At 45.7% G+C, this 54570-nt stretch carries 55 protein-coding genes, 1 pseudogene and 2 riboswitches (1 of these 58 cut by a window edge); of the genes and pseudogenes, 22 read left to right on the plus strand and 34 right to left on the minus strand.

From position 1 onward, the window contains the following. The 7 genes from QMA09_RS07335 to QMA09_RS07365 form a co-directional block, all read left to right on the plus strand. Positions 1-591 carry the 3' portion of a hypothetical protein gene (locus QMA09_RS07335; protein ID WP_290212600.1) on the plus strand. Its footprint begins 66 nt before the window's first position, so the window shows 591 of its 657 coding nt (coding positions 67-657); its start codon lies off the left edge, out of view; its stop codon occupies positions 589-591. Then, on the plus strand, positions 578-1336 hold the full coding sequence (locus tag QMA09_RS07340) for a cytochrome c biogenesis CcdA family protein (RefSeq protein WP_290212601.1): 759 nt from the start codon (positions 578-580) through the stop codon (positions 1334-1336). Before QMA09_RS07335 ends, QMA09_RS07340 begins: the two co-directional genes overlap by 14 nt. Before the next feature lie 18 nt (positions 1337-1354). After that, a complete protein-coding gene (locus QMA09_RS07345) occupies positions 1355-1915 on the plus strand; it encodes a peroxiredoxin family protein (protein WP_290212602.1) in 561 nt (186 codons plus the stop codon). Between the two features lie 31 nt (positions 1916-1946). Then, on the plus strand, positions 1947-2630 hold the full coding sequence (locus QMA09_RS07350) for a response regulator transcription factor (RefSeq protein WP_290212603.1): 684 nt from the start codon (positions 1947-1949) through the stop codon (positions 2628-2630). Then, the gene (locus QMA09_RS07355) at positions 2623-3705 is read left to right on the plus strand and encodes a sensor histidine kinase (protein WP_290212604.1); all 1083 of its coding nucleotides are present in this window, start codon (positions 2623-2625) and stop codon (positions 3703-3705) included. The genes QMA09_RS07350 and QMA09_RS07355 overlap by 8 nt, the downstream gene beginning before the upstream one ends. Positions 3706-3909: 204 nt before the next feature. Beyond that, positions 3910-5682: a SulP family inorganic anion transporter gene (locus tag QMA09_RS07360; RefSeq protein WP_290212605.1), complete on the plus strand. Its 1773-nt coding sequence runs from the start codon at positions 3910-3912 to the stop codon at positions 5680-5682. A 23-nt stretch (positions 5683-5705) separates the two neighbouring features. Beyond that, complete coding sequence (locus QMA09_RS07365; RefSeq protein ID WP_483313547.1) at positions 5706-6038, plus strand: ArsR/SmtB family transcription factor; 333 nt, start codon at positions 5706-5708, stop codon at positions 6036-6038. Between the two features lie 59 nt (positions 6039-6097). Here the strand turns inward: QMA09_RS07365 and QMA09_RS07370 are convergent, their stop codons facing one another. Further along, positions 6098-6391, minus strand: coding sequence for a hypothetical protein (locus tag QMA09_RS07370; protein WP_290212608.1), 294 nt, complete (start codon positions 6389-6391; stop codon positions 6098-6100). Between the two features lie 57 nt (positions 6392-6448). Between QMA09_RS07370 and QMA09_RS07375 the strand changes: the two genes are divergently transcribed. Then, on the plus strand, positions 6449-6727 hold the full coding sequence (locus tag QMA09_RS07375) for a DUF805 domain-containing protein (protein WP_290212609.1): 279 nt from the start codon (positions 6449-6451) through the stop codon (positions 6725-6727). 358 nt (positions 6728-7085) lie between these two features. On the opposite strand, the gene ytvA is transcribed toward QMA09_RS07375, so the two are convergent. Together ytvA and QMA09_RS07385 are read right to left on the minus strand one after the other, a co-directional pair. Beyond that, a complete protein-coding gene (gene ytvA, locus QMA09_RS07380) occupies positions 7086-7901 on the minus strand; it encodes a YtvA family blue-light photoreceptor (RefSeq protein ID WP_290212610.1) in 816 nt (271 codons plus the stop codon). Positions 7902-8054: 153 nt separating this feature from the next. Continuing rightward, a complete protein-coding gene (locus QMA09_RS07385) occupies positions 8055-9422 on the minus strand; it encodes a copper amine oxidase (RefSeq protein ID WP_290212611.1) in 1368 nt (455 codons plus the stop codon). 283 nt (positions 9423-9705) lie between these two features. Beyond that, positions 9706-9813: riboswitch (SAM riboswitch) on the plus strand. 80 nt (positions 9814-9893) lie between these two features. Here QMA09_RS07385 and QMA09_RS07390 point away from each other — a divergent pair. Next, positions 9894-10556 (plus strand): sulfite oxidase-like oxidoreductase, encoded by a 663-nt coding sequence (locus tag QMA09_RS07390; RefSeq protein ID WP_290212644.1) that lies wholly within the window; start codon positions 9894-9896, stop codon positions 10554-10556. Positions 10557-10599: 43 nt separating this feature from the next. On the opposite strand, the gene QMA09_RS07395 is transcribed toward QMA09_RS07390, so the two are convergent. The 3 genes from QMA09_RS07395 to QMA09_RS07405 form a co-directional block, all read right to left on the minus strand. Next, positions 10600-11658, minus strand: a complete 1059-nt coding sequence (locus QMA09_RS07395; RefSeq protein ID WP_290212612.1) for an LLM class flavin-dependent oxidoreductase — start codon at positions 11656-11658, stop codon at positions 10600-10602. 140 nt (positions 11659-11798) lie between these two features. After that, complete coding sequence (locus QMA09_RS07400; RefSeq protein WP_135501935.1) at positions 11799-12521, minus strand: class I SAM-dependent methyltransferase; 723 nt, start codon at positions 12519-12521, stop codon at positions 11799-11801. Positions 12522-12538: 17 nt separating this feature from the next. After that, positions 12539-12928, minus strand: a complete 390-nt coding sequence (locus QMA09_RS07405; protein WP_135501933.1) for an RDD family protein — start codon at positions 12926-12928, stop codon at positions 12539-12541. A 149-nt stretch (positions 12929-13077) separates the two neighbouring features. On the opposite strand from QMA09_RS07405, the gene QMA09_RS07410 reads away from it, so the two are divergent. Further along, complete coding sequence (locus QMA09_RS07410; protein WP_135501931.1) at positions 13078-13704, plus strand: hypothetical protein; 627 nt, start codon at positions 13078-13080, stop codon at positions 13702-13704. Positions 13705-13775: 71 nt separating this feature from the next. Here QMA09_RS07410 and QMA09_RS07415 read toward each other — a convergent pair whose 3' ends face one another. The 5 genes from QMA09_RS07415 to QMA09_RS07435 all read right to left on the minus strand — a co-directional run bounded on the left by QMA09_RS07415 (position 13776) and on the right by QMA09_RS07435 (position 16318). Next, positions 13776-14195 (minus strand): YybH family protein, encoded by a 420-nt coding sequence (locus QMA09_RS07415; RefSeq protein WP_290212613.1) that lies wholly within the window; start codon positions 14193-14195, stop codon positions 13776-13778. Positions 14196-14328: 133 nt separating this feature from the next. Further along, positions 14329-15006, minus strand: a complete 678-nt coding sequence (locus QMA09_RS07420) for a protein kinase family protein (RefSeq protein WP_290212614.1) — start codon at positions 15004-15006, stop codon at positions 14329-14331. Positions 15007-15083: 77 nt separating this feature from the next. Next, positions 15084-15461: a DUF4181 domain-containing protein gene (locus QMA09_RS07425; RefSeq protein WP_135501925.1), complete on the minus strand. Its 378-nt coding sequence runs from the start codon at positions 15459-15461 to the stop codon at positions 15084-15086. Between the two features lie 36 nt (positions 15462-15497). After that, positions 15498-15860 (minus strand): hypothetical protein, encoded by a 363-nt coding sequence (locus tag QMA09_RS07430; protein ID WP_135501924.1) that lies wholly within the window; start codon positions 15858-15860, stop codon positions 15498-15500. A 98-nt stretch (positions 15861-15958) separates the two neighbouring features. Beyond that, positions 15959-16318 carry a DUF4181 domain-containing protein gene (locus tag QMA09_RS07435; protein WP_290212615.1) on the minus strand — a complete coding sequence of 120 codons (360 nt, stop codon included), beginning with the start codon at positions 16316-16318 and terminating at the stop codon, positions 15959-15961. A gap of 206 nt (positions 16319-16524) precedes the next feature. Between QMA09_RS07435 and QMA09_RS07440 the strand changes: the two genes are divergently transcribed. The 3 genes from QMA09_RS07440 (at position 16525) to QMA09_RS07450 (ending at position 18359) form a co-directional block, all read left to right on the plus strand. Next, positions 16525-17391 (plus strand): metallophosphoesterase family protein, encoded by an 867-nt coding sequence (locus QMA09_RS07440; protein WP_290212616.1) that lies wholly within the window; start codon positions 16525-16527, stop codon positions 17389-17391. A 204-nt stretch (positions 17392-17595) separates the two neighbouring features. Further along, a complete protein-coding gene (locus QMA09_RS07445) occupies positions 17596-17958 on the plus strand; it encodes a hypothetical protein (RefSeq protein WP_290212617.1) in 363 nt (120 codons plus the stop codon). Next, positions 17955-18359, plus strand: a complete 405-nt coding sequence (locus QMA09_RS07450; RefSeq protein ID WP_290212618.1) for a hypothetical protein — start codon at positions 17955-17957, stop codon at positions 18357-18359. Before QMA09_RS07445 ends, QMA09_RS07450 begins: the two co-directional genes overlap by 4 nt. Before the next feature lie 216 nt (positions 18360-18575). Here the strand turns inward: QMA09_RS07450 and QMA09_RS07455 are convergent, their stop codons facing one another. From QMA09_RS07455 to QMA09_RS07485, 7 genes are all read right to left on the minus strand, one after another. Then, positions 18576-19025 carry a methionine sulfoxide reductase gene (locus QMA09_RS07455; protein ID WP_290212619.1) on the minus strand — a complete coding sequence of 150 codons (450 nt, stop codon included), beginning with the start codon at positions 19023-19025 and terminating at the stop codon, positions 18576-18578. Between the two features lie 165 nt (positions 19026-19190). Then, complete coding sequence (locus QMA09_RS07460; RefSeq protein ID WP_290212620.1) at positions 19191-19580, minus strand: rhodanese-like domain-containing protein; 390 nt, start codon at positions 19578-19580, stop codon at positions 19191-19193. Then, positions 19559-19855, minus strand: a complete 297-nt coding sequence (locus QMA09_RS07465) for a rhodanese-like domain-containing protein (protein ID WP_135501906.1) — start codon at positions 19853-19855, stop codon at positions 19559-19561. Before QMA09_RS07465 ends, QMA09_RS07460 begins: the two co-directional genes overlap by 22 nt. A gap of 25 nt (positions 19856-19880) precedes the next feature. Then, positions 19881-20141 carry a metal-sensing transcriptional repressor gene (locus tag QMA09_RS07470; protein WP_290212621.1) on the minus strand — a complete coding sequence of 87 codons (261 nt, stop codon included), beginning with the start codon at positions 20139-20141 and terminating at the stop codon, positions 19881-19883. A 12-nt stretch (positions 20142-20153) separates the two neighbouring features. Continuing rightward, positions 20154-20390: a glutaredoxin family protein gene (locus QMA09_RS07475; RefSeq protein WP_290212622.1), complete on the minus strand. Its 237-nt coding sequence runs from the start codon at positions 20388-20390 to the stop codon at positions 20154-20156. 153 nt (positions 20391-20543) lie between these two features. After that, positions 20544-21494 (minus strand): ribose-phosphate diphosphokinase, encoded by a 951-nt coding sequence (locus QMA09_RS07480; RefSeq protein WP_241666127.1) that lies wholly within the window; start codon positions 21492-21494, stop codon positions 20544-20546. A 151-nt stretch (positions 21495-21645) separates the two neighbouring features. After that, entirely contained in the window at positions 21646-21828 is a 183-nt protein-coding gene (locus tag QMA09_RS07485; RefSeq protein WP_290212623.1) for a hypothetical protein, read from the minus strand. A gap of 40 nt (positions 21829-21868) precedes the next feature. Next, positions 21869-21960, plus strand: a riboswitch (cyclic di-GMP riboswitch). 45 nt (positions 21961-22005) lie between these two features. Here QMA09_RS07485 and QMA09_RS07490 point away from each other — a divergent pair. The 5 genes from QMA09_RS07490 to QMA09_RS07510 all read left to right on the plus strand — a co-directional run bounded on the left by QMA09_RS07490 (position 22006) and on the right by QMA09_RS07510 (position 27563). Continuing rightward, on the plus strand, positions 22006-22887 hold the full coding sequence (locus QMA09_RS07490) for an amidase (RefSeq protein ID WP_290212624.1): 882 nt from the start codon (positions 22006-22008) through the stop codon (positions 22885-22887). Between the two features lie 251 nt (positions 22888-23138). Further along, a complete protein-coding gene (locus QMA09_RS07495; RefSeq protein ID WP_290212625.1) occupies positions 23139-24743 on the plus strand; it encodes a diguanylate cyclase in 1605 nt (534 codons plus the stop codon). Beyond that, on the plus strand, positions 24740-25792 hold the full coding sequence (locus QMA09_RS07500; RefSeq protein WP_290212626.1) for a HEAT repeat domain-containing protein: 1053 nt from the start codon (positions 24740-24742) through the stop codon (positions 25790-25792). Before QMA09_RS07495 ends, QMA09_RS07500 begins: the two co-directional genes overlap by 4 nt. Further along, the gene (locus tag QMA09_RS07505; RefSeq protein WP_135501896.1) at positions 25792-27189 is read left to right on the plus strand and encodes a glycosyltransferase family 2 protein; all 1398 of its coding nucleotides are present in this window, start codon (positions 25792-25794) and stop codon (positions 27187-27189) included. The genes QMA09_RS07500 and QMA09_RS07505 overlap by 1 nt, the downstream gene beginning before the upstream one ends. Before the next feature lie 17 nt (positions 27190-27206). Beyond that, on the plus strand, positions 27207-27563 hold the full coding sequence (locus QMA09_RS07510; RefSeq protein ID WP_135501894.1) for a response regulator transcription factor: 357 nt from the start codon (positions 27207-27209) through the stop codon (positions 27561-27563). 69 nt (positions 27564-27632) lie between these two features. Here the strand turns inward: QMA09_RS07510 and QMA09_RS07515 are convergent, their stop codons facing one another. From QMA09_RS07515 to QMA09_RS07530, 4 genes are all read right to left on the minus strand, one after another. Continuing rightward, on the minus strand, positions 27633-30497 hold the full coding sequence (locus QMA09_RS07515) for an ATP-binding protein (protein ID WP_290212627.1): 2865 nt from the start codon (positions 30495-30497) through the stop codon (positions 27633-27635). Positions 30498-30678: 181 nt separating this feature from the next. After that, on the minus strand, positions 30679-31200 hold the full coding sequence (locus QMA09_RS07520; protein ID WP_135501890.1) for a GNAT family N-acetyltransferase: 522 nt from the start codon (positions 31198-31200) through the stop codon (positions 30679-30681). Between the two features lie 43 nt (positions 31201-31243). Next, positions 31244-32419: a cytochrome P450 family protein gene (locus tag QMA09_RS07525; protein WP_290212628.1), complete on the minus strand. Its 1176-nt coding sequence runs from the start codon at positions 32417-32419 to the stop codon at positions 31244-31246. A 331-nt stretch (positions 32420-32750) separates the two neighbouring features. Next, entirely contained in the window at positions 32751-33368 is a 618-nt protein-coding gene (locus QMA09_RS07530) for a cyclase family protein (RefSeq protein ID WP_290212629.1), read from the minus strand. Positions 33369-33666: 298 nt separating this feature from the next. Between QMA09_RS07530 and zwf the strand changes: the two genes are divergently transcribed. From zwf to QMA09_RS07545, 3 genes and pseudogenes are all read left to right on the plus strand, one after another. Next, positions 33667-35112, plus strand: coding sequence for a glucose-6-phosphate dehydrogenase (zwf, locus tag QMA09_RS07535; RefSeq protein ID WP_290212645.1), 1446 nt, complete (start codon positions 33667-33669; stop codon positions 35110-35112). A 107-nt stretch (positions 35113-35219) separates the two neighbouring features. After that, positions 35220-36635, plus strand: a complete 1416-nt coding sequence (gndA, locus tag QMA09_RS07540) for an NADP-dependent phosphogluconate dehydrogenase (protein WP_290212630.1) — start codon at positions 35220-35222, stop codon at positions 36633-36635. A 167-nt stretch (positions 36636-36802) separates the two neighbouring features. After that, positions 36803-37387 (plus strand): annotated as a pseudogene (locus QMA09_RS07545) (cyanophycinase). A 226-nt stretch (positions 37388-37613) separates the two neighbouring features. On the opposite strand, the gene QMA09_RS07550 reads toward QMA09_RS07545, so the two are convergent. The 6 genes from QMA09_RS07550 to QMA09_RS07575 are packed head-to-tail and all read right to left on the minus strand — an operon-like array spanning position 37614 to position 46898. Further along, a complete protein-coding gene (locus QMA09_RS07550; RefSeq protein ID WP_290212631.1) occupies positions 37614-38660 on the minus strand; it encodes a 5-methylcytosine restriction system specificity protein McrC in 1047 nt (348 codons plus the stop codon). Further along, the gene (locus QMA09_RS07555; protein WP_290212632.1) at positions 38647-40752 is read right to left on the minus strand and encodes an AAA family ATPase; all 2106 of its coding nucleotides are present in this window, start codon (positions 40750-40752) and stop codon (positions 38647-38649) included. Before QMA09_RS07555 ends, QMA09_RS07550 begins: the two co-directional genes overlap by 14 nt. Positions 40753-40799: 47 nt before the next feature. Further along, positions 40800-43223: a DEAD/DEAH box helicase family protein gene (locus QMA09_RS07560; RefSeq protein ID WP_290212633.1), complete on the minus strand. Its 2424-nt coding sequence runs from the start codon at positions 43221-43223 to the stop codon at positions 40800-40802. Next, on the minus strand, positions 43216-43542 hold the full coding sequence (locus tag QMA09_RS07565) for a nucleoside triphosphate pyrophosphohydrolase (protein WP_290212634.1): 327 nt from the start codon (positions 43540-43542) through the stop codon (positions 43216-43218). Before QMA09_RS07565 ends, QMA09_RS07560 begins: the two co-directional genes overlap by 8 nt. A 40-nt stretch (positions 43543-43582) precedes the next feature. After that, positions 43583-46474, minus strand: a complete 2892-nt coding sequence (locus tag QMA09_RS07570; RefSeq protein WP_290212635.1) for a DEAD/DEAH box helicase — start codon at positions 46472-46474, stop codon at positions 43583-43585. 7 nt (positions 46475-46481) lie between these two features. Next, positions 46482-46898 carry a (deoxy)nucleoside triphosphate pyrophosphohydrolase gene (locus tag QMA09_RS07575; protein WP_290212636.1) on the minus strand — a complete coding sequence of 139 codons (417 nt, stop codon included), beginning with the start codon at positions 46896-46898 and terminating at the stop codon, positions 46482-46484. A gap of 250 nt (positions 46899-47148) precedes the next feature. On the opposite strand from QMA09_RS07575, the gene QMA09_RS07580 reads away from it, so the two are divergent. After that, positions 47149-47598 carry a hypothetical protein gene (locus tag QMA09_RS07580; RefSeq protein ID WP_290212637.1) on the plus strand — a complete coding sequence of 150 codons (450 nt, stop codon included), beginning with the start codon at positions 47149-47151 and terminating at the stop codon, positions 47596-47598. A gap of 128 nt (positions 47599-47726) precedes the next feature. On the opposite strand, the gene QMA09_RS07585 is transcribed toward QMA09_RS07580, so the two are convergent. The 6 genes from QMA09_RS07585 to QMA09_RS07610 form a co-directional block, all read right to left on the minus strand. Continuing rightward, positions 47727-48332, minus strand: a complete 606-nt coding sequence (locus QMA09_RS07585; protein ID WP_290212638.1) for a YesL family protein — start codon at positions 48330-48332, stop codon at positions 47727-47729. A gap of 73 nt (positions 48333-48405) precedes the next feature. Then, complete coding sequence (locus QMA09_RS07590) at positions 48406-49362, minus strand: carbohydrate kinase family protein (RefSeq protein WP_290212639.1); 957 nt, start codon at positions 49360-49362, stop codon at positions 48406-48408. A 114-nt stretch (positions 49363-49476) separates the two neighbouring features. Next, positions 49477-50940: a glycoside hydrolase family 32 protein gene (locus QMA09_RS07595; RefSeq protein WP_290212640.1), complete on the minus strand. Its 1464-nt coding sequence runs from the start codon at positions 50938-50940 to the stop codon at positions 49477-49479. Between the two features lie 14 nt (positions 50941-50954). Then, positions 50955-52556 carry a type 2 periplasmic-binding domain-containing protein gene (locus QMA09_RS07600; protein ID WP_290212646.1) on the minus strand — a complete coding sequence of 534 codons (1602 nt, stop codon included), beginning with the start codon at positions 52554-52556 and terminating at the stop codon, positions 50955-50957. Between the two features lie 18 nt (positions 52557-52574). Continuing rightward, positions 52575-53471 carry a carbohydrate ABC transporter permease gene (locus QMA09_RS07605; RefSeq protein ID WP_290212641.1) on the minus strand — a complete coding sequence of 299 codons (897 nt, stop codon included), beginning with the start codon at positions 53469-53471 and terminating at the stop codon, positions 52575-52577. Between the two features lie 16 nt (positions 53472-53487). After that, entirely contained in the window at positions 53488-54426 is a 939-nt protein-coding gene (locus QMA09_RS07610) for an ABC transporter permease (protein ID WP_290212647.1), read from the minus strand. Positions 54427-54570: the final 144 nt, after the last annotated feature.

The raw sequence follows: 54570 nt of genomic DNA on the forward strand, positions 1-54570 counted from the left end.
TTTTACATAATAAGCGACTTGGCGAAAAAACAGAAAAACGAGCGGGCTGAAAAAGCATTTTCCCAGATCATCAATTTTGTCCTGTTCATCTGGCTGTCGAAAATTCTTTTGAACGTGCCTTTGCTTTTAAGCGATCCGCTGGCAGTGCTGGCCTACCCAAGTGATTCCCGGGCTTTCTACCTGGCCATTCTCTTCAGTGCAGCTCTGCTGTTTTACGGCATAAGAAACGGCCGGATCAAGGGTTGGCAGCTTTTCCAAACCTTTTTGTATATCTTATTGCCCGCGGCATTTTTCCACGAATTCGCCCAATTAACTTGGTTTAATGATGGCTACGCTTTTGGGGATATGATCTTGTATGCAGTCCTGCTGGCTTTGTTCCTGGGACTCAATGACAGAATCTCTCCCATTGCTGCCGGCCGTGTTCTTTTGAGTGTCTGGGCCGCTGGGATGTTCCTGATTTCAGCCATCCAGTCCTATTCTTCCGCATTCGGTTATCGGATGGAACCGTGGTTTATCATCATTGTTTTTACAGCAGGACATTTATTAATTTTACTTAACAGCAGAAGGAGGGCCATAAATGAGCTCTATTGATACCGATACAATGCTGATCTTAGGGATGTTCCTGGCGTTCGGCGCCGGAGCCATCTCCTTTTTATCCCCTTGTGTTTTGCCGATATTCCCAGCCTACCTATCCTATATCACAGGCATCAGTGTGAAAGAGCTGCAGGGAGACCGGAACATGAAAATTCAAAAAAGGCTGCTCAGCCATTCGCTGGTTTTTCTGGCAGGTGTGTCGCTGGTATTTATCAGTCTGGGCGCCGGCGCATCTTTTTTTGGCCAATGGATCCAAAATCTGCTGATCGGCGATTCCGGTTTATTCATCCAGCGCATTGCCGGCGTCTTCATCTTGATCATGGGCCTTTTTATCGGCGGCTGGATCAACATCAACCTTTTGATGAGAGAGCAGCGATTCCAGTTCACTAAACGGCCATCGGGCTTTATCGGCACCTTTTTTATCGGACTCGGGTTTGCAGCCGGATGGACGCCATGCATCGGACCGGTTTTTGGCTCGATCCTTATCCTGTCCGCCAGCAACCCTGGACAAGGAATGTTCTATACATTGATGTATGTGCTCGGTTTTGCATTGCCGTTCGTGCTGCTGACGTTCTTTTTAGGCTCGACCAAATGGATTGTCCGCAAAAGCCAGCTCATCATGAAAATAGGCGGTGCCACTATGATCATCATGGGCCTTGTACTGTTCTTCGGGCAAATGCCCGTCATCACCGCAACACTATTGGATTTAATCAAAGATACATGGCTGGCGAAATTAGGATAAATTTGGAGGTTTAATAAAATGAAAAAAATGATTCTAGGTGTTATCATAACGGCAATGGTCGGATGGACGATTTATGATTTGCTGCTCCCTGGCAAGGAAGCGGCTGAAGAAACAGAAATTGCCAAATCGGAGACCGCTCAATCCGAAACGACGGGCCTTGCAGTAGGTGATCTTGCGCCTGATTTCGAATTGATGACGATGGACGGACAAACGGTTCGCCTATCCGATTACAGAGGCCAGCGGGTGTTCATTAATTTTTGGGCGACTTGGTGCCCGCCGTGCAGAGCGGAAATGCCGGATATGCAACAGCTTTACGAGGAACAGGATGTACCCGTAGAGATTTTGGCTGTCAATTTAACCGCGTCCGAACAAAGTCAAGAAAACATTGCCACTTTTGTAGAAGATTTCGGGCTAAGTTTCCCCATCTTATTGGATACGAATTCAGAAACTGCCAATAAATATAAAGTGAAAGCCGTCCCCGCTTCTTATATGATCGATACAACGGGACGCATCGCATTTGTGGCTCCAGGTGCTATGAACAAAGAATTCATGGCGCAGGAAGTGGAAAAGATGAACTAGTTTTTAATCTATCAGGCAAGAGGTGTAAAAGTTGAAGCCTACTATATTGGTCGTCGAAGATGATCAGATGATCCGCGAACTTGTTTCCATTTATTTAGAAAAAGCCGGCTACGAAGTGATCGCAGCAGCAAATGGCGAAGACGCGAAAGAATCTTTTCGGACATTTCAGCCGTGTTTAGTCATTCTCGACCGCATGCTGCCGAAAATCAGCGGTGAAGAATTATGCAGCTGGTTCAGAAGCCAGAAGCGCAACGAAGTATCCATCATCATGCTGTCAGCGAAAGCGAAGACACAGGATAAGATCGATGGATTGAAAATGGGTGCCGATGATTATATGACGAAACCTTTTGAACCGGAGGAACTGGTCGCCCACGTTGAGGCAGTGTTGCGAAGAACGGGGCAATTCTGCCAAAAAATCACCCATAATGGCCTTTCCATTCAGCCAAGAAAAGGCGAAGTCCAATTGTTCGGCAAAAAATTATCGCTGACGAAAAACGAGTTCAATCTATTGTTCCACTTTATGGACAATCCGAATATCGTGCTGAGCCGGGAAGATTTGATTTATCAATTGTATCCGTATAACGACAAGATGGTCATGGACCGCACCATAGACGCCCATATCAAAAATCTGAGGGAAAAAATCGAGGATGAAGCGGCTTCTCCCAAACGTATTTTGACCGTCAGGGGAATGGGGTATAAATTCGTCCATGATTAATTTCCTTAAGTCATTGTGGCCAAAACAGATTCTTTGGCGATTGACCTTTTTAAACACGATTGCTTTTACAGCGGTGATTATCCTGAGCAGTTTTATCATTTATAACGCTGCGTGTTCATTGGTCAGCGGAATCGAATCGGATGTTCAGCGCCAAAACCAGTTTAATGCTGCCCTTTTGCAATTTATATGGATGTTCAGTGCCGTAACCATTGTTATCGGCAGCTTGATTCATTTTTATTTAACAAAAAAATTGATGGGGCCTTTAAAAGAGCTCATCGAATCCACGAAAGTCATGAAAGACGGCCGATACCCCAAAACCATCGAGACCCGGTCCGAGGGCGAAATTGGTGAATTGATCGGCCATTTCAATGAACTCGTACAACAATTGAAACTCAAGGAACAATCCAGGCAGAAGATCGTTTCGGATTTGTCCCATGAATTCCGGACGCCCCTATCGAATTTAAACGGCTATATGAAAGCCCTCAGCAATGGCGTCATTAAAGGCGATACGGCTTTATTCCAATCGCTCCACGGGGAAGCGCAACGGCTGACAACGATGGTGGAACAGCTGGAACAATTAAAAGAATGGGATATTGCCGCCGCGGAATCATTGGCAGAAACAAAGCAGGAAGAAATGAGCCAATTGATTCGGCAAACGGTTGAAATGTTCCATTGGCGGCTTCAGGAAAAGAACATCCACGTCCAAATCGATGCTGTGCCTGGAATTGTCGGCGTCTTTAATGGCGGAATCCAACAGGTTTTGGGCAATATAATCGATAATGCCATCCGTTATTACGAAGGCGCTGCCCCCATACAGATAGAAGGAAAAATTTCCGGAACCGATTATCGTGTGTCTATCATCAGCAAAGGCCAGGAAATTCCTGAAGCCGATGCAGAAAAAATATTTGAACGCTTTTACCGCACCGACCCTTCGCGAAATCGGGACACTGGCGGAAGCGGACTGGGACTTGCCATTTCGAAGGAAATTGTCGAACTCCATAAAGGCACAATCGGCTTAAATTTTAAAAATGGGTTTTACGTATTTTGGTTTAAAATCCCCCTTGAATATGAATGAATCCGAAAAGCCGAAGCACAAGCTCAATAGAAAAACTGCAGGATTCCGGGAAACCGGCAATCCTGCAGTTTTTTATTTAAAATCCTTTCGTTCCCCCTCTTCCCTAGCCTGCAACTTTGACATTTGTTTTCAGAAGGTATATATTCGTATTACACAGTATTCAAATAATCAGATATACTATAAAACAAAAGAGAAGGTCTTTGTATGGAGAAGAAGTCGTTTTTCACTGGAAGATACGCAGACTATTCATTTCAAAGTTTTAAAAAGGACCTTTTATCCGGATTAGTGGTAGGAGTCATCGCGATTCCGTTAGGGATGGCTTTTGCCATTGCTTCGGGGGTCAATCCGGAATACGGCATCTACACCACACTCATTGCCGGTATTCTCATTTCGATATTCGGCGGATCCAAATTTCAAATTGGCGGCCCGACCGGAGCATTTATCCCCATCTTATTTTCCATTGTCCTCACATACGGCTATGAAAGTTTATTGCTTGCTGGATTTTTAGCCGGCATTCTTTTGTTTCTTATGGGTGTTTTCAAACTGGGTTCATTGATAAAATATATACCACGCCCCGTCACAATCGGCTTCACCTCTGGGATCGCAGTGATTATTTTTGTCGGGCAAATTGCAAACTTCCTGGGATTGAGCGGCATAGAAAAGCATGAATCTTTTCTATTGAATGTAAAAGAAATCGCGCTTCACATAGAAACCGTCAATTTTTACAGCGTGTTAACCGCTGTCATTTGTCTGATTGCGATTTTACTGACACCAAAGCTTGTTCCGAAAGTTCCTGGCCCTTTAATCGGCTTATTGGTTTCAACCATCGCAGCAACTGTTTTCTTCCCGGCTGAAGTCGCGACAATCGGTTCGGCCTTTGGGGAAATTCCAAACACCCTTCCGGAATTCCGCTTTCCCGAAATCACTTTAGAACGCATAGGGCTTCTGATTGGGCCCGCTTTTGTCATTGCCATGCTCGGCGGAATTGAATCTCTCTTATCTGCGGTTGTCGCTGACGGCATGACCAACAGCAAGCATAACAGCAATAGAGAGCTGATCGGCCAAGGCATTGCCAACATGGTTACGCCGTTATTCGGCGGGATCCCGGCTACCGGCGCAATTGCCCGGACTGCCACGAATATCAAAAACGGAGCAGTTACCCCTTTTTCCGGCATGATCCATGGGGTTGTCGTTTTCTTGGTGCTGCTCCTTTTTGCGCCTTACGCTTCGACGATCCCCTTGGCCAGCATGGCACCGGTATTGATGGTCGTCGCCTGGAATATGAGCGAAAGGCATGTATTCATCAATCTCTTAAAAACGAAAACAGCAGATTCCCTGGTTCTCGTTGCAACGTTTTTATTGACCGTCTTTGTGAGCCTGACGGTTGCGGTAGAAGTCGGATTATTGTTCGCGGTCATTTTGTTCACCAAACAAATGAGCGAGCTGCTCGTCACAGCGAAAGCCTTGCCGGATCCAAACCATAAAGACGAAAAAGTAGGAACCCATATGGTTACCGACATCCACGACTGCCCGCAAATAAGCATCTATAATGTCGAAGGGCCGTTATTCTTTGGTTCTGCCCAAGCCTTTGAGCAAACCATCATGAAGACAATCCATTACAAACCGAAAGTGCTTTTATTGAGAATGGGGAAAGTCCCTTTTATGGATACAACGGGTGAAGCGTATTTGTCCAGCATCATCAAAGATTTTTCAAAACACGGGATGGTCTTAATTTCCGGCATGAAACCGCATCCGATAAATGTTATGAAAAAAACAGGGCTGTATGACTATACTGGAGAAGACCATTTCTTTGAGCATACGGGAGAAGCGATCAACTTCGCTTTAGAACAGCTCGATAAAAATAAATGCCTGGAGTGCCAGCATTTTGCCTTCAAGGAATGTACGGCTCTTTCGGCTGGAATCGAAATCGATACAGCGAAATCAGATGAAAACGAAAAAATCCTGGAGCAGTTTTAGAAAGGAAGAAAACTATTTTGGATATGGAAATGCAGCGTTTCAAAGCAGAATTTTTCAAGGCTCTTGCCCATCCGCTTCGGATTCGAATTCTGGAGATTTTGGCTGAGGGGGATAAAAGTGTAAATGAAATTCAGCAATTGGTTGAAACAGAAGGTTCTACAGTATCTCAGCAACTGGCCGTTTTAAGGGCGAAAAACATCGTCACCGGCATCAAAGAAGGAAACCGTGTGATTTACTCTTTGCGGGACCCACTGATCATTGAATTATTGGATGTGGCCAAGAAAATTTTCAATAACCATTTAGCCGAAACGATCACGATGCTAGACCGGCTCAAGGATGCGGATAGAGCAGAATAGACGTGAAGACATTAAAAACTGCAGGATCACGGGAAACCGGCGGTCCTGCAGTTTTTCGTTTATATTGCCTTGATGACTTTCTTCTCCAGCCTGCACCGCTCGCACCTGTAAATATACAATGGCATATCTCCGCTGTCCTGCCCCACTTCTATGAAGTTATGGAAACCGATGCGGCAGAATGGACTTTGCTGCTTGTTGCCGGAAAGCGCCAGTATCATCAGCACGCAGATGCCGCCAACGATCAGCGCATAAGGTATGCTCCCCAAATCGTAGGTTTTATCTACATTTGCGATAAGCAGAATGACCCCGAGCAAGACGGCAGAAGGCGCAGCCACTTTTGCGATGTTAAACAAAAAATCCCTCCTTATACCTTCTATTCATCCTGTTCCCTTAGCAGTCGGTGCTGACACTTGATATGGGAAATCGCATTGACAGTAATTGGTGCCGTGGCCGGACTTGAACTTGCAGAAGGCGTGGGAATTCTTAGCACTCTCTTCTCTCTTTTAATTATCATCCCAGGTCTATCCTTAACTGTCCGCCGCCTTCATGACATCGGCAAAAGCGGCTGGTGGGTTCTCATTACTTTGATTCCGCTTGTTGGAGCAATTATCTTATTGGTTTTCACTGTCAAAGACAGCGAACCGTCTTCGAACGAATACGGAATGAATCCGAAAACAGCGGTATCATAATATTTGATGAAGGCATGTGCCTGTTTGCAAACGGGTGCCTACCTTTTGCTTTGGAATAAGAGCCAAACCTTTCCATAAAATGAGAAAACCCCTTCAGAAATTTTCTTTCTGCAGGGGTTCATTTGTTTCACTGGATTATTTAATTATTTATTGGCAATCTCTTCTTTGTTCACGAATGCTGAACCCCGAATAGATTCACGCAATTGCAGAGCTCATGAAATGATGCTTCCATTTCCATCGGCTTCTGGGGCAAAATATGATTTGAAATTGTTTCCGGCAATTTTCTTTTCATCTACAAGTCACACATTAATTGCTATATCTTCCCCCTGCACATTCTCACTTGCGGGTTTATCCCTAATTATCGGAATGGCATCAGACGGGTTTGCAGCGGTATGCCCACGCTGTCATTCAATTGTCTTATCACTTGCTGGATTGTCGAAAAAGTGAGCAGGGTTTGATCCGCGCTTCTTTCGCTTGCGATTTGGACAGCCGTTTTCGAATTGATGCCGGTAATGTAAAGCTTGCTGCCCATGAGGCGCAATACATCTTGGATGACGACTAATTTTTCATACAGAAAATTAACTTCCCAAATGATGCCTGTTGTATCGATGATGACGTGATGCGTCCCCGTCTCTTGCACAAATTCGCTCAACTTGGATGTCAGGATATTGAAGCGCTTCTCATCCATTTTGCCGACCAATGCTACTGCTCCCAAATCGGGATGGATTGGAATAATCGGAAGAAGCAATTGGTTGATTTCTTCTTCTTTTTCATCCAGTAAAAGGCGCTGATCCACTTCCTTTGTGATATCGGTCTGAGTGCCGATAAAATACAATTTCCCTTCCACAACGACTGGTTCAATATTCAAGCGATTCCAAAATGCTGTTCCATCTTTGTGGTAGTTTTTCAGCGTTACAGTCGTCTGTACTTTATTGGCAATACTGTCCCTAATTTGTTGGATCGCTTCGGGGCTCGTTCCTGGCCCTTGCAGAAAACGGCAGTTGTGCCCAATAATGTCTTCCTCCGCATATCCGGTCAAACTTTCAAATGTTTGATTCATGTAGATAATCGGATTGTCAGCTTGTTGGGGATCGGTAACGACCGTGGCCACCCTGCTGCCGTTCAACATTGCTTCCAATATAGCGTTTTGGGTGTCTTTGCTTAAATCTTTCATAAAACATGGCTCCAGTCTCTAATAGGATGGAATGAATTGAATACCAAATATAAGAAGCTAAAAGTTGCGTCATAAACTAAAACATGAGAAACGTATAATAAAGCTAGCCAATTAAGGCTAGCTTTATTAATACAATTCTATTGATTGTTATTCTTATTGTTGGTTGCGTGTGCGCAATGCGATTGTAGTTGTCAATCCAGCAAGCATTAATCCTGCAAGGATCCACATGAATGGCAATGTTGATGACTCAGTGCCGCCCATTCCTGTTTTAGGCATTTCAGATGGCATTGCTGCTTCACCGAATTGCTCTGGGAATTGGTCAACGATTGCTGCTGATAGGCCAGCTGCAGGCATTGTCATGTGTGCGTAAGCTTCACGCATTGAGCTGTATGCTGCGTCATAGTCGCCAGCTACATAAGAATCGAATGATGCAAGCAATTGTCCAACGTGTGCAGTCAAACCTTCTTCAAGTGCATCAGCCGGTACGCGGCCTTCAGTTGCCCCATCAAGAAGTGCTGCTTGTTCAACGATGTACTCGTCAAGTTCAGCTTTTGCTTTTTCTTGTCCTTCAGCGTTGCCTTCACCTGTTGCTACTACGTAATCCACGAAGTAACCGATGTGTGATTTCCACGTTTCATCGAATGCTGCCCCAGCTTCTTCACCGTAAACGGATGTTACTGCAGCAGTCAAGTCGTCAGCATTTGCCAAAAGTGCAGCTGATGCCTGGTCGAAGCTTTCAGCGCCGTCAGCACCGTCTTGCATAGCCATTACTGCTAATCCAGCATGCTCAGTGAACGTTGTGTTCAATGAAGCGCGTAGATCGATTGCCGGTGTGTCCGGGTTTGTGTTTTCGAATTTGTCAGCAAATTGGTCAGTGATCGCGATTGACAATGTTTCAGCGAACATGCTCATGTGTTGGATCGACTCGCGCTCAAGAGCGTATGAAGTTTCAAAGTCTCCTGCAACGTAAGCGTCAAACGATTTGATCAATTGGTCAATGTGCATATCCAAGCCTTCGCTCACAGCTGCTGCTGGCAAACGGCCTTCAGTTGCTGTATCAAAGAATTCAGATTGTGTTGTTTTGTATTCTTCAAGTTCAGCCAAAGCCTGGTCTTTTCCAGCTTGGTCGTCATTTGCTGTTGCTGTTACGTAATCCACGAAATAGCCGATATGTGATTTCCAGATCTCGTCGAATTGAGCTGCGCCTTCTTCACCGTATACAGAAGCGACTGCCGCTTTCAAATCGTCAGCGTTTGCCAACAATGCTCCAGATGCCTGGTCGAAGTCTTCTGCTCCGTCAACGCCTTTTCTCATAGCTTCTACTGCTAAGAATGCGTGCTCTGTCAAAACAGTATCAAGTGCAATGCGAAGTTCGCCTGCTGGTGTTGCTGTTCCTGCACTCATTTCGCCTGAAGCTGGAGTTGTTGAATGTGATGATCCGTGGCTGTCAGCCAATGCCGCTGTCGGCACCAATAGTGATAATGTAAGTGGAAGAGCTACTAATAATTTGTTGATTTTCATAAATGAACATCTCCTTTTTCTGTGTGTTTTATTTGATTCTGACTACAAAACGCACGTGGTTCATTTTTAGATCACTCTTTTTTTAAAAAACTTAAAATTCTTTTTTTCTTTCCTGTGATCTTTCCACCTGACCAATTTACCTTATATAGAAGAAAGCCGATTTTTTTCAATCTGAACGGCGGTCCAAAAAGATTTTATTCAAATAAATTCTCCAACATCATTGTCATCCCTCATCAAATTGGATAGAATAAGTCTTATCAAAAAAAATACATAAAATTACGAAACCTTATCAAGAGAGGCAGAGGGACTGGCCCGATGACGCCCGGCAACCGCTAGTTTGACTAGTATGGTGCCAAATCCAACAAAGCAGCGATGCTTTGAGAGATGAGGGAGAGTCTGTTCTTGCTAAGGCGCTTAACTCTTCCTCTCGCGAGGGGGAGTTTTTTTGTGTCGAGGAGTGATTGGATGAAGTTGAACAAAGCAGACCGCATCAAACGGACCCGCGTGCCGGTGGCCGATCCCGCACTCGCTGACCGCTTGCCGCCCGGCCAAGTGCTGACCGAGCGCTTCCCTGTTTTGCATGAAGGCGAAGTGCCAGAATACAATATGGACGAGTGGACGCTGAAAATTTATGGCCGCGTCGAGCAGGCAGTGACGCTGTCGTATCAGGACATTATGGAATTGCCGCAGACGACCGTGCAGCGCGATATCCATTGCGTGACGCGCTGGTCGCGCTTTGATAATTCGTTTACCGGCGTGAAATTCCAGGACTTGATGAAAGCGCTCGGCGTCACGCCGAAGAGCCAATACGTCATGCTCCACGGCGATTACGATTACACGACGAATGTCGCGCTCAGCGACCTGGACCGTGAAGATGTGCTGCTCGCCCATTCGCTGGACGGCGAACCTTTGACGGCGAAGCATGGCTACCCGCTGCGCTTTGTTGTGCCGCACCTGTATTTCTGGAAAAGCGTCAAATGGGTGCGCGGCATCGAATTTGTCGACGAGAACCATCCCGGCTTCTGGGAACAGAACGGCTTCCATTTGAACGGCGATCCATTCAAAGAAGAACGTTTTTCAGGCGAAGACCTGGAGATTCCGGATGATGAATGGGAAAAGAAAGAATTCGATTGAACGCAAAAAAGCTCATCCGCAATGGATGAGCTTTTTTCATGTTTTATTTTACCGCGGTGTATTTTTTGACAGCCGGCAGGATTTCGGTCGCAATCAGCTCGATGTTGCGCTCGATCCGGCCGAATGGCACGCCGCCGAAATCCATTTGGGCGATATAGCGCTGGTGGCCGAACACTTCGTGCTGGTAGAGGATTTTTTCGATAATCTGCTGCGGGCTGCCAATATTCATCACATGATGGGGATGCGCGCCTTGCATGAAGTGGGGCTGCGGAAAACCGCGGCCGTTTGTGCGCATCATGCCTTTATCCACATGTGGGTAACTTTCTTCGAATGCCTGCTGCGTTGTTTCCGCGGCGTTGAAGAAGCCGGCCGTCGCGACCGGGAACTCGGCAGGGTCATAGCCGTTTTCGGCCAGAGCTTCGCGGTAGACGTCAATCGAATGCCCGAAGCTTTCAGCCGGCCCGCCCAAAGTCGCGAGCATCATCGGCACACCCGCCTGCCCTGCCTTGATGGCACTCGACGGATGGCCGCCGACTGCGCGCCAGATCGGCAAAGAGCCGTCATGCGGACGCGGAATCACTTCAGCGTCGCGCAGCGATGCGCGGAATTTGCCGCTCCAATTGAGTTTTTCCTGGCGGTTGATTTCGAGCAGGAGCTTGAATTTTTCTTCATATAATTCCTCGTAATCCTGGACGTTATAGCCGAGCAGTTCAAAAAGCCCGATGCGCGAAGCGCGCCCCGCAATGATTTCCGCCCGTCCTTCCGAGATCAAATCGATTGTTGAAAAATCCTCATAGACCCGCACCGGATCGGACGTACTGATAATTGTCGATGAACTGCCTATCTTGATGTTCTTCGTTGCTTGCGCTATCGCGCTCAACACAACGGTATGCGCCTGCGTCGCGAAAAATTCCTGATGGCTTTCGCCGACGCTGAAGAAATCCAAGCCGGCCTGGTCCGCGAGCTTCGCCATTTCGATGATTTCCTTGATTCGTTCCCCCGCAGTGATGCGGTTTCCTGTATGCGGATCCGGCAAATGATCGCCCAGCGTATAAATGCCGAACTCCATGCCTTTGCTTTGGTCAATGCGGTATTTCTCCATATTCAACAGCCCCTCAATTATGTAGATTGAATCGTTCTCCTGATATCAGTATATCTGCCACACAAGGAGGCTGTTACTATTTCGCTCATAAGCGTGCCAAGTTCAGGCTTTGGTCTGAGGAACAGGAAGCCACCCACTGTTTACTCCGCCTGCTTCGCCACAATCGCAAAATAAGTCCCCGGTTCGGACGAATACGCGACGCGTTCGAATTCCGCCTGAAAACCTGCCTGCTTAAGCAGCGTTCGCCATTCAGGCATGGAAAACAAGCCCGAGCGCGTACTGTCATGTTCCCGCGTAATGCCTCCGCTGTCTTTCAGGATGTACAGGTATTCCGTTTCGGTCGCATGGTCATGCGGATTGCTGTCGAATGTCCATTCCAAATAGCGCATGCCGCGGTCCCCGCTGTCCGTGCCGCCGTGGTTCGTCGTGGGCTGGAAAGTTTCCGTGAACTGGTCGGCCATGATGAACAGTATGCCATCCTCATGGAGATGCTTTTTCGCATTTTCCATCACCGCAAGCAAATCGGCAGTTTCCGTGAAATACATGATGGCGTCGTGTATGAATACCAAATCGAAACCGGTGCCCGCATCAATGGTGCGCATATCGCCCTGCAGATGCGGCAGCTCCGGATTCAGCTTGCGGCTCACTGCGAGCATATCTTCGGACAAATCGCTCAGCGTCATGGCGAAATGCTGCTTCAGGTAAAAAGCATTGCTGCCGCCCCCGGATCCGAATTCCACCGCTTTTTTCACTTCCGGATGATGGCGCCGAATAATGTCCAGATACAGCGACGCCTCTTCCTCATACTCCGTATGCGGTGACATGAGCGGCCACCAATCCGCCAATTCCTTGTACAGTTTCAAGGCGCGTCCCCCCTTGCCTAGAGTTTTTTGACGAGCGTTCCTGCGTAGCGGTCATGCGGGAACACCGCTCCGCCATTCCCTTCAAAGCTTTTGCGGTCCTTCAAATAACTCATGCTGCTGAGGGAATCCCGGTGCATCGCGCGTTTCAGCAGCTGAGCTGTTGTCGGTTTTCCGCCGTCTGCTGTGACAATCTTGATGCCCATCGCCTTCTGGCCGAGCGTCTGCCCGGCAAGCCCGATTTCAGCCGCTTCCAAGCCCCATAACACAACTGACGGCATGATGACGTTCGGGACAAAGCCGGTCTTCACTTTCTTTTTCACCAGCGGCTCCAATGCAGCCGACACCGCAGATGATACGGCCATGTCAATCAGCATCGCTTTCAGCCTTTTCTTCGTTAACTCGTTCATTTTTCTTCCTCCTCTATTTTTCACCTTCCATCTATTTCGACAGCGCCCACTCGAATTCCTAGCGATTTCCCAGATTTCCATTTCCCCCTTCCCTGCGTAGCGGCTTAAGCCCTGGTCCTGTATGATAAATAATAAAAGAGGTGATGACCGTGATTTTCTTTGCAATTTGGCTCGCGTTGATCGGCTATGCCGTATTTCTTGCTCCCGGCGGCGACAGCGACCCCATCCTTACGCAAATCTTCAGCGGGCAATTGGGAGGCATCGATCCGCTCGTCCTGGCTGTTTTCAACTCGCTTGGCTTGTTTCCAGCCGTTTTTTTGACGCTGCTCCTGCTCAATGACCGCCAGCGCTGGCCCGCATGGCCCGCAGCGATCGCCTCGTTCGTCATCGGTGCTTTCGCGTTGCTGCCGTATTTTGCATTCGGCGCAAAGCCGCCGCAAAAAAAGCTGCGGACGCCTAAATGGCTCGTACGTTTTCTGTCTTCGCGCATCTGGCTCGGTGCATTGATCGTGCTTTGGGCCAGCAATCTCTTGACGCTGCTCCAGGGATTTTCACTGGCAGCTTACCGCGAAGCCTTTTTCGCCTCCAGCCTGGTATCGGTCATGAGCGTGGACTGGTTTGTACTGTGGGGCTTGTCCGTCTATACCGTCTACCGTTTTTATCCGGATGCACATAATAAAGCATTAGCCTGGATTCCAATCCTTGGTCCGGTATTGGTGCTGTTTGGCAATCGGCAGTTGCTTCAACCGGATGAAAACCGGGAGAACGCTCAATGAAAAAAACGCCTTGGCCCGAATTCCGACGGGTCAAAGGCGTTTTCTATTGTTTGTGCAATCCAGAACTGCGTTCATCCAAAAATCGCTTTACTGTCTTCTGTGCTGATCGGCAGCGAGGAATGTTCGTGTGTAATCTGCCAAGACCCATCCACTTTTTCCAGCAGGAACGTAAAGCGGTTGACCATCTTCCGCAGTTCCTTGCCTTCCCCGTCGACTGCCGCAAAACTCATATTGCCCTGTACATGCGCAAGGTCTGTGTTTTCCTTGCTGGATTCACCAGACAATTCCGTCCGCAGCCACATGCCTTCTTCCAGGCCGCTGAACCATTCCGTTACGGCAGCCTTCCATTCTTCAATGCCATTATACTCCCAGCTGTTCCAGCAATCGTAGAGCTGGACATCCGGCGCATAGGGGGCGAGGAACTTCTCGACGTCTTTTTCATATACCGCATCCTTGTAATTTTTGAACACATCGCTGACTTCTGCAAACATGAAATGCCTCCTTTTTTATACTTCTTTGGATTATTGTTCGCCACAAGACGCATAACTTCCTGCATGCCGCCTTTTCTCAACAACGCAAAAAACGGACCTGCCGCCTTCGCAGGATCCGTTTTTATTGGCGTTTTTATTTGCGGTAATTGACCTGCTTGGAGACGATGCGCATAAACTCGTCGAACGACGGCGCGATTTTGGTCCAATGATGGTACCATTTGCGGATCGTATCGAGCAGCCAGAACGGCATCGGTTTGCCATCGATGAGCGGGTAGTATTCGCGGTACGCTTTGTAAAGATGCTCCCAGCGGAAATCGTTGCCGGGCTTGATGTATTCCGATACATCGAGCAGTTTGGCGCGGCCATCCTGCAAAAGAATGTTCTTCAAGTGGATATCCCGCGGATTCAGCCCTTTTTCCCGCACATACGCCCTGGCGTTTTCAACATCCTTGATTACTTGTTCCGGTACGCGGACGCCCTGCAGCAGGCAATCGAACAGCGTCAGCCCTTCCTCAAACTTCAGAACCAATAGGCGATCCGTCGCGCCATAGCATTCCGAGAAATAAGGCGACGAGCCGAGCCTGCTGTAAACTTCCGCCTCCGCTTCGAGCTTGTCTTTCTTGCCTTCTGCGTAGATTTTGAATGCATAGCCGGGAGCAGACAGCGATTGGAACACCGCGGCATCCGTGCCGACGCCGATGCAGCGGAATCCATCCACCGCCCCTTCGATTGTGACCGGCTCGTTATCGGGGTTTTCCGTTACCGTGATGAGTTCCAGCGCTTTAGCCGTGTTTTGCCATTGTTGTTCCATGCCGATTCCCCCTTTTCGCTATTATAAAGGAACAATTGAGAAGACTGACAGCGTGATGTACTTGGCAGTTTCTGGCATCAGCCTGGCGAGTTTTCACTCCAAAACGTGATTAGCAATAAAAATATAATGAAGAAAGGCAAAAAGACCAATGTCAGGATGTATTCCCTTGATTCTTTGGCGTATTTCCATTGTAAAAATGCTTGAAAAAAACTGAAGACGACCCAATAAACAATCCAAAACCACAGCATGCGCCAAGGGCTTCCACTTAATGCAAATGGCAGAAAACATAAGCCGACTACCAAGATAAGGCCTCTTCCCCAGCGTTCAATCTTTTTCCCCTCTGTTTCAGACAACTTCACTTTTTCGACCTTCAGCCATTTTCTCAAAACAAATTCAAGCCCAAGAAAAACGGCTGCACCCCCAACTAAAAAGAGTAAAAATGCGCCAAGTCCCATCCCAATCCCCCTCCTCTTTCCTATATCTTCACTTCACTAATTAAAACCCATTACGCCAAAGAGAAAGAGCATGGCCAACCCATACGTTACGAGAGTCATTTGATATTTTTTCGATCCTTTCAACAATTTCCATTCAAAATATACTTTCACACCAGCAACAGCTGTAAATATCCCCATCAATCCAATAAAAAAAGCGCCTGCGCCTTGCAGAAGCATAACAGGGAAAAGCATTAGCAAGCCGACAGACATTGCCCATTTGCTGCCGCGCGCGATTTTTTCTGCAGGTACACTTTGCAGCACCCCTTCATCAATCGCAAACCATTTGCGATTCAAGCCTTCTAAAATAAACAACAAAAGCATAGCTGCGTTGAACCATAAAAAATAACTTAAAAATCCCATTCCGCCCCTCTTTCCTTAACGATAGTTTCACTTTACTCACATGTCGTCCTTCTTATTGAACAGCAGATTCGAAAAAATCCGATTCTTCGAATGACTTTTCATCGGAAACTCAACATAGTAATGATCAGCAGCATGCCAAAAACATAGGAAACGAGCGTCATTTGGTATTTTCTCGACCCTTTTAACAGCTTCCATTCAAAAAACGCTTCGACTGCTGTAATTGTCGTAAGAAGCATAAGCAGCCAAAAAATATAAGCATCGAAGTCTTGAGCCACAAGCGGAAAAAGACAGAGCAAAGCGATCACCGTTGTCCACCTTGTCCAACTTTCTATTTTCTTTGCAGACGCACTTTCGAGTACTTCTTCATCAATCGCAAACCATTTTTTGATCAACCGGTCAAACACAAAAGATATTCCAATGATTCCTGCAAGGAACAAGATGAGCCAAAGAAACTCCATCCCCTCCACCTCTTTCCTGAAGTAAAAAATAATGGGCTGGCTTCAGTTCTGCCCTATCTATCTCTTCTTTATTATACGGACAACTTGGAGAATAGTTCCATTAATTCCGGAATATTCTGACACGTAAACTTTACAAACATTTACGCTCCCTTTACAGCCCCTCAGCAATCACCTGCCATACTGGACATAGAAACCAGTGAGAGGGGATGGAGACGAATATGAGGATTGCCGTCATGGGAGATTTGCATTATCCAGCGCTTGAAGAGGGCTCTGCCCATATCGCAGAAGACCGCGATGTGTTTTACGCGCGTTTCCTGGAACAATTCTTTTCGGTACCGGCTGATCTGTACGTATCCATTGGCGACTTGACGAATTTCGGCTGGCGCAATGAGTTCGAGGAAGTCTACGCCATCATCAATGGCCACCAAAAACCGTTCATCCAGGTCCTTGGCAACCACGACGCCTATGCTATGCCGCGCCGCGAAGTGTTGGCAGCGACCGGACAGCCGCGTTTTCAGCTCATTGAAGCAGACACTGCTGCATTGGCATTCCTCGACACGGCAAGAGAACAGGATTTCACCGACTGGGGCGGCACTCTCGATGCCGAGCAGCTCGAATGGCTCGAAACCACGGTTGCCAATTCCAGCGACAAGCCGCTCATCGTCTTTGGCCACCATCCCGTCCACGGCACAACGGCAAATTCCACGCGCGACAAGCGCAGCATCCCGCCGAATATCCCCGTCTGGGACATCCTGAGCAAAAAAGCCGGCAGCGGCCTCTACGTCAATGGCCATAACCACGTCAACTCCACCGCCGCACGCGAGCAATGGCATTTCCTGCAGATCGCCGCTATACTCGATGAACAGGCCATGCGCCTCATCGAAATCTCGGAGGACTCGATCACCATCGACTTTATCGATCTGCACGATTTCGAGCTCAATAAACGCGCCGTAACGATCGGCAACGCCATCAGCCATTTCGAGCTGAAGCGCGAATCGGCCGTCGAAGCGGCAGGCACGAATCATGTGATCCCGATTTTGAAGCAAGTATCGGCAAGCGCCAAACAGTTATAGAAATAAAACAAAGATCCGCCCTTCGATTTTTCGAAGAGCGGATCTTTTATGTATATGAGCAGCACTGAAATCTTTCTCTTAAAATAAAGTTCAATCACCCCAAAATATATAACCGCCATTTGGATATTTATGTTAAATTTTAATAGAGCTTATTTAACTAACCCTCAATCATTAAAAATCCTATTCTAATCCACGGAGGTTTGCATGAAAATATTATGGCTGATTTTGTCCTTGCTGCCTGCAGCATTCTTCTTTCATCTTTATGAATTTGGCCAACACGTGAAAGGCGAAGATGCACCCTTCTTATTGGTAGGTACTGTGCTGTTTATTGTCGCAACAGGGATTTTATCCAGTTACATTAAAATCTCTTATATATTCTTGGTTAACATTATTGCAGGCTCCTTTTCATTCATTCTGGCTATGTATTTTATTTCGGATGACGGTTGGTTTAAGCCGGTAGGCAGAGATGGTGCCGTCCTATTTTTAGCAGTCGTTTTCTTTTTGGGACAATTGCTGGTAAGAAGCTTTTCAAAGCCAATTTTGATGGAAAAGGAGATGCGTCCATGAAGAAATGGCTGTTAGCACTGATTGGCATAGCGGTGGTGGTGCTTAGCGGGTATGCCTTTTTATCGAATGGGTTTTCCAATATCGAAAGCATCAAAGTACAAACTTACGACAGCAGCACCGATGAATACGGCGAAGCAAAAATCATCACTGACGAAACCACGCTCAAGAAAGTGACGAAGTTTCTCAATCGGGCGAATCGTGAAACGAATGTCGAGTACGAAATGAGCCGGCGTGAGGATTACAAGATCACGGTTTATTACGAGAATGGCATGTCTGATAATTTTTATGCCTGGAATCATCCAGGACTGAACGTTTTTTTGATATGGCCGACCGAAAGTGGCGTATTGCGAGTTGAAAATAAGAGCCACCGGACCGAGCTTCTTGAAATTCTGAACGACTAAAACACCTCTTCCAAGCATTGGCTCCATAGAAAAGACCGCATCTCCTTTGCCGTCAGCACTGGCAATGGAGATGCGGCCTTCTTGCATATGTGGATAGATCCAGTCAAAACCGGGGATAACTTTCCCGTTACGGGATACTTTACTGCCTTATCCACAGGTGGATAACTCTATTTTGAATTCTTTTAGTATTTTCCACAACGAAAGACCGATCCCCCTCTATTTTTTCCCGAGCTTTTTCCAGGCATGCGCGCCTCTTACCCAGCCGCCGATTGCCGCTCCCATCGCCGACATCGGGCTGTCGAATTCGATGTCTTCCATTACCAGCAGCTTGCCATGCAGCGGAATGATCAATTTGCTGAGCAGCAGCTCTTCCCGCAGGCGCACGTATTTCTTCGGGCATTTCGGCGAAGTCGATGGCGCGAATTTAGACCCCAGCTTGACGACAAAACGCTCGCCTTTGTAATAACCTTCCGCTTCCGCTCCGCGTTTTGACGTGATGTACAGCAGTTCGGGCGCTGGTTCCAACTGCGCCGGCCGCTGCAGCAAACCCGATTCATACGGGTCCACCGCCTCCTGCGTGCCGGCCTCCACATCGACTGCCAAAAACTGATACACTTCCCCGTAAATGTCATGCGCCACTTTCCGGATGACAAATTCCTGTGCCATTGCGCGTCCCCCCTCTATATTCTTGTACCGCCTGCCCGCATACACGCAGCCACTTTCTATATAGAGGAAATCAGCGGGAACAGCTACTTTTCACGCAAATAAAAATGCCTTTTCCGCATAAAGCGGAAAAGGCATCTCTTTCATTTCATCATTCAAGCTATTCTTTTATTCTACTGCGCCTTCCCATGAAGACATGCCCTGCGCCACGTTGACGAAGTCATAGCCTTCTTCAAGCAGCAAGTCGCTGGCTTGTTTCGAACGGTTGCCCGACTGGCAGATCACAACATATTTCGCATCTTCTTGCAAGCCTTCAAAATCGCCGCTTTGCAGCAAGCTGAGCGGTTTGTTCTCCGCTCCTGGAATGTGTGCTTGTTCATATTCATACGCTTCGCGAACATCCAAGACGGTGTATCCCGCCTCCTGCTTCGCCGCCACTTCGTCGATTTGAATTGTTTCGTAGCCCGCGCCTTGGCCGCACGCCGACAGCAGCAATACGCCCAAAACTGCCAGCAGCAGCATCAATCGCTTGTTCATTACTCGATTTCGCCGTCCCATGCCATCATGCCGCCTTCAACGTTTGTCACCTTATAGCCCTGGTTGTCCAGGAACTGGCAAGCGGAGCTGCTGCGCCCGCCGGATAGGCAGTTCACGTAGTATTCTTTCGATTTGTCCAATTCGTTCATCTTGAATTCCAATAAGCCCAAAGGCATGTTCACAGCACCTGGGATTTTCCCGCCAGCCACTTCCGACGCTTCGCGCACGTCGATGATGTTCACTTGTTTGCCTTCTGCCATTAATGCTTTCAATTCTTCAGTCGTAATCGATTTCATGTAATATTCCTCCTAATGGTTTGTGTTAGTTTGTTTTCATCAATAACTCAATCATTTTCTTCACTTTCAACTCCATGTCGTCTTCCGGCGCGCCGCTTTCTTCCAGGCAGCGCTCCAGATTCTCACTGACGATGACGCCAAGTGTGCGGTCAAGCGCATGGGTGACAGCGCTGAGCTGTGCAACAACGTCCGCACAGCCGCGCTGTTCTTCGAGCATGCGGACAACACCGGCCAGCTGGCCATCCACACGGGCGATCCGATTCTTCACCGATTTTGAATACCGCATGCTCCCCACCCCTTATTTGTTCAATAATTCAGCGACGCGGTTCGGATCGAAGCCAAGTACCCATTGGCCATTGACATTCGTCTGCGGCACGCCCATCTGGCCTGTCGCCTGCACGAGGCGGTTAGCCGCGACCGGGTCGCGCTGCACATTCACTTCAGTATACGGAACATGGTTCTGTTCCAGGAAGTTTTTCATCATTGTGCAATAAGGGCATGTATTCGTTGAGTATACTGTAACTTGGTTTGACATATTGGCTTCCTCCTCAAAATTAAATACCCCTTTGGGTATATTTAATATACCATAGGGGGTATGTAGCTTGCAAGTGTTTGGATTGGAATAAATGATTTATTCAATAAAAAAATACCGGTTCGTCGTGAACCGGCATTTAGATATTCATTCATTTTATTCAAACAGCGGAGTTACAGGCTTTTCGTTATGGACGTGTTCGATCGCTTCCGCCAATAAAGGCGCGACGGACAGGATCGTGATTTTCGGAATGCGTTTTTCCTCAGGGATGCGGATGGTGTTCGTGACAACCAGTTCCGTGATGGCCGAATCTTCGATCAGCTGAACCGAATTGCCGGAAAGAACCGCATGCGTGCAGCACGCATAAACGGCTTTTGCACCTCTTTCGACAAGCACATTAGCCGCCAATGCGACAGTCGTTGCCGTATCGATGATGTCGACGATGATGATGGCATTTTTGCCTTGGATATCGCCGACGATGTTGATCGTTTCAGGCTCGCCAGGATTCATCCGGCGCTTGTCGATAAAGCCGATCGGCACATCCAAATCGTTTGCCAGCTTACGGGCTCTGCCCAGACCGCCGTTATCCGGCGCGACAACGATGGCATCTTCCAATCCTTTTTCCTGGAAATGCGCCGCTAAAATCGTTTCACCCAGCAGCTGGTCCACCGGCATATCGAAAAAGCCCTGGAGCTGCGGCGCATGGAGGTCCATCGTGATGATGCGAGTGGCTCCTGCGGTTTCCAGCATATTGGCCACCAGTTTGGCCGTGATTGGCTCGCGTGAACTCGCTTTGCGGTCCTGGCGCGCATAACCGTAATACGGAATGACGACATTGATCGTTTCTGCGGATGCCCGCTTCAGCGCATCGATCATGATCAATAATTCCATGACATGCTCGTTGCTTGGCTGGGATGTCGATTGCACGAGGTAAACTTCCGCTCCCCGCACACTTTCCTCCAAGTGAATCTGGACTTCCCCGTCACTGAAACGCGTGATGGAGCTTTTCCCAAGCTCACAGCCCAGCAAATCCGCGATTTCCTTGGTTAATTCGGGATTTGAATTTAATGAAAACAACTTAAAGTTTTTTCGTAATTGATATGGCAATGTCGAATCCCCCTCCGCACAAAATTGGTATTTACAAGCTGTTTCTCCAGCCCTGCAATTCATAGCAGTTGCTTTCATAATAACCGTTTGACCGGGTTTTCGCCAACTTCCAGGGGCATTTCCCTGCAAATGACGTGGCACAATAAAGGATTCAAGATTTATACGCCGCATTGGGCATAGAAAAGAGCTGATTTGCTGCTGCAAGTGAAGAGACATTTGTTGCAAACAAAGCTTTCTTTCGGGCAAAAAGCACAGCGGCAAAATACTTTTGCCCCAGTTTGGGAACCGGAAAAACCGGTAAAAAATAAAACTTCCTCACTAGTTCAATTTTCATTGGACTAAAGTCATTCGCAGGCGTACAATAAACAAAAATAATCTGAAAAAGGCAAACTTATCCGAAAGGGAAGGACGCAAAGCTATGAGCCTACACACTGATCACTCGGTGCACGGTCGTCAAGCTGCCAGGCTTCCATTCTGTGGGCCTCGGCTGACAGAATGGAGGAAATTAAATATGTGGAAAAAAGTGATGGTGATTGTCATGGCAGTCGTTTCATTGATGGCCTTTACGAGCCCGAACCAGGCTGAAGCAAGTGAAGTTCCCCAGCAAGCACGTGCAACGTGGCTTTGGAATCCCTGGATGTTCGTCAGCGACGAAGCCGGCACATTGGCTTTTCTGGAAAGCAAACAACTGAACAAAGTCTATGTCCAAATCGACCGGGACGTGCCAAAGGCCGCCTACGGCAGTTTCATCGGCAAAGCGAAAGCGCTGGGAATCGACGTTTATGCGCTCGACGGAGCCCCTTCATGGGTCGCGCCGAAGGGCTATGTAAACCAAGACCGCCTCATGGCATGGCTGGCTGATTACCAAACGCAGGCAGCTGTAAACGCACGCTTTGCGGGTGTCCATTTGGACGTCGAACCGTATTTATACAGCGGCTGGAACACCAACCGGGCAGCCACGGTCAAAGCGTATCAAACGCTTGTCCAAAGAGCCCGCACCAGTACCGCTAAACTGGCACTTCCGCTAGAAGCCGATATGCCTTTTTGGTTTGATGAGATTAAATACAAAAACACATTCGGCAGCGGCCTGCTCGCTGAATGGATCATCGCCAACACGGACGGCGTTACGATTATGGCGTACCGCGATTCCGCGCCGATGATCATCGACATCGTCAAAAACGAAATCGCCATGGCCCAGCGCCTCGGCAAAAGTATTGTCGTCGGCGTAGAAACCGGCACCACCGACGAAGGCAGCATCATCACCTTTGCCGAAGAAGGCGAAGCCTTCATGGAGCAGGAATTGGCCAAAGTCGCTGCCCATTACGCAGGAAATCCGGCGTACAAAGGAAATGCCATTCACCACGTTGGCAGCTGGCTGGCGCTGCAGCCATAAACACATAAGACCTGTTGATGCATGCCATCAACAGGTCTTTTTTTGTCGGCTATCCGTCAATCTCTCTCCCTATCAGGCGCCAAAAACAGCTGCAATGAAACAGGCATAAGCCGATCTCCCCGAGATTTATGAAATAAAAAATTTTCTATTTATACACAACTTTACATATTATGGTTGAAATTTATTATATTCCATAGATCAATAGAGTATAATAACAAACAGTTAAATCTTTATTAAGTAGGTGAATTGGGATGTCCCCAATAAATTATAAAGCAATGCTTGCCAACCGGATGGAGCAGGATTTCTCCAAATGGACGGCCCAGCCGCACATACCCGAACGGGAAATTTACCGGTTTTTACATACGATGAAAGGCACGGCAGGAACCATCGGACTTATGGAACTGTCCGAGTTTTGCGGCGCGCAAATGGCGTTTTTCGCAGAAGACAGCACCGCGCTGCTGCCGATCGAATCAGTGAATGCCCTCATGGCCGCTTTGGCAGCCTTTTTCACAACAGACGCCCCTGATTCGCCAGCAGCCGTGGACGCCACACAAGATGCCCCGGTGAAAGAGTCATTCGTCTTGATCATTGACGCGGACGCCGAGTTTGCTTCTTCCATCAAAGAATCCCTCGAAGAAAAAGGCATTCCGGCCGTTATTGCACTTACCGGCAAAAAAGGCATGGAGTTTTTCTATACCCTGCAGCCGCAGATGGTCCTTGTCGATCTGCAATTGCCCGATGTGGATGGATTTGAGCTCGCTGCCCGGATTTCCGAAGCGGCGAAAAGCCGCTACCTGCCGATTGCTGTAACCAGTGCCGATGGCCGCATCGAAAACCAGATCCGCACAATGGAAATCGGCGCAACCGATTTTCTTGCCAAACCTTTGAAGATGCCCTTTTTTACCGCTTACGTCATGAACCGTCTGCAAAACCAAGAAGCGATTTCAAAAGGGACGCTTTTCGATGAACTGACAGGCGCCGGCAACCGGAAGTATTTCAATAACATCCTGGCGCACATGACGACTTTGGCGGAACGGACCCGGAGCGCCTTCACCCTCGTCTTGATGGACCTCGACCATTTCAAGAAAGTCAACGATACCTACGGACACCCGGTCGGGGATAAAGTGCTGCAGGCATTCAGCCAGCTCGTCTTGGACATGAAACGGGAATCGGATTATTTCTTCCGCTACGGCGGAGAAGAATTTGCCTTAATCCTGCCGGACACAAAAGCACAGGCTGCCGCCAGTTTAGTCGACCGCATCCGCTCTGCTTTTGCTGAAAGCGATTTTTCGTCCCTTGCCTCCGAGCCGTTCCAAGTGAACTTTTCCGCCGGCATCAGCGAATACCGCCTGAAACAGGACACGTTGGTGAGCATGGCAGACCAGGCGTTGTACCAAGCGAAAAAGAATGGGCGAAACCAGACGATTGTCTACGAACTGTCAAACGATGACTTGCGGCGCCACCTCAACATCATCATCGTCGACGACGATTCACTCGTGCGCAAATTGGTGTCGAGGCAATTTTCAGGCTGGAAGCCCGATGACTTTGACATTTATATCGATGAATATACGGACGGTGCCAGTTTCGTTGAATCCGACTGGTACAAACCGGACGAGAATTACATGATCTTGCTCGATGGCGTCATGCCGAAAATGGATGGCCTGGAAGTGTTGAACCAAGTGCGCAGCCAGTACCCGCACGAAAACATCGTCATTTCCATGCTGACTTCCCGCAACAACGAATCCGACATCGTCTTGGCGTTAAAGAGCGGCGCAGACGATTACATCCTCAAACCATTTTATGCACAGGAAATCGTGGCACGCGTTCAGCGGCTTACCATGAGGATGTTCAATTGACCATTTATTCTTTTTGGCTCCTGAATGTCTTCCTATTCCTCAGCCAGCTTGTCCTGTTGCTCATGCTGGCGCTGCGCAAACACAGGCTGTCGGAAAAAGAACGGACGATCAACGAACAATATGAAGACTTAACCGAGTCCTTCAGCTCTTATATGATGGACCCTGCCGATGACCGGTTCCTGCAGGAAATCCGCAGCACTCCCCACCAGACAGTCGTTCTTCAGCGCTTGCTGAATGGCTATGTGTCAGTGGCGAAAGGCAGCACCACTTCCCCGCTTGTCGCCCAATTGTCGGAAGATTTTTTGACAGAGCGCTACGCCAAACAGCTGACGCGGAGGAACTGGGCGATCCGGATGAACACCCTGTACTTTATCGAAGATTTCCATATGCAGTCGCTGGCGCCGATGCTGAAAGAAAAACTCCGAAAAACCACTCTCTTGGACCAGGAAACGCAGCAGCTGCTTCGAACCTTGGCTTCTTTGAATGAGCCCGAAACGCTGTCCGTGCTGGCGCAATATCCCGATGCGCCGGTGCGCCTTTACCTGGATATCTTCAAGCGCCTGGAAGAGCACACGCGGTCACAAGAGCTGAGCGCCGCTTTGCGGAATGAAACAAACAACAAGACATTGAAGCACGCGGCCATTTCTTATATCGGCGTGGCCGGATTGATCGCGTTTCTTCCACGCATCGAAAGCGAGATGCAAAACAAAGACAGCGAGATGCGCATACAGGCATTAAAAGCCATTTTCCATTTGCAATTCATCACCGACCCGAGCTTATTGCTGCCATTTTTCCAGTCGCTTTCCTGGCAGGAGCGGATGTTCGCTTCCCGCATTGCCGGCAGGCTGCAATTGTCCCGCTTTAAAGAAACACTCAGCGAGCTGCTGGGCGATTCGGTTTGGTGGGTCCGCTATTCCGCTGCCGAAGCGCTGGTGCAATTTGCGGATGGAGATATCCTTATTGCCCATTTAGCCGCCACCCATCCGGACCGCTTTGCCCGGGACATGGCAAGCCAGTGGAAATCGTCCCTTTTAGGAAGTGAAAACTAATGCATGCCTTTTTCCAAATTGCAGCGTATGTCATCATTGCGTATATGCTGTTTTCAAGCTTGAGCTACCTGCTTCTTTTTTTGCTGGCATTCCGAAAAGTGAAAAGAGAAGACAAACTCGATCGCAGAGAATCGACCGAAGATTTCCTGGGCAACCAGAACACGTATCCCGTATCGATCCTGGTTCCTGCCTATAACGAAGAAGTCGGCGTGGTCAGCACCGTCCGCTCGCTGCTGGCACTGGAATACCCTGAAAAAGAAGTTATCGTCATCGACGACGGTTCGAAAGACCAGACATCCGAGCGCATGATCGAAGCGTTCAACATGAAACAGATCCCTTTCGCTGTCCGCACCCACATTGAAACAGCCGAAATCACGGCCATTTACCAATCGACGGTCTTCCCGTATATCCGTTTGATCAAAAAAGCCAATGGCGGAAAAGCGGACGCACTCAACGCAGGCGTCAACTTGTCTTCTTACCCTTATTTCTGCGCCATCGACGGCGATTCGATCCTGGAAAATGACGGCTTGTTGAAAACGATGAAACCGATCATCGAGTCGGATGGCCAGATCATCGTCACCGGCGGCTCTGTCCGCATTGCCAATGGCTCCACCATTTCGCGCAGCAAAGTCGAAATCATCGACTTGCCAAAGAATCCCGTTGTGCTGATGCAGATCGTCGAGTATTTCCGCGCCTTTTTGATTGGCCGCCTCGCCTTGAGCCATTTGAACATTTTGCTCATCGTGTCCGGCGCTTTCGGCGTTTTCAACAAAGAACGCGTGATACAAGCCGGCGGCTACAATAAAAACACCGTGGGCGAAGACATGGAATTGGTGGTGCGCCTGCACCGCCTGCTGCGCGAAGAAAAGTCCAAGCAGCGCATTGAATACATCCCCGACCCTGTGTGCTGGACCGAAGCCCCCGAATCGCTCGAAGTTCTCCGGTCGCAGCGGATCCGCTGGCAGCGCGGATTATTCGAAACGCTTTGGTCCCATAAAAAAATGATGCTGAACCCGAAATACGGAGCCATCGGTTTGGTGTCGATGCCCTATTTCCTGTTTGTCGAACTTCTCGGTGCCGTATTCGAGTTTACCGGTTATTTCATCATCTTCGGCGGCTTTTTCTTCTCGCTCGTCGACCCGAATACGGCCGGCGTGCTGTTCTTGGTGACCATCTTCTACGGCTCGCTCATTTCAGCATTGGCCGTGCTGCTGGAAGAATTGACGCTCCACAAATACCCGAAAGCGTCCCATCTCGCGCGCCTGTATTTCTGGGCGCTGACGGAGGCTTTTTGGTACCGCCCGCTGATGGTGCTGTGGCGCGTCCAAGGCATTTTCGCGGCGTTCCAGAAAAAAGCCCATTGGGGCGACATGAAACGCAAAGGCATTTCATCTTAGTTTAAGGAGGTACAGCTATGAAAAAAATATTAGTGGCAGATGACGAAGACATCTTGCGCATCCTTATCACCGATACACTCGAAGACGATTTCAAAATCGAAGAAGCCGAAGACGGCAAAGAAGCGCTGCAAAAAATCAGGGAAAACGATTACGACCTCATTGTCCTCGATTATATGATGCCTCATCTGACCGGCATCGAAGTGCTTGAAGAAGTCCGGAAAGACCAGAACAACACCCGTGTGCTGATGCTGACGGCCAAAGCGCAAGACGCAGACCGCGAACAAGCCATCCTAAAAGGGGCGGATTATTTCATGTCCAAGCCGTTCAGCCCGATGGAATTGCTGACACTTGTAGAGAAAATACTCGCTTCCTGAAAAAAACGAACAAGCCCATTATGGGCCTGTTCGTTTTTTTGTTGTCGTGGCGTTAAAATTCGGTTGTATTCAATCATTTCCACCTGGCACGGTTTCTTTTTCCGGGTAAAAAATAACGCCGTTTTGGTGCTGGCCATCCAGCAGCAGCTTCATCACTTTCGATAAATCGACCGGCGCGTACGGTTTCGTCAAATAATGGCTGATTTGCGTGATTTTGCGGACGTCGGCGATCGGGTCCAGCGCCGATGAAATGACGATCGGAATCCCTTTCGTAGCGTCATCCTTTTTCATCATGTCAACCAGGTCCCAGCCGCTCAATTCCTCGCCGAGCATGATGTCGATCACAGCACCGACGAGCGGCGTGCGTTTCGCTTCTTTGAACGCTTCTTCCGGGCTGGTGTGGTAAATCACTTTGAAGCCGTTCAGCTTCAGTTCTTCCGACAGCAGCAGGGCCAGGCTCATATCATCTTCCACGATCATCACCGGCGGGTTTTCTTCGGCGCCTTCGTGAGCGGTGTATTCGACAGTTTCAGTGAGCAGCGGCAGCTCGAAATGAATGGCCGTGCCGTGCCCTTCCTGCGAATCGATCCAGATATGGCCGTCGTGCTTCAGGATGATTTCCTGGCAAATTGCAAGGCCGAGTCCGGTGCCGCCGATTTTGCGGCGCGAACTATTGTCGATGCGCTGGAATTTCGAGAACAATTTCGGAATGTCTTCTGCTGGAATGCCGATTCCTTGATCTTGAATCGTGACGTGCAAGTTCTTGAAATCATTTTTCAGCGAAATCGTCACATTCCCGCCCTGCGGCGAAAACTTGATGGCGTTGCCGATCAAATTCATCAATACCTGTGCAAGGCGCTCCCGGTCACCTTCGATCATGACATCCGAAGCATCGTCGATGAAGACGATTGGATGCAAGTTTTGTGTGCGGAATTTCTCGGCCGTCTCGATGATCATCTCGCTCATCGACAATTTGCCCATGCGGTAGACCTGATTGCCGGATTCCATGCGCTGCAGGTCCAAAAAGTCGTTGATCAAATTGGTCAGGCGCTTCGCTTCTTTGTAGATCGTTTTTAAATAGCGCTCCTGTTTTTCAGGTTTCAGCTGCTTGTTCAGCAGCAGCTCGGTAAATCCGAGCACACTCGACAGCGGCGTGCGGAGTTCATGGCTGACGGTGCTGACAAGCTCGGACTTCATCTTGTCCACTTCGTGCTCACGCGTCACATCCCGGTGCACAAAAATGGTCCCTGTCTTTTCTTTGTCGACGATAACAGACGTACTGTAGACGTCGATCACACGCTCGTACGGTTCTTTGATGGTGTATTGGAATGTGTTCGACGCGGAATCTGTCGCTTCGATGCATTTGCGCAAGAATGCGAGCATCGCTTCCGGCGTGGTCGTCTGTTCGGACATCGACTGGATCCACACCTCCTGGTCGACGTGCGCATCAAGCGGCACGTCTCCGCAATACAGCATCGCGCACATCGTGTCGTTGTGCTGCACCATCGTGCCGCTTTTCGAAATGAACTGGATGCCTTCGTTGATGTTATTGATGATGCGCTCGTTCAGCGTCCGTTCATGGATGGCAGCATCATATAATTGGATGCGGTCGATCGCGAGGTGCATCTGATTCAGCAGCCCGCTGATGTCCTGCTCTTCTTCTTTCGAGAAAGCCCGGCCCACACGCGACAAGCCGATCAGCGCGACGTCATCTTTTTCCTCGTTTTTCACCGCGGCGTATAAATCGTATACATAGACTTTCTCCACGGCAAAGCCTTTTTCATGCAGCGCTTCCCGCTTCATCGTGAACGATTCACGGTCCTTTAAGCGGGCCGTGAGATACGGCATGCGCTCTTCCCGGAATTGCTGGAACATCGCTCCGGTGAAACCCGTCAAGGCAAACTCACCCGATTTCGGCAGCCATAGCACACCGGTATCGATGTCGTACACATCATTGAAATATTGGATCGTCGCATTGGCAAGCTTTTGTTTGTCCAAAGTGAACGACAGCACGTGATTCAAATCATTGAAGCGGATCAGCCGGTCTTTAGTCTTCTCGGTTTCTTCCAGCGATTCTTCGAGCTTGATCTGCTTTTCCTGCAATTCGGTTTTATTCAGCAGCAAGGCCTGGTTTTGGGTAGTCAGCTCTTCCTGGTTGCCTTGGATGGTCTTGATCATGTTGTGGAATGTCATCGACAGCACGCCCAGTTCATCCGTGCGGTCAAGCGGCTTATAGGAAACGTCCTCGCCGCTGACAAAGCCCTCGATCGATTCCCGCATGCCTTCCAATGGCTTGACGATATCGTTCAACGCCCGCAAAATGACCATCGCGATAATAACGAACAACAGGAGGAACAGCAGCGTCAGCAAGAAAGCGAAATTCTCGGCTTGCTTCAAGATATCCTGGTTCAATTGCCGCAAGGCCTTTTCAGAAGCCCGCTCGTTGTCCGCCGCAAATGCCACAAAGGCATTCACCGTCGAGTTGGTGCCGTCCTGCGACAGCTCCCGCAAGAGCGCATAATCATCCGCCCGCACGGCCGCAATGGAATTCGCAAGCACTTCGTTTTCGTACGCCACCAAAAACTCGCTTAAATCCGCGATCGGCTCCCGTTCTTCCGCGGTCAACGGCAACGCATTCATCTGCTTGATCGTATTTTTCAAGCTTTCCAGTTCGACATAGGCCAGATCCAGCTCCCGTTCGTTTTGGAACGCATAAAAGCCGCGCGCCCGGAAAAATAGCTGATTCAACGACTGCGAAAGTTCTTTCAGCTTTTCCTGTTTCTCGATCAATTCGTTGTAGGCAGCTTCCTGTTCCTGCTGCTGCGCGTTGATGTAAAAATAAATGCCGGTGATGACCACCGAACAGATTAACAGCGACGAAATGGTTAACCTTAAATACTTATGCCTAATCCCTTTTTCTGCTGAATTCCGCATGCACGTGCCTCCTGGATTCTTTTCTGCGTTGTTTCCCTTTTGGGAATTGTCTTAAGTATAATCGATTGATACTTCCATATATATGCTTTTTTATTTTTATAATGAATGATACTTCCAAAAGTCGTTGCGGAAATTTCCATAAAAAAATGCCGATTCATTGTGAATCGGCATTTCCTTGTTTTCACTCGTTTGGATCGTTCAGTTCTTCGGGAGACGACCAATAGATTTTCTTGTCGTCTTCCCGCACCTGCACCAGTCCCGCTTTTTGCAGCACACGGATCGATGCGTGATTGTCCAGCGAGCATGTCGCCGTGATCTTTTGGACGCCCGGCTGCGCCAGCCCCCAGTCGACCATGCCAACGGCCGCTTCTGTTGCGTAGCCTGCGCCTTGATAGCGCGGCAGGATGCTGTAGCCGAGGTTGATCTCGCCCCTTTCGTTCGGGCTGCCTTTAAAGCCGATGTCGCCGATAATCGTCCGGCTTTCCTTGTGGACGATCAGCCCTTCCCACCGATTCTCTTCCGGCTGCCCGGTGAAGCGTTCGATTTTATACGGAAAGAATTGCTTGTAGACGTCCATCGGGTAGTCGGCAGGCACGCGGTAGGGAATCCGTTTCTCCAGCTCTTCGGGTCCTTCGAGCAGCGCTTTGATCATATCGAGTTCGAACGTGATGATTTGCAATCTAGGGGTTGTGGCTTGCGGCACTAACATTCCTCCTAAGTGACGATGTTGTGTGGCTGTCTTCTTATTATAACGAAACAGGCAGTTCCTTGACCCCGCGCACGATCATGCCCGGCCGCCACGCCAACTCGCTTTCATCTACGGCCAGCCGGATGTCTGCGAAGCGGGACAGCAGGCTCGAGATGGCGATTTCGCCTTCTAGGCGGGCAAGCGGCGCGCCGAGGCAAAAATGGATGCCCATGCCGAATGCCAGGTGCGGATTTTTTTCGCGCGAAGGGTCGAAGCGTTCCGGCTCATCGAATTTAGCAGGATCGTGGTTCGCCGCATTCAGCGCTACCACCACGACATCGCCGCGGTGGATCTGCTTGCCGCGGAAGTCCATGTCTTCGCTTGCCCAGCGCGACGTGCTGAATTCTACCGGCCCATTGAAACGCAGCGACTCCTCAATCGCCTGCGGCACCCGTTCCGGCTCCTGCCGCAGCATTTCCTGCTGCTCCGGATTTGCCATGAGCGCAAGCACCGTGTTGCCGATCAGGTTGACCGTGGTTTCGTGCCCGGCAATAATGAGCAGCGAAACGAGGCCGTATAATTCCTTTTCGGACAGCCGGTCGCCTTCTTCTTCCGCTTCGATCAATTTGCTGATCAAGCCGTCATCGGGATTTTCGCGTACCTGCTGGAACCATTGCCCGAGGTATTGGATAAACTGGTTCATGTGCTGATAGACACTGACGCCAATCTCCCCGCTCGTGCCTTCAATCATCGAGTTCGACCACAGGCGGAATTTGTCGCGGTCTTCCGACGGCACCCCCAAAATTTCGCAAATGACGATGATCGGCAGCGGAAACGCGAACTCGTCGATGAGATCAACTGTGCCTTTTCCTTCAAGGTTATCAAGCAGCTCGTCCGTCAGTTCCTGGATGCGCCCGCGCATGCCGGAAATCATTTTTGGTGTAAACGCTTTTTGTGCGAGCCCGCGCAGTCGCTTATGGTCCGGCGGGTCGGAGAACAGCATGTTCTGGGTAAAGACCGACATCTCGCCCATGCTGCCGCCGTAGAGCTTCGAATAATCTTTGATGAAACGGCCATCCTTCAACACAGCTGCCCCGTCTTCGTACCCCGTCACCAGCCAGCCCCGCTGGCCATCCGGAAAGTGGACATAATGCACCGGATCCATCTGCCGCAGTTTTGAATACGCCGGGTACGGATTTTGGATGAATGATGAGGAAAATAAATCTTCGTTCATTGGCTTCATCTCCTTTTTGTATCCTATACCCGCTCAGCAGCAAAACTTCGCGGTCATTCGGTTTTATTTCAATTCGGGCCTACCGTTAAATTTTTGGCTGTTGTGGGTGAACCAACTCCCGAAAAATTTATAAGCTTGATTGAAATAAATACGGATTTCAAACAGAAAGAAGCTTCCCCCTGAGTCCACGGAGAAGCTTCTTTCATTCACGATATGATTTTTCTTTCCAGTCAGACCGGCAAATCGCCGAATCCGACTTATGCACATGTGGATAAGTTCAAAAACCGCTTATGCGTTTGTTTATCCACAAGATCGGACACGCCGAGGCTTTTTACACAAGTCCCTCAAACAGCAATACCCGGGCAGGTGAAGCATCGGTGCCAATCAATTTTAAAGGAGCTGCGACCATAAAGTAATCGCCTTGCTCAATTTCTTTTAAGCGCAGCCCTTCGATAATAATGATGTCGTTCGCGAACAGGGCTTTATGCGTCGGATGCCCTTCCTGGCTTCTTTCGACGCCAAGCGAATCGATGCCCACACCGCGGATGCCGACTTCGGCCAGATAGTCTGCGCCGTCTTTCGCCAAGTAGACAAAGTCGAAGTCAAAAGCTTCTTCAAACGAATTTCTTGTTTTGAATAAAACAAAATCATCCTTTTGAAGCCCGAATCCTTCCAGATCCGCTTTTGATACAGCATTCTCGACCTTGGTCAGATCGAGCACTTTACATTGCCCGACCAATTTATCCAATGGGACCGATTCGAATGTTTCGCCTTCAACCATCATGTGAAGCGGTGCATCGATATGCGTGCCGGTATGGACATCCAATTCCAGACGCGTTTCTGTGACATAGCCGTTCGTTTGCTGATTGAGTTTCGGCTGCTTCTCCGGTTTATCTTTGTAGACGGTCATGCCTTCATAAATCGAACCTGTGATATCGTACATTTTCATCAAATCAACCCTTTCAGTATGGCTAGTTGTCTGCCGTTGTTTAAACCTTCGCATGTTTTGGAGCAAACTGTCCAGTGAAAAAAATATTAAAAAAGCGCCAGCGTGAATAATAAGGATTTTTCAAGCCGCATACTTACATTACAGCGCATAAATCATTATACTAAAAACTGTTGCAATACTCAGCCATGGTGAAAATCAGCTTGATGAAATTAGGAGGATTTAATGTATGAACACTGAAAGACCAATAGCAGAAGCCAATCCTGAAGATGGGTTCATCGAATCTCCAAACAATTGGTCCATGGAAGACATGACCTTTATTTTATTCGGCGCGACGGGAGATTTGGCACAGCGAAAATTATTCCCTGCTTTATATAATTTGTATCTCGATGGAAAATTGCCGGACACGGTCTCGATCATCGGTTTGGGCAGAAAATATGCTTCAGACGAGGCATTTCAATCGAAAGTGGAAAAAGCGCTTTGCGCCTATTCCAGAAGAAGCGTTGACCCTTCAAATTTGCAGGCGTTTTTAACAAAATTCCGCTATTTCACGTTTGACGCCACCGTCAAAGAATCGTACGAGAACCTGCTCAAATTGGTTGAAGCGCGGGAAACAGAACTGGGGATTCCGGAAAACCGGCTGTTCTATCTGTCCGTGGCGCCAAGTTTAGTGGATGTCATCACGACCAACCTCCACGCAAGCGGCCTCGACCAAAACAAAGGCTGGAAACGCCTCGTGATCGAAAAACCATTTGGGCGCGATGTGGAAACGGCCCGGCAATTAAATGATAAGTTATTGAAAACATTCCACGACAATGAAATTTACCGAATCGATCATTACCTGGGGAAACCGATGGTGCAAAGCCTGAATACCTTGATTCTGGCAAATCCGGTGCTGGACTCCTTGCTGGACCAAAAACTGATTTCCAACGTCCAGATTACAGCCAGTGAAATTGTCGGAGTGGAAACCCGCGCTGATTATTACGATAAAGCCGGTGCGATCCGCGATATGGTGCAGAACCACCTTCTTCAGCTTGTCATGATGACTGCGCTCTACCTGCCGGAGAATTTAACGGACAATAAAATCCAGACGAAGAAAACAGAAATCCTCGCTTCTCTTCGGACGATCCGCAAAGAAGAAGCGCATCAGCATGTGGTCCGCGGCCAATATGAAGCCGGCGAAATCCATGATGCACCGGTTACCGGCTATAAAGAGGAACCAGGCGTTGAAACGTCTTCCAAGAATGACACGTATTTCGCAGCACGCTTGTCGATTGACCATCCATCTTGGGAGGGAATCCCGTTTTATATCCGCACAGGGAAACGGATGAACAAAAAGTCCACACAGATTGTCGTCGAATTCAAGCACAAGATGGTCGATTCAGACCGCTTGAAAGGCACTTCCCCCAATTTGCTGGTGCTTGAAATCAGTCCGAACGAAAGCATTTCGCTGCGCGTCAACTTGAAAGAAGCATCCGGCAATCAGTTCAAGCCGGTATGGATCGACTTCTCCACCAGTTCAGAAAACCAGCCTGAAGCCTATGAACTTCTGCTGTTTGATGCCATCCTCGGCGATTCGACCTTTTTCGCCCATTGGCGGGAAGTCGAACTGTCCTGGGAATGGATCGAGCCATTATTGAACGCTTATCAGGAAGACCTGTTGCCGTTGCATGCGTACCGCGCAGGTTCAACGGGCCCCGAAGCGGCAGAAGAATTGCTGCAGCAAAAACAGCATAAATGGTGGTAACACGGATGCCGGCTTCCCTAAGGAACTGGTACCTGCAAACGAAGCATTAGAACATGAAATAGAAAAAATCGGTGTATCACACACCATAAGGAATGGAGCAGAATACTATGAAACAGCAAATCGGTGTTATCGGTTTAGGCGTAATGGGCACGAACCTCGCATTGAATATGGAAAACAAAGGCTTTTCGGTAGCGGTCTATGATTATTGGACAGAGCGGGTCGATGAACTGTCCGCCAAAGAGGCGCAGGGAAAAAACATCCAAGGCGCTTACAGCATCGAAGAATTCGTCGCTTCCCTGGAAACGCCGCGCAAAATTTTGATGATGGTCCAGGCCGGCGGCACGACCGATTCGGTCATCGAATCGCTCATTCCCCATCTTGAAAAAGGCGATATCCTGATGGACGGCGGAAATTCGTTCTTTCAAGACACAAACAGACGGACAGCGGCCATCGAAGCGGCTGGCCTGCACTTTATCGGGGCCGGCATTTCCGGCGGCGAAGAAGGCGCCCGCAACGGCCCTTCCATCATGCCCGGCGGTTCGAAAGAAGCCTACGGACACGTCCAGCCGATTCTCGATGCCATTTCAGCGAAAGTCGACGGCGTTCCCTGCAGCACCTATATGGGGCCTCTTGGTGCCGGCCATTACGTGAAAATGGTCCACAACGGCATCGAATACGGCGACATGCAGCTGATTTCCGAAGCGTATTTCATCATGAAACAGGCTTTCGGGCTTAGCGCACAGGACATGCATGGCATCTTCGCGGAATGGAATAAAGGGGAGCTGGACAGCTACCTTATCGAAATCACCGCAGACATTTTGGCCAAAAAAGATGAAGAAACCGGCAATCCGTTGCTCGACCAGGTGCTCGATGCAGCTGAACAAAAAGGCACCGGGAAATGGACAAGCCAAAACGCATTGGACTTGGGCGTCTCCCTGCCGATCGTCACAGAATCGGTCTTTGCCCGCTTCATCTCGGCCATCAAGGACGAGCGCGTGGCCGCAAGCCAGTTATTGACTGGCCCTGAACCGAAGCTTCCTGCAGGACCTTCCCAGGAACTGATTGAAGCGATCCGCAAAGCTTTGTACATGAGCAAAATCTGTTCGTACGCCCAAGGCTTCGCCCAATTGCGCGCAGCTTCTGTCGAATACGGCTGGAACATCCCGTACGGCGACGTCGCCATGATTTTCCGCGGCGGCTGCATCATCCGTGCGCAGTTCCTGCAAAACATCAAAGAGGCGTTCGACCGCAATCCCGAACTGCCTAACTTATTGGTGGATCCGTACTTCAAGGACATCGTCGAAGAATACCAGTCTTCTCTTCGCGAAGTACTTTCGTTGGCCATCCAGCAAGGAATTCCGGCACCTGCCTTTTCAAGCGCATTAGCTTATTTCGACAGCTACCGTTCTGCGGTATTGCCAGCGAACTTAATCCAGGCACAGCGGGATTATTTCGGCGCCCATACTTACAAGCGCGTAGACAAAGAAGGCATTTTCCATACGGATTGGTCTTCTGAGCAATAAAAAATGCGGATTGAGCCAAACAGCCAGACAAGAAATTGATATCCATCCCATAGAAAAAAGCCGGTTCATCGCGAACCGGCTTTTTTCTATGGGTAAATTAGGTTTTGGCATGAAATTTGATGTAAGCTAAAATGACTAGTATTGATAATTTGCTGCCGGAGGTACTTATGAAAACACATTATTATTTAGGTTGGTTCAATAACTTCTTCCCAGAAAAGCTGAAAAAGTGTTGCAGAAAGACATAACTGATCGAAAATCACTGGTGATGATCAGCTCAACTCCATTCGTTGATGAAGCTGATGGCGCTACTGAACGTTCGTGGCTGGACCATGCCGGACTCCATTTTGATGAATACCATTTGATCAATTATCGCGTGCAGAAAGAAGAGGCCCACACCTTATTAGCAAACGCCTCTGCCATTTTTCTGCTGGGTGGAGATATGATTGAACAAAATGGGTTTTTGATGGACTATGAATTAGCAGAGCCGATCAAAAAACTTTGGCTATGACGTGGAAACAAGTACTTTTTACGATGGAATCGCCTTGAACGATTTTTCGATCCTGTCTCATTTTGATCTCGAAAACAACATGTCACTGGTTCAGGACGAACTGTCTCTCCTATCGAAAGAAATGAAGATTTATGCGTCGAACAAGGATTGCGCACTTCGTACTAAGGGAGACAAAATCGATATTCTTGGCGATATATATTTAATTTCCCACTCAGGTATTCAGAAATTGGATGAGACGTTTTAGATGTTGGAGATGGATTGAGCGAATGAGTTTCTCGCCTCAAAAAAGTATTTCTTTGGTGAACATAGATTGGCTAAGAAAAGTTTTAAAAAATAAACCTGAGCTCTCATAAGAGAACTCAGGTTTGTATTTTAAGTTCTCGATGAAATAACCGGCTCCGCTTCTCTTCTAAAACATTTAGCAGTTCCCTCGTAATTTCTTAAATTATAGAAAAAGTACATTTATAAGGTTATATAAAAAATTTATCAGCATGTGACAATAAGTTTTTCTTTATGCCGATAAAATCTTGTTGTAAATCAAGAGATACAACAAAGATCTGATTACCTTTAACCTGATAAATATGGTTAGGTTGATTTAATGCGCTTGTTTTCGCATAAAGCAGCATACCTGCAACCGTTTCATCCGACCCTTTTTTCCAATTATTTATATATGTAAATATCTGATAAAGATTGCTGGACTTCTGTTTTGCAGTTCCGCCTTCAAACCTTGTCACCATATTCTCTGAATAGAATTTCGCATCCACTATCAATGTTTTGTTATCTTGTTGAAGTATAAGATCTGTCTGCATAATCGGTAATGCCTCTGTGAAGCCATCATCAACATTCCATTGAATTTGAGAACGAGATACTTCATAATTTGTTTCGCGCTTGAAAAATGCATAAATAAACTTTTCATATAAAGATGACAACCTTTGTTCGTCTTGCAGCTCTTTCATTATCTGAGATGTAGAACTTTCATCAAATAATAATTGCTCATAAAGATAGCGACACACATCAACAATAAATTGATAGCGAATGTTTTGACGGTTATACCTGACGTTTCTCCATAGCTTCAAATCTAGCTCTACATCCGATACCTCAGTAAAATAAGGTAGAAAACCGTAAAACAATCTACGCATTTTTCTACTTATTTTATTTGAGCGTGATAGGTAAACCAGTGTTGCTTTAATAATTTGATTCAGCAATATATTTTCAGAGAATTCATCATAAACCACAGAAACTTTTTTATTTACCAATGTATTTTTCTTTATCGTAGTATTAATATCAACTTTCCCTTTAATCACATTGGAAGTTTCTTCAACACTTATATAATCTTTATTTAATCCCCCGCGTAACAACACAGGTATACCCACCGATAAAATTTCTGCGTAAAGATCTTGTACATTCTCAAAATTTTCTGTTCCGATTTGTTTATACTCAGAAAGATTTAACGTTTGATATGCATAAGAAAGCATATAGTAAATATTACGAATTGGAATACTACTATTTCTCTCCATTGTAACAGCCTCTTAGTCGCTCAGCCCAGTCATTTGCTTTTTGTTCATTATCAAACCAATACTCAAATAGCTGTGGAATAATTTCATATTCGATTACTTCCTCTAAGCGATTTGCAGTATCTACTTTATAGGCATCACCAACAAAGTAGCTATGCCCGATTTGAAAACCTGTCCCTAGATCTTCAATAATTTGATTGTTTAAGCTTCTAATTTCATCAACGACACGATTCAAAACTTCTGGATTCTCTAATTCATTTACATAAGAACTAAATGTATCATTTTGAAATGCTGGTTTAATTTCAAAAAATGAAAATCTTCTTCTAAGTGCGTAGTCTAGTAAAGCTAAGCTTCTATCTGCCGTATTCATCATTCCAATGATGTATAAATTTGGCGGCACAGAGAATTTATCGTTAGAGTAAAGAAGATTGATTTGCACGTCTCGCTTATCAGTCTCAATAAGCATCATTAATTCTCCAAATATCTTACTCATGTTTCCACGATTAATTTCATCGATTATAAAAAAGTAATCTCGTTCGGGATCTCGAGCTGCGGTTCTAGCAAAATTCACAAACGGACCTTGTTTCAGTTCAAAACCTTCTCCTTCAGCTTTTGGACGGAATCCTTCGATAAAGTCCTCGTAACTATAGCTTTGATGGAACTGAACCATTTGAATACGCGTTTCATCTTTTTCACCCATCATTACATGAGCTAACCGTTTGGCAATAAAAGTTTTGCCTACACCCGGTGCACCTTTCATGATAAGATTTTTCTTATTTTCAAGCAACGAAATTAGACGGTTAAGATCCTTCTTCTCAATAAAAACTTCCGAAAGAAATTCATCCATTGTATACGGTTCATTTTCCTGTACTGTAGGCTTGGATTTTATAAAACGGATGTAATAATCAATTGAACTTCCCGATACACCTTTATATTTTTTGTAGATTTCATCAGCTACCACGATATCTTTCAATTGCTTTAATTGTTCAATATCTGTTTCACCAAAAATTGAAGCCTCAAAATGTTGCTCTATATCCTTTAATGCGCTTACTTTTTGTTTAATTGTTATATCATTCAAGCTAGCTCCTGTATCAGTAACTTGATTAGACAACCAAATTCGAAATTCATTTACGTCAGCATCTTTTGAGTCAATAAAACCTTCATTCATTACTTGATCAATTTCTTGAATAAGAGTCGGATAAGAATTAAGGCATGTTAATGTTTTTTGAGCAAAAGTCTGGTGAATTTCCCACTTTCCAACTTGATGCCATTCCACTTTTCTTCTATGTTTGTACTCTGATGCTTCATTGTCAAAGTAATAATCCCCCATAACAACTCCGCGCGCCAAGATTTTTTTTATTCCTTCTTTCACATATATAGTATCCCCTGTTTGAATTTCATGATAAAAATCCCACACAGCTTTTGTATCATTGGTAGGGCGCACCCCATCTGCCCTTTGTTCAGTCATTTTCCGTTCAACAGACTCCTTTGAATCATAATCACCTAAATCACCTAAGTAATCCCAACCAAGTGCAATCATATTATCCATTAGGAATTGGTCCCATAATTTAGAATTTTCGCCTGGAGAAATCACCCAATAATTAATACTCTTATCAATTCCATCTTCATTATCCTTAATTTTTTTCTCTTTTTTCGGATAAATTAAAGTTGGATTTTCATCATAATATAAAAATATTAAATATGAACGCATTAATACGCCCCAATCGGGGATTCCGCCAATATTATCTGGTTTACTTCTAATGCCTTTTTCATATTCATCTTCTGCATATTTTCTTCTAAATTGAATTCTTGTCGTACCAAACTTTTGTGGATATCGAGGTGTACCTTTACCAGTCACGAATTTCTCAATATCCTCATCGCTTTGTTCAGTCATTTGCTGATAGATATTTTTAAACTCCGAATATGATTGATATTCAAAGAAATTTTCTTTATAGACGTTCTCTAATCCAAACTTCTCTAGTAGCTGTCCTAGTTTTTCAAGATATGGCGCATACCATATACCTGTCTTTTCACCTAAGTTTTCTGTCACCCAAGCTTTGTATTTTTCTTTTTGAGTAATCAAATCATCATTCATAGCGTACCTCCAAAAATTTTTTCCCTAAATTATAGTAGTTCACTATATTAACAAGGGTTTTTATCTGCTTTTCTTTCAAAGTAATTATGTAGCCGATACTCTGCTATTTCTTCTGTCCATTTATAGAGAAGTTCGAGTTCTTCATCTGCAGGCGTTAGATTAACTGAAAAAGCATCTTTTCCTTCAAAAACGATCAGATTCTCTTTAGCGCTGCCGCTCCATTTCGTCATCGGCATGTCCGCAATCAAGAAAGCAATCTTCTTTTCATCGTAGCTGCGCAATCCTTTGCCTTTGGCATCACTGAAATCAGCTTTGAAGCGGTACTCTTTCTCCATTAAGTAAGAATGGAAGAAAGGAGCGGCTTGGATTGGTGAAACTGGCTTGACCCAATCCCTCGCCCCACGGGAAAGCATGTATTTTAACAGCACCATTTTATAGCTTTTGCTCATACCAGTTCTTTCGACTTCCAAAAACCACTTTCTGTAATTGTGCCAAACGTCATTTTCATCGTCAGCTAACTCATCAGCATATGCCAGCATCCCGAAATAGCTACCAAATTCCTGTTTAACGGTTTTAGACGCTGCATTAGCATGCAAGTGAAAATCCAAATAGGACGGACGCCGCCCGAGCTCTTTCTTTAGCTCGCGGTATGCCATGACCAACAATTCTTTGCGTGGGGCTCTCTTCTTACGCATCTCTTCCAGCAGATTGACCACTTGCAGATCAAGGTTGAAGCCGCATATTGCCGGCACCAAGGGATCGATGGCTTTGTTCCCTTTGCCTTCTCCTCCTTGGTCAAAAACCGCCAGCTTTAAATCCGCATTGCGGTAATTACCGATAAAATCAATGATTACGCAATGTGATTTCCCTTCCGCAATGCGCAGGCCGCGACCAATCTGCTGCGTATAGACTGCGAGCGATTCGGTCGGGCGAATGAAAAGAAGCGTATCTACTTTCGGAATGTCTACCCCTTCATTGAACAGGTCTACTGTAAAGATTACTTCAAGCTCTCCAGAATCCAAGCGTTCTCTAGCGCCTCTTCTTTCTTCAGTAGGAGAGCCGCCATGCAATGCCATCGAGCTAATGCACTGTTGCTTGAAGAAAGAATCCATATACTGCGCCTGCTTGACGGATGAACAAAAGACGATAGTTCGCGTCTGCTTGTGCTGTTTCCAGGCCTCCAAAATTTTCTGCGCAAAATCTTCCCTCAGCTGCACCTGCATCAATTCCTGCTCGCTATAGCGTGTGCCACGCCACGGAATCGCGGAGTAATCCGTATCGTCATAAACGCCGAAATAGTTGAACGGTGACAGCCAATTGCGTTCAATCGCATCCAGAAAATGAATGGAAATTGCGATGTTCCCATCGCATAGCGCATAGACGTCTTTATTGTCCATCCGGTCAGGCGTCGCCGTAATTCCCAACAAGAATTGCGGTTCGAAATGGTCGAGCAGCCGCTCATACGTCGGCGCTGCTGCGTGATGGAATTCATCCACGACAATCAAATCAAATTCATCTTTGGCGAACCGATCCAAATGATACTGGCTCCCCAAAGTGTAGATAGAAGCAAAGATAAAATCCGCTTCGGTTTCTTTATGGGAAGCATTATAGAAAGAGCTCGTCCGATCTGGATAGACGTGCTTGAAGGATTGCTCCGCCTGGTAAAGGATTTCTTCCCGGTGCGCCACGAAGAGTACACGCTTGAATCTCTCCGCAAAGAATGCGGCTAAATAGGTTTTTCCAAGGCCTGTTGCGAGTACCACCATCGCCCGGCTATAATCTTCGGCCATCGCATTTTCCAACGCCGCCAGCGCTTCTTGCTGCGCGGGGCGCGGTGTAATATTGGTTAAGTAGGGAACCGGCGGATCCACTACCATCCCTGGCTGTGTAGGGCCAACTGTCATTTCGACTTCTTCGGCCTCTGACCATACCGGACTGATTGGACGCTTTATATTTGCTTCTTTATGTAAGGCTTCATATTCTGCCAAAGTTTCTTGGTTCAGCGGGACAGTTTGCTCCCCATAGAAATGTTCATTAAAGCGCATCACTGCTTCTTCAAACACTTCCGAATCCACTGACGCCGGCGCGATTAAGCTCCATTCCACACCTGTCGTCAGTGCAGAGGCAGATAGATTTGAAGACCCTACAATCAGGTGCGAGTTCTCAGTCCCGCGGAACAAATAAGATTTCGGATGGAACGACGTCCCGCCACTTTTCCAGATCCGCACTTCAGCCTCCGGCGCCTGTTCAAGCAACATCCGCAGCGCTTCCGGCTGGGTGACGAACAAGTAATCGCCGACAAGCAATTTAATCGGCACCCCTTTTTCTGCAGCTTGCTGGAGGGTAGGCAGAATCATTCGAACCCCTGATTTCATAGCAAAAGCCGTAATCCAATGAATCTCTACTGCCTCTTTTGCCAACCTCTCCAAATGGTTGATCAACTGACCTGTAACAAGCTCCAGCTTAATCATCTTCTACCTCAATTAAAAAGATGCGCTGCTCGAAGCCACCACGTTTTTCTGCTTTGGCTTTACGGACTTCTCCCAGTTTTTCAACAGAAGAACCGTGAATCTTCACCGCAGCATGGAGCAGTTCCAAAATGTCCGCAAGCTCTTCTACCGCTTCCTCATCAGTTTTTGCTTCGTTGTATTCTTGGAGTTCTTCGCTTAGTTTCTTTTTCAGTTCTACTATATATTCATCTTCGGGCAAAATGCGTGTAGAAAATTCTTTGCCTGTTTTGGTGATTACGTTAGGTATTAGATCGCGTACTAGTTTGTTGTAAATCGGCATTAGAAAAATCCTCCTCTAAATCATTAATTTTATAACGGCTTTATATTTCCTCACTCGTAATATATTGATACAACTTGCTATTTAAAGCTTTCTCCATCACCATTCCCATATGCACCACAGGTATCTCTTTCCCATTCTTATCTTCCATTGTGCTTTGTTCAATCATATTTTTATCTGGTGCCACTTCGCCTAAATAATAGAAGTCGCCACCTTCGTCATCGTCTTTTTTAACAAAGAGATGCAAGTCAATCCCTTGTTCTTTTGCATGGATGATTTTGATCACTTCTTCGGATGCTAAAGTTCGATTGCTTCGTGTTGACCATTTGAAGACTTCGGGATTGATAAAGCCTTCTGTGTACGCAACGCTCGATTCGACTTCATCGTGCTTGTGATACGTGACGAAGATGGGGCATGTGCCGTGCTTTGTTTTGTAGCCGTAGATGGTTGAGCTTTCATCACTGTTCCAGTTTAATAAGCGGCACGCATCTTTTCGGGTGTACTTCTTGTATAACGTTAAGGCCTTTTCACACGAATATTGTTCGTTAAGCGCAGCTGCACTGTTTACGATATCGATGAGCATGTCTTTAAAAATCGGATTTTCTTTTAAGCGCTCGGTAATTATTGTGTTAAACGTCCAGTTGTTTGATGCTTCTCGTATGACAATCGGTTGGTTTCCGTATTTTTTCTGCATTGCCTGATTAAAAAACGACAAGTTAAAGATGCGTTCGACCGATTTGAGGGTTTCTTCATTGGTCGCACATTCTTGTGCTTTTAATTGATGAAGAAATTCTTCTTGGGATACTGTTACTTCGCTTAGCAGCATGTGGAGCAATAAAACTTCATGCTTGCGCTTGCCGTTTAAGATTTCTTGAGACAGCATCGTGATCACTTGTTCTTCATAGCTTAATAAAACCGGCTCGATTTCTTTTAATTTCAACAAGAATCGATAATAATTCACGTATTTCCCTACAATCACAAGCGGATCCAACGAATTATGCGTAATGAAGTCTTGGAGTTTTGGCACTTCTCCAAGGCGATTTTTCAATTCGATATACGCATCTCTTAATATCTTCATATCGGTTAAATTGCTTCGCTTGATTGCGTTAAAAACGCGATTCTTTGCGATTTCTTCAAAGTTCACGGTCGAAACACCTTTGATGTAACTGGTGTCTTTCATATGACGGCGAATATTGTCTTTGTTTTGGGAGCGATCGCCAGACAAGGCGACAGGGATCAAGTAATTGTTTTTGTAATTGCCGATAAAATCGATAATCGTGACGTATTCTTTGGAATCGTGCTTGCGAAGACCGCGACCGAGCTGTTGGATAAAGATAATGCTCGATTGTGTTTGGCGCAGCATGACCACTTGGTTGACGCTCGGGATATCTATTCCTTCATTGAAGATATCGACCGTTAAGATATAGTCAAGGAAGCCGTTTTCCAATCGTTCGACTTGACGCACACGCTCTTCTTGCGAATGATCTCCTGTTAATGCAATCGTACGCAATCCTCGCGTATTTAACTCGAAGGACAATTTTTCCGCTTCGTCTTTTCGACTGCAAAACATCAAGCCTCTCACTTGTTCACCGGACTGCCCGTAATAATTGATTTTTTGAAGAATGTGATCGACCCGTTCATCAGTTACTAGCTTGGAAAACAGAGTAGTCTCATCGATCACGCCTTCTTCGTATTCGATGTCTGTTACCCCGAAATAATGAAACGGACACAGCATGTCTTCTTCCAATGCTTCTTGTAAGCGAATTTCGTATGCGATATTGTAATCGAACAGTTCGTAAATATTAAAATCGTCTGTGCGTTCCGGCGTCGCAGTCATCCCCATCAAAAACTTCGGGTTAAAATGGTCAATGACTTTTTGGTACGATTTCGCTCCAGCTTTGTGCACTTCATCGATCAAAATATAGTCGAAGGTTTCAGGATCGAGCTGGCGCAGCGTGTCTTCTTTCGAAATCGTTTGGATGGTCGCAAATAAATAACGCGCGTTTGTTTGCCGCGACGATCCTGAAAGAATGCCAAAGTCTTCTTCGGCCCCACCCAGAATTTGAAGAAAATCCGATTTTGCTTTTTGCAAAATTTGTTCACGGTGGACGATAAACAGCATCCGCTTAGGCGCAAAACTGCGAACATCAAATGCTGATAAGTACGTTTTCCCTGTTCCTGTGGCTGAAATGACTAAGCCTTTATCGTTTCCGGCTTCTCGCACAAGCTGTATTTCTTGAAGTGCAGCTTGCTGCATTTTATTTGGCTTGATTTTTAACACTTCTTCGATCGCGTTCGGTTTATAAATTCCAGGAAATTCGGTTACGAGACTTGTTACTGGATTGGTTGGAATTGGTACATATGTACTTTCGTAATACTGGATCCATTCTTCTGTCAACGGGATTGAATCGCCCCACACATCTTCGAATTGTTCGTTAAAGTGGTTCACTATTTCTCCGTTTTCCAGAGAAGTGAGTTTAACGTTCCATTCATAGTTCACTTTAAGGGCATTCGCCGTAAGGTTTGAACTTCCTACAATTAAAGAATGGTGGGTGTCGTGATTAAAGATATAGCCTTTTGAATGAAATCCTTTTTTATTGGCCAAACGCACTTCAACGTTCGAGATTTTCAAAAGCTCTTTGAAGACCTTCGGTTGGTTGAAATTTAGGAACGTTGAAGTTAAAATCCGTCCTTTAATGCCTTTGCGGTTCAAGTCGTAAAAATGGGATTTTAATGTGGCTAAGCCACTCTCTGTAACGAACGCCACCGAGAATAAAAAAGAATCGCAGTGATCCAGTTCTTCAAGTAAGGTGTTCAGTACATTTTCTGTAGCATTATTGACGAGCAGCGTTGGTTTGAAGCGCTCGCCACTTTGCAAAGTTTGATCGATAAAGCCTTTGTACAATGATTCTTGCAGGTTTTGCAATATATTCATACTGTTCCTACCTTTGCGCAACAAACGTGCGCGCTATTTTTTCGATCGCTGGAATATCCGCCGGAGCCCATTCTACTTGCTCCAACTCGTTTGGTTTTAGCCATTCAATCGCCATGTGTTCCGTTAATACCGGCGTACCTTCGAGTAATTTGCAGTAGAAAGTTGTTAAATGGACAATACCAAAATCATATTCGTAAACAGTGTGTTCTACTTGTTTACCTATTTCGATTTCACAATGCATTTCTTCTTTTATCTCACGCCGCAAGGCCTCTTGCGGCGATTCGTTTTCTTCAATCTTGCCACCTGGAAATTCCCATAGCTTCGGCAATGCTTTTTCAGTACCACGCTGGGCACATAGAATTTTTTCTCCGTCTGTGATGACCGCTCCTACAACATGGATGTTTTTTTTCTGAGATGAGTTCAAATCCTTACCTCCTTGAATATTCTCTATATACCGTTAAAAGATTCTCGCTTTTAAGCTATCATTATTTGGCTTTAAATCATTCAGATGCTAAGACTTTATTTTCACCACTGTTTATATTATAAACTTTTATTTCACAAAAAAAATTAAGACATCAAAATATTTCCAGATGATTTTATTAATTCATTTCTTACTTTGCCATAACACTTTTCAAAATCCCTATGTATATTCCTAATAGACAAGGAGGGGTAGCATGAAACGATGTAAAGTATGCAGAAAAAAAACACTAATAGAACGGCGGGTAGACAGCACAGGGAATGTATTTTGTTCGGATGATTGTTTTGACGAATTTGAAGGAGGGCCGGATGATTTTGATCATCCTTATACGGATGATTACGAAGCGATGAGATGGATTTACAGCGAGTGGATGATGCATTACGAAGAGGACTTGCACAAAAGTATTTACTTTGGCTATCCTAAGAAAACAGATTTAACCGACTGGCTAGACGAAGCACTCGAGCCATTTTGGGATTATTACCGCCTTGAAGGACAAGACGGGATTTTTTCCGCTGAAATTTATCAATACATGCAGGATCTCGTGAAACTGCAAGAAACGATTCGCAGCTGGGAACCGAATCATCGGAAGTATGCAAAATGGTTAAAGGGATTGCAGTCTAAAAAGAAGGCTTTCCCGTCTTCTTAACTTCCTGCGATGCAAACGGTCTACTTTTTATCAAATGAATAGGAAAAAGGCTTTCCATATACTTTGGAGAGCCTTTTTTATTTATTCCCTACAGTTATTGTGCAGTTCCCTTAAATAAGTAACTTCGATTAAACGCTTTCCTTTGAAAAAGATAAATAGGAGAATTTCATCAATACATAACTAATCAAGCTTATTCCAAAAAGAACGATCAATACTGGCAATTGTAGATATAGGAAAAGGATAGAGACGACAAGAATGGCCATTATTAACGTGTGCAATGGCCGGGCAATGACAAGAATGAATGCATGCTTTGGGTACTGCCAAATCTTTAAATCATAGTGAACAAAAACCGAGAAGATGTACAACAAACTGAGAACGTATATGAATATAACAACTATCGTCGTGCTCATCAGGATTGTATAAAGCGTATCCTGATTTACATAATGCAGTACTTTTAAATCTGTATACAACACCAGTCCAATGAGCAGCATCACATAACCCACAACATTGGCTGCTACGAACTCCGATTTAAATTTAGCCCAAAACAACTTTATCATGGAGCCATTATCTGATTCCATGATCATAAGCCTCATAACCGCAAATAACGCGGCAGTCGCAGGGAAAATTCCTACTACCAACAAACCGGAAAAGGAAAACAATAGCCATAATAAATTTAACAACACTAAATTAAATCCCCAATTCCCTAATCGCATATACCATTGTGTGCCAAACATAATTTCATGTACCCCCATTTAAGCTGGCAAAATTGATTCTGCAGCTGATGGTATTGATTTATTTACCTATCTATTATATAACTTCATCTAAAGTTGGGAGAGCAGAAATTGCCCCTACTCGTGTACAAACAATTGCGCCAACTTTATTGCTTATATGCGTTATTTTTTTGATTTTCTCAAAGTCCTGCAGAACTTCTTTTGGATCCTTTTCTTGGGCAAGCTGGTACAGCATAGCGCCAACAAACGCATCGCCCGCACCCGTCGTATCTATAGAATCTATTTCAATGCTTGGAATTATTTCTTGTTTGTGGCCAATGGAAATTAACGTTCCCTCTTTTCCTAGTGTAAGGGCAATCAAGCTCGGCCCCATTTGATGCAGAAGCTCGATCCCGCTGCTAAAATCCTCTGTACCCGTAATAATCGCTAATTCTTCCTGACTGACTTTTACAAAGTCTGCTATTGCAATCCCTTGTTTTGTTAACTCTATAAAATCAGATTTATTCCCTTTCCAGAGATCTGATCTGTAATTAGGATCAAACGAAACAAATTGCCCTTCTTTTTTTGCCAGCTTCATTGTATTCAAATATGTAGATTGGAACGGCCCTTCCAGTAAAGCAGTGGCAGATCCAAAATGGAGGATGGCAGCTTCCTTTAATTTCCCTTTATCCAACTCCTCTTCCTTTAAAAATGCATCAGCTCCCCTATTGAAAAAAAAGTCCCGTTCCCCATTCTCCATCAAAGAAACAAAGGCCAATGTAGTCGGATTCACATTATCAAATACAAGCATGGAAGTATCCACATGTATTTCTTCCAACGTTTTTTTTAAGAAATTGCCGAACGGATCATTTCCAACTTTTCCGCAGAACAACGCAGTTCCACCTAATTTCACAATGGCTGCACACACATTAGCAGGTGCTCCACCCGCCTGTTTTTCAAAAATATTCCCGTCCACTAAATTATCTCCTGCATCTTTACAATAAAAATCGATTAACAACTCTCCGATACAAACTACAGAAGCATTTTTATTCATTTTCCTACTCCCTTCATTAAATTTCTAACGATCTTATTCTTGAAATTTAAAAAAGAGGAAACAATCAAATGCTTCCTCTTTCCTAAGTACCTAAATCATATGAAAGTTCCTATTTTATAATGTTACATGTTTAGCAGGAATTGCAATATACCCATTTTTCACGGTCGTATTTCCACCCCGGCTATAAAGCGTTATGCTTTCGCAGGTTTCGTCCGGATAGACTAAACTTGTTATAGCATAAGTTCCATCATTGATAAAGATTTCAATAGAGCATTTATCAATAATCACCCGTAATTGAACTTGATTTCTCTCACTCATTTTAAGTTCTTGATCCGTTGAGAACATATCGGAAAATTCCACATTGCCGGAATTTCTTCTATTTAACAAGATCGCGTGATTTAATGCATCATACTCGAGCGTGGTGATATGGGTTGACGTATGATTCAACGTAATGCCAAATTGATCCGCATCATTATCTACATCCAAGAATAAGTCCACATATCGCTCATTCACTTCAATTCTCTTTGGATTAGAAGGATTTACTTCATAGTTTTGGAGATCTACAGTTCTTTCAAAATATGAATCGAGTTCTTCCACCGGGAATTGAATGACTTTATATTTCCCTTCTACGTTCCGAAGATGAAGCTCTCTTGGTATCGTCATCTGATGTCTCCATCCATCCGTAGGCACCACATTGGCATATCTCCAATTGCTCATCCAACCCAGATAAATCCGGCGTCCATCCTCCTCCGGAATATCCGAAAAGCTTACACCCGCATAATTGTCTCGCCCATGGTCCAGCCACCTGATGTCATCATGTTCCGAAGTAAAGACAGAACCATTAAAAGTACCCACAAAATACTGTGTACGCGAGCCTGTGCTTGAAATTCCATTGTCACCGATACTGACGATCAAAATCCACTTTTCTTCTCCTTTATCTTCTGCCTTTAGTTTAAACAGGTCGGGACATTCCCATACGCCATCATGGGAACCTTCGTTATCACCAAACTCACTTTCAAACTCCCAATCTATCAAATTGGATGAAGAGTAAAAAGAAATCGTTTGGCCTGTTGCTAATGACATAATCCATTTTTCTGTTTCCGCATTGTGAAAGACTTTGGGGTCTCTGAAATCACTTTTGGATATATGAGAAAGTACAGGATTCCCTTCATATTTCACCCAAGTTCGTCCATTGTCTTTACTATACGCCAAACTTTGCGTTTGCTTATGCGCTATCTCAGCACTGCCATCCTGGTGGTGCGTAAAGATAGCTACTAGGCCTGGCTCATCCGGAAAGAATCCTGTCGTATTATCCCAATCCACTACGGTACTTCCAGAGAAAATAGTTCCGTTTTCATCCGGATATAAGGCTATTTCAAGTTCCTCCCAAGTAATCAGGTCCTTGCTGACAGCATGTCCCCAATGCATAGGTCCCCAAATATTTTCATTAGGATTGTGTTGAAAAAACAAATGATATTCACCTTTAAAATAAACCAATCCATTCGGATCGTTTAACCAATTTTTCTTTGTTGAAAAATGCAAACTAGGTCTGTATTGTAGTATTTCTTGTTTTGTCAATTAGTTCTCCTCCATTACATAGCAGTTCGGTCATAACCTTTTTGTTTGATTTCTAGCCAGTCCTGTAAACCAAGACGATTCAGTTCCTCCAAGTATTCGTTCCACTCTTCCTCTACAGTTCCTTTTGCAATCCATTCAGCTTTTTTCCGCTGAATATACGGCACTAAGTCTGCTTCTATAGTAGAAAGACGCTCTAATTCTTCTAAACTGAAAAATACTTTCGGATATATGTTATCCGCTTTCATATGCGGAACCATGACATCCTTCATTAACTCCAATCTCTCCGCAGCATCATCTGGCTTTGTCGTTATTTCTCCATAATAACTGTCCAATATTGCCAATGGCCCTCCGACTGAAGTTCTCTCCCGTAATTCAACAGGTGCAGTCCCTTCTAGGCTGAGATGTTTCAACATATCTTTCTCTTTATCAAATTCAAAGATATTCTGCATATCTTCATCTCCATAAGTACCCCAGTTGTTTTGTACAGACTGATGGGGATTATAGAATTCATCTACCCATTTTGCCGTTAGTTCAAGGTTTTGGTTGGCACCTGTAACCACCATTTTCGAACGATCAAAACCCATCCCATTTGTTCTGGCAACATTTATTTGGCCATCCGGACCTTTTAAAGGCGGCATAAGCGCATAATCGTCATTCGCTCCTGAAATATTTGCTTTATCCCAAGTAAAATACATCCCGTAGCGTCCTTCTTGGCCTTTAGCTACATAAGTAGGCCAGTCCTGTTCAAAAGCTTCGATATCAATTAATTCTTCCTTATGCAATTCATTCATGAATTTGATAGCTTCTTTGTATCCTTCTTCGCCGGAAGTCAATTTAACTTCTCCATCATTAGTCACAACGGTATGATCCCAGTTATCGCCCAGACCAAACGAACCGAATAAGAACCCAGGGTCCTGTCCTCCATCATTCACAATAAATGACATCGGAATTGTTTGTCCGCCACCGGCAAGATCATTCTCTTTAAAGGCGATTAAAACTTCTTTTAATTCCTGCGTTGTTGTAGGCATTTCCAGCCCCAATTCTTTTAGCCATGTTACGTTTATCCACGGGAAATTATCTACAGAGTGGATGCTTTCTTTTCCTTGGCCCAGTTCTTCTATCCACGGGAATGCGTAGATATTCCCATCTGGTGCCGTCATCATGTCTTTATACTCCGGCGCTTTTTCCAGCACTGCTTGCAGATTCGGCATGTGTTCTTCTATTAAATCGTTCAGCGGAATAATCGCGCCATCTTCTGCCAGATTTAATAATTCATAATCACTATAACCAGCGTTGTGGATTGCATCTGGCATATCCCCGCTCGTCATCGATAAATTCCTTTTCTCACCAAATGTTTCTCCTGTAAAGTTTCTCCATTCAATATGAACATTTGTATTCTCTTCCAATCGCTGATTAAGCAACTTTTCATTTGGATCTTCAGGTGCCAGAGGTGAACTTTGTGTCATGATCTTCAATGTCACTTTTTCTTCTAACGGAAATGAAATGTCCGAAAGTCCATAATCCTCTGACCACGTATCGTTGTCATTGCCGCTGCATCCCGAAATTACTGTTCCGATAATCAGCAGCAATGAAGCTGCTTTTAAACTCTTTTTCATCATAATTCCCCGCTTTCCTTATTTTAATGAGCCTACCATTACACCTTTTTCGAAATACTTTTGGAAAAAAGGATACATAATTAGTAAAGGCAAACTTGAAACTACAATAGAAGAATACTTGATCATTTCTGCAATTTTTTGAATCTCAGCCCTTGCAAGCTGATCTGCAATCATTCCAGGCTGCACTTCATTTTGGATAAGAATTTCACGCAATACGAGCTGTAATGGATAAAGTGATTGATCTTCGAGATAAATCATTGCGTTGAAATAAGAATTCCACTGGCCTATAAAAGCATATAAAGCCAGTACAAAAATAATCGGTTTGGACAGTGGTAAGATGATCTGTAAAAATATTTTGAGATCTGAAGCACCATCAATTCTTGCTGCTTCCTTCAGTTCATTTGGCAATCCTTTAAAATAAGTTCTGGAAAGGATGATATTCCATACACTGACAGCCCCTGGCAAAATAATTGCCCAAGGCGTATTGATCATACCCAACTCTTTAACCAGCAAATACGTAGGGATCATCCCGCCATTGAAGAACATTGTGACAATAAAGAAAAGCATAAAAAACTTTTTTCCAGCTAGGTTGTCTACGGATAACGCGTACCCAGCAAGAACGGAAAACAATACAGATACGATCGAGAAGCCCCCAGCATACAGAATCGAGTTAAGAAAGCCTCTCACGATGGAGCCATCTTCAAAAATCCTTCGATACCCATCAATCGTCCAGTCATCCGGATTAAATGATATGCCTTTCGTCAGCAATACATTCGGAGACAGAAACGAGCCAAGTAACACATACAAAAGTGGAGCAGTAATAATGAGCACAATTAAAATTAAAATCACTTTGTTCACTAAGAGGAGCATTCTATCTGTTTTCGAATTATTTACAAGATCAATTTTAGATTTCATTGAATTGTGCTCCCTTCTAGTAAAGAGTTTCACCATTTAATTTTTTGACAACAGTATTAGCAACTACTAGTAGAAGCAAACTAATAACAGAATTGAATAATCCTACAGCAGCTCCAAATGACCAATCTCCTGCTTGCAAACCTCTTTTATATACATAGGTATCAATAATCTCTGAAGCAGGTAGATTCATGTCCGTTTGAAGTAAATATGCTTTTTCAAAACCAACGCCCATAATTCCGCCAACTGCTAAAATAAACAAAACCGCTATCGTCGGTTTTAAAACTTGAAGGTCAATATGAATGATTCTTTGTAAAAGGGAAGCGCCGTCAATCGTGGCTGCATCATGAAGCTGCGGATCAACATTCGAAAGTGCAGCAACATAGATTATTGATGAAAAACCGGCAACCTGCCAAACACTGGATGCAATGAATACGCTTCTGAAATAAGAAGGGTCTGTCATAAAGGAAACATGCTCATCTTGAAACAAAGTCAAAAATTCATTAATCGGTCCTGCTGGTGATAAAAAGATAAATAACATTCCCGATATGACTACTGTTGAAAGAAAATACGGCGCATAAATGATTAATTGGATATTTTTTTTAACTTTGGCCCTTCTCAGCTGATTTAACATTAGAGCCAAAATGATAGGGATGGGAAATCCGATAAGTAGTTCGAATGCGCTTAACTTTATCGTATTCATGAATATTTGCTGAAAGTTTGGAGATTGTAAAAAGTTAGTGAAATGGTCGAAACCAATCCATTCACTCCCCATAATTCCTTTGATCGGGCTGAAATCTTTAAATGCAATTGTAACCCCATACATTGGTATGTAATTGAATATAAAAACCAGGACAACAGCAGGTACTAAAAACAAATACAAGATAAAATTATTTTTGATATAGTTTTTACGGCTTTCTTTACTTTTTGTTGCTTGAAGTGTTTTCTCAGATACCATTCTAGCCATGTAATTTCTCCCCCTCCTTAGGCTTCATCAATAAAATATATTATATTATTCCATTAACACCTATTACGGTAACGCTTTCATAGAAGTTTAAAAATGGAAAACATCTATCTTGTTATAAATATGCTAACCGGTTGA

The organism is Planococcus sp. APC 3906 (assembly GCF_030407685.1).
GTDB classification, from domain to species: Bacteria; Bacillota; Bacilli; order Bacillales_A; family Planococcaceae; genus Planococcus; species Planococcus koreensis.

Excerpts from the sequence above, each read along its gene's own strand:
- QMA09_RS07600 (WP_290212646.1), bottom strand. The coding sequence starts at position 52,556 with ATGAAAAAGAGTTTAAAAGCAGCTTCATTGCTGCTGATTATCGGAACA.
- QMA09_RS07460 (WP_290212620.1), bottom strand. The coding sequence starts at position 19,580 with ATGGGACGGCGAAATCGAGTAATGAACAAGCGATTGATGCTGCTGCTG.
- QMA09_RS07445 (WP_290212617.1), top strand. The coding sequence starts at position 17,596 with ATGAAAATATTATGGCTGATTTTGTCCTTGCTGCCTGCAGCATTCTTC.
- QMA09_RS07425 (WP_135501925.1), bottom strand. The coding sequence starts at position 15,461 with ATGGGACTTGGCGCATTTTTACTCTTTTTAGTTGGGGGTGCAGCCGTT.
- QMA09_RS07440 (WP_290212616.1), top strand. The coding sequence starts at position 16,525 with ATGGAGACGAATATGAGGATTGCCGTCATGGGAGATTTGCATTATCCA.
- QMA09_RS07550 (WP_290212631.1), bottom strand. The coding sequence starts at position 38,660 with ATGGAGAGAAATAGTAGTATTCCAATTCGTAATATTTACTATATGCTT.
- QMA09_RS07365 (WP_483313547.1), top strand. The coding sequence starts at position 5,706 with ATGGAAATGCAGCGTTTCAAAGCAGAATTTTTCAAGGCTCTTGCCCAT.
- QMA09_RS07415 (WP_290212613.1), bottom strand. The coding sequence starts at position 14,195 with ATGTTTGCAGAAGTCAGCGATGTGTTCAAAAATTACAAGGATGCGGTA.
- QMA09_RS07385 (WP_290212611.1), bottom strand. The coding sequence starts at position 9,422 with ATGAAAATCAACAAATTATTAGTAGCTCTTCCACTTACATTATCACTA.
- QMA09_RS07510 (WP_135501894.1), top strand. The coding sequence starts at position 27,207 with ATGAAAAAAATATTAGTGGCAGATGACGAAGACATCTTGCGCATCCTT.
- QMA09_RS07395 (WP_290212612.1), bottom strand. The coding sequence starts at position 11,658 with ATGGAGAAATACCGCATTGACCAAAGCAAAGGCATGGAGTTCGGCATT.
- QMA09_RS07430 (WP_135501924.1), bottom strand. The coding sequence starts at position 15,860 with ATGGGATTTTTAAGTTATTTTTTATGGTTCAACGCAGCTATGCTTTTG.
- QMA09_RS07465 (WP_135501906.1), bottom strand. The coding sequence starts at position 19,855 with ATGAAATCGATTACGACTGAAGAATTGAAAGCATTAATGGCAGAAGGC.
- QMA09_RS07525 (WP_290212628.1), bottom strand. The coding sequence starts at position 32,419 with ATGAACGAAGATTTATTTTCCTCATCATTCATCCAAAATCCGTACCCG.
- zwf (WP_290212645.1), top strand. The coding sequence starts at position 33,667 with ATGGAAGACATGACCTTTATTTTATTCGGCGCGACGGGAGATTTGGCA.
- QMA09_RS07560 (WP_290212633.1), bottom strand. The coding sequence starts at position 43,223 with ATGATTAAGCTGGAGCTTGTTACAGGTCAGTTGATCAACCATTTGGAG.
- QMA09_RS07590 (WP_290212639.1), bottom strand. The coding sequence starts at position 49,362 with ATGAATAAAAATGCTTCTGTAGTTTGTATCGGAGAGTTGTTAATCGAT.
- gndA (WP_290212630.1), top strand. The coding sequence starts at position 35,220 with ATGAAACAGCAAATCGGTGTTATCGGTTTAGGCGTAATGGGCACGAAC.
- QMA09_RS07555 (WP_290212632.1), bottom strand. The coding sequence starts at position 40,752 with ATGAATGATGATTTGATTACTCAAAAAGAAAAATACAAAGCTTGGGTG.
- QMA09_RS07450 (WP_290212618.1), top strand. The coding sequence starts at position 17,955 with ATGAAGAAATGGCTGTTAGCACTGATTGGCATAGCGGTGGTGGTGCTT.
- QMA09_RS07490 (WP_290212624.1), top strand. The coding sequence starts at position 22,006 with ATGTGGAAAAAAGTGATGGTGATTGTCATGGCAGTCGTTTCATTGATG.
- QMA09_RS07360 (WP_290212605.1), top strand. The coding sequence starts at position 3,910 with ATGGAGAAGAAGTCGTTTTTCACTGGAAGATACGCAGACTATTCATTT.
- QMA09_RS07420 (WP_290212614.1), bottom strand. The coding sequence starts at position 15,006 with ATGGAACAACAATGGCAAAACACGGCTAAAGCGCTGGAACTCATCACG.
- QMA09_RS07340 (WP_290212601.1), top strand. The coding sequence starts at position 578 with ATGAGCTCTATTGATACCGATACAATGCTGATCTTAGGGATGTTCCTG.
- QMA09_RS07470 (WP_290212621.1), bottom strand. The coding sequence starts at position 20,141 with ATGCGGTATTCAAAATCGGTGAAGAATCGGATCGCCCGTGTGGATGGC.
- QMA09_RS07505 (WP_135501896.1), top strand. The coding sequence starts at position 25,792 with ATGCATGCCTTTTTCCAAATTGCAGCGTATGTCATCATTGCGTATATG.
- QMA09_RS07585 (WP_290212638.1), bottom strand. The coding sequence starts at position 48,332 with ATGTTTGGCACACAATGGTATATGCGATTAGGGAATTGGGGATTTAAT.
- QMA09_RS07455 (WP_290212619.1), bottom strand. The coding sequence starts at position 19,025 with ATGGCACAGGAATTTGTCATCCGGAAAGTGGCGCATGACATTTACGGG.
- QMA09_RS07515 (WP_290212627.1), bottom strand. The coding sequence starts at position 30,497 with ATGCGGAATTCAGCAGAAAAAGGGATTAGGCATAAGTATTTAAGGTTA.
- QMA09_RS07530 (WP_290212629.1), bottom strand. The coding sequence starts at position 33,368 with ATGAAAATGTACGATATCACAGGTTCGATTTATGAAGGCATGACCGTC.
- QMA09_RS07345 (WP_290212602.1), top strand. The coding sequence starts at position 1,355 with ATGAAAAAAATGATTCTAGGTGTTATCATAACGGCAATGGTCGGATGG.
- QMA09_RS07405 (WP_135501933.1), bottom strand. The coding sequence starts at position 12,928 with ATGAACGAGTTAACGAAGAAAAGGCTGAAAGCGATGCTGATTGACATG.
- QMA09_RS07580 (WP_290212637.1), top strand. The coding sequence starts at position 47,149 with ATGAAACGATGTAAAGTATGCAGAAAAAAAACACTAATAGAACGGCGG.
- QMA09_RS07570 (WP_290212635.1), bottom strand. The coding sequence starts at position 46,474 with ATGAATATATTGCAAAACCTGCAAGAATCATTGTACAAAGGCTTTATC.
- QMA09_RS07435 (WP_290212615.1), bottom strand. The coding sequence starts at position 16,318 with ATGGAGTTTCTTTGGCTCATCTTGTTCCTTGCAGGAATCATTGGAATA.
- QMA09_RS07605 (WP_290212641.1), bottom strand. The coding sequence starts at position 53,471 with ATGAAATCTAAAATTGATCTTGTAAATAATTCGAAAACAGATAGAATG.
- ytvA (WP_290212610.1), bottom strand. The coding sequence starts at position 7,901 with ATGAAAGATTTAAGCAAAGACACCCAAAACGCTATATTGGAAGCAATG.
- QMA09_RS07355 (WP_290212604.1), top strand. The coding sequence starts at position 2,623 with ATGATTAATTTCCTTAAGTCATTGTGGCCAAAACAGATTCTTTGGCGA.
- QMA09_RS07485 (WP_290212623.1), bottom strand. The coding sequence starts at position 21,828 with ATGAAAATTGAACTAGTGAGGAAGTTTTATTTTTTACCGGTTTTTCCG.
- QMA09_RS07610 (WP_290212647.1), bottom strand. The coding sequence starts at position 54,426 with ATGGTATCTGAGAAAACACTTCAAGCAACAAAAAGTAAAGAAAGCCGT.
- QMA09_RS07475 (WP_290212622.1), bottom strand. The coding sequence starts at position 20,390 with ATGTCAAACCAAGTTACAGTATACTCAACGAATACATGCCCTTATTGC.
- QMA09_RS07565 (WP_290212634.1), bottom strand. The coding sequence starts at position 43,542 with ATGCCGATTTACAACAAACTAGTACGCGATCTAATACCTAACGTAATC.
- QMA09_RS07495 (WP_290212625.1), top strand. The coding sequence starts at position 23,139 with ATGTCCCCAATAAATTATAAAGCAATGCTTGCCAACCGGATGGAGCAG.